We start from the raw sequence: 56,676 nt of genomic DNA, 5'->3' as shown, positions 1-56,676 counted from the left end.
GGGACGCACAGGGCCGCGGTGAAGAGGGCGACCGCCGTCCAGTCGTCGCCGTCCGGCCCGGCGATCCGCGCGGCGAACGTCACCGCGAACCCGGCCACCGCGAACCCGATCTGGGTGCCGATCGCCACCCCGGAGAGCCGGACCCGGGTGGAGAACATCTCGCCGTAGAAGGCCGGCCACACCCCGTTCGCGGCGCTGTAGACCACGCCGAAGCAGACCACGCCGGACAGGAGGACGAGCGGGTAGGAGCCGGTCGAGACCGCCCACAGGTACAGGAACATCGTCACCGCGCTGCCCGCCGCGCCCGCCAGGAACACCGGGCGGCGGCCGATCCGGTCGGACAGGGTGGCCCACAGCGGGATCGCGGCGAGCGCCACCACGTTGGCGAGCGCCCCCACCCACAGCATGGCGGTCCGGGACATGCCCACCGAGTCGCCGGTGGCGAACGCCAGCGCCCACACGGTGAAGACGGTGCTGACCGAGGCGATCAGCGCGCCCCCGATCACCCGCAGCACGTCCGCCCAGTGCTCGCGCACCAGCACCACCAGCGGCATCTTCTCCACCCCCGCCGCGGCGGTCTGCCGGGTGAAGGCCGGGGTCTCGTCCAGGTTGCGGCGGATGACGTAACCGACCACGGCGACCGCGACGCTCAGCCAGAACGGCACCCGCCAGCCCCAGGACATCAGGTGTTCCTCGGGCAGCGCGGCGACCGGGATGAACACCAGGGTGGCCAGCAACTGGCCGCCCTGGGTGCCGCTGAGCGTGAAACTGGTGAAGAAGCCGCGCCGGTGCGCGGGGGCGTGTTCGAGCGTCATGGAGTTGGCGCTGGCCTGCTCGCCGGCGGCCGAGATGCCCTGGAGGACCCGGCAGAGCACCAGCAGGACGGGCGCGAGGGTGCCGACCTGTTCCCGGGTGGGCAGACAGCCGATGAGGAACGTCGAGACGCCCATCAGGATCAGCGTGAACACCATGATCTTCTTGCGGCCGAGGCGGTCCCCGACGTGCCCCAGGAAGAACGCCCCGAGCGGCCGGGCGGCGTAGGCGACACCGAAGGTGGCCAGCGACAGCAGGGTGGCCGTCGCCGGATCGGACGCGTCGAAGAAGACGTCGGGGAAGATCAGCGCCGCGGCGCTGCCGTAGATGAAGAAGTCGTAGTACTCCAGGGCGCTGCCGATCCAGGCGGCGGTCGCCGCCTTCTTCGGCTGCCCCGGCGGGGCCTCGGGGAGGGGAGCGGGGACGGACACGGCGGCTCCTTCGGCATCGTCGCCCAATTAACCCACTGGATAGTTAGTACGGGTTGGCTGGGATGGTGCGCCCACGGGTGCCGGGTGTCAAGAGGTGCGCGGCGGCCGGGACCGGCCCGCGGTCAGCCGGCCGCGCGGTCCGCGGTCAGGTAGGCGATCACCATGTCGCCGAGCATGCTCCGGTAGTGCTCGCGCTGCTCGGGGGCGACCAGGTCGCGGCCGAACAGGGCGCCGAAGGTGTGCCGGTTGGCGACCCGGAAGAAGCAGAAGGAACTGATCATCGCGTGCAGGTCGACCGCGTCCACGTCGGCCGTGAACAGCCCCGACTCCTGGCCCGCCGCGAGAATCCGGCGGATCACGTCCAGCGCGGGCGAGCCGATCCGCGCCAGTTCCTCGGAGGCGGCGATGTGCTCGGCGCCGTGGATGTTCTCGATGCTGACCAGGCGGATGAAGTCCGGGTGCCGCTCGTGGTGGTCGAAGGTGACCTCGGCCAGCTTGCGGATCGCGGCGACCGGGTCGAGGTGCTCGACGTCGAGCTGCTGCTCGGCCTCGCGGATCACGCCGTAGGCCCGCTCCAGGACGGCGGTGAAGAGCTGCTCCTTGCCGCCGAAGTAGTAGTAGATCATCCGCTTGGTGGTGCGGGTGCGGGCGGCGATCTCGTCGACGCGGGCCCCGTCGTAGCCGGCTCGGGCGAACTCCCGGGTGGCCACGTCGAGGATCTCGGCCCGGGTGCGGGCGGCGTCCCGGATGCGCCCGTTGGATCGTGCCGGTTCGTCGACGCTGGTCATCGGGTTCCTTCGGCTGGGGCTGAGGCCAGTGCGGTGATTGTAGAAGGTCGGCTCTTCCCACGGGCCGCGCCCTGCTGCTATGACTAACGTACTGGTTCGTACATTAGCCGTGCCCGGCTCAGGAGGTCACCGGTGACCAAGGACGCGTATCTCGTCGGACTGATCGGTTCCGGCATCGGCCCGTCGCTCAGTCCGGCCCTGCACGAGCGGGAGGCCGGCCGGCAGGGGCTGCGCTGCCTGTACCGGCTGATCGACCTCGACGTGCTGGGGGCGCCGCCGGAGCGGGTGGGCGACCTGGTGCGGGCCGCGCGGGACCTGGGCTTCGACGGGCTGAACATCACCCACCCCTGCAAGCAGCTCGTCATCGGCCACCTCGACGGGCTCGCCCCGGGCGCCGAGGCGCTGGGCGCGGTCAACACGGTCGTCTTCGACGGCGGCCGGGCCATCGGCCACAACACCGACGTCACCGGCTTCGCCGCCTCCTTCGCCCGGGGCCTGCCCGACGCGCCGCTGGAGCGGGTCGCGCAGGTGGGCGCCGGCGGGGCGGGCGCGGCCGTCGCCCACGCCCTGCTCACCCTGGGCGCCGGGCGGATCACCGTCGTCGACGCGCTGCCCGAGCGGGCGGCCGCTCTGGCCGGCTCGCTGAACCGGCACTTCGGCGCGGGCCGGGCCGCCTGCGCCGGGCCGGACCGGCTGCCCGCCGTCCTGGGCGGCGCCGACGGCGTCGTCCACGCCACCCCCACCGGCATGGCCGCCCACCCCGGTCTGCCGTTCCCCGCCGCACTGCTGCGCCCCGGACTGTGGGTCGCCGAGATCGTCTACCGGCCGCTGGAGACCGAACTGGTACGCGCCGCCCGCGCCGCGGGCTGCGCGGTGCTGGACGGCGGCGGCATGGCCGTCTTCCAGGCGGCCGACGCGTTCCGCCTGTTCACCGGCCGGGAACCGGACAGCGCCCGGATGCTCGCCGACCTGCCCGCACTGGCCGGTGCCGCCCCCGCGCCCCGGGTCGCCGCACCCCAGTAGGACCGAGGAGAAAGAGGCACCGCCGTGCGTACGTCCATCGCGACCGTCTGTCTGAGCGGATCGCTCACCGAGAAGCTCACCGCCGCGTCCCGGGCCGGCTTCGACGGCGTGGAGATCTTCGAGAACGACCTGCTCGCCAGCCCGCTCACCCCCGAGGAGATCCGCGCCCGCTGCGCCGACCTCGGCCTGACCATCGACCTCTACCAGCCGATGCGGGACGTCGAGGCGCTCCCCGAGGAGGGGTTCGCGCGGAGCCTGCGCCGCGCCCGGCACAAGTTCGAGCTGACGCGCCGGCTCGGCGCCGACACCGTCCTGGTCTGCTCCAGCGTCTCCCCGGACGCCCTCGACGACGACGCGCTCGCCGCCGAGCAGCTCGCCCGCCTCGCCTCGCTCGCCCAGGACTCCGGCGTCCGCGTCGCCTACGAGGCGCTCGCCTGGGGCCGGCACATCAGCACCTGGGACCACGCCTGGCGCGTCGTCGAGGCCGCGGACCACCCCGCGCTCGGCGTCTGCCTGGACAGCTTCCACATCCTCTCCCGGGACAGCGACCCCAAGGGCATCGCCGACCTCCCCGGCGAGAAGGTCTTCTTCCTCCAGCTCGCCGACGCCCCCCGGCTCGCCATGGACGTCCTGCAGTGGAGCCGCCACCACCGCTGCTTCCCCGGCCAGGGCGGCTTCGACGTCGCCGGACTGGTCCGCCAGGTCCTGCGCACCGGTTACGCCGGTCCGCTCTCCCTGGAGGTCTTCAACGACGTCTTCCGGCAGTCCGACGCCGGTGCCACCGCCGTCGACGCCCAGCGCTCCCTGCGCATGCTCCAGGAGCAGGTCGGCACGGCGGACCTCCCCCCGGCCGTCGTCCCCACCGGCGTCGCCTTCGCCGAACTGGTCACCCCCGACCCCCAGTCGGTCACCGCCCTGCTCGGCGCGCTCGGCTTCGCCCGCACCGCCCGGCACCGCGGCAAGCCCGTCGACCTGTGGCAGCGCGGCGACGCCCGCGTCCTGGTCAACACCGGGCCCGCCGAGCGCCGCGAGGGCACCCGGCTCGCCGCGATCGGCCTGGCCTCGCCCGACCCCGCGGGCGCGGCCCGCCGTGCCGAGGCGCTGCTCGCCCCCGTCCTGCCGCGCCGCCGCGCCCCGGGGGACGCGCCGCTGGAGGCGGTCGCCGCGCCCGACGGCACGGAACTGTTCTTCTGCGCCGCGCCCGGCGCGGACGGCCCCGACTGGCGGGCCGACTTCACGGACACCGCGCCCGCCCCCGCGGACGAGTGCCGCGTCGACCACGTGGCGCTGACCCAGCCCTGGCACCACTTCGACGAGGCGGCCCTGTTCCACAGCGGTGTCCTCGGGCTCAGCCCCCGGCCGAGCGTGGACGTCGCCGACCCCTACGGGCTCCAGCGCAGCCGCGCGGTCACCGGCGGCGACGGCGGCGTACGCATCGTGCTGTCCGTCGGCCCGGCGCCCACCGACGACACCGTGCACGCCCAGCACCTCGCGCTCGCCACCGGCGACGTGGTCGCCGCGGCCCGCCGCTTCCGGGCGGCCGGCGGCACCCTGCTGCCGATCCCCGCGAACTACTACGACGACCTCGCGGCCCGCCACGAGTTCGCCGACGGCGAGCTGGACACGTACCGGGAACTCGGCATCCTCTACGACCGCGACGCGCACGGGGTCTTCCGGCACTGCTACACGCACACCGTCGGCCGGGTCTTCGTCGAACTCCTCCAGCGCGACGGCGGCTACCGCGGCTACGGCGCCCCCAACGCGCCCGTGCGGCTGGCCGCGCAGCACGCCGCCCGGGGGTTCACTGGCGGCTGACGGTCCGGGTGACGCCCGCGACGACGGTGGTGGCCAGAATCCAGCCGGTGACGGTCAGCACATAGGCCAGCCACTGGTACCCGTCGCGCGGCGCGAACGCCGTCTCCTGCCCGAAGGAGATGATCGGCAGCAGCAGGTCCAGGGTGTAGAACACCGGGTTGAACGGCGGGGCCTCGGACGGCTTCAGCGCCGCCGGGTGCTCCAGGCCGAACGCGACCGAGCCGATCGCCAGCAGCGACAGCAGCCACACCCCGGCGCGCAGCGGACGGAAGCCGTAGCCGACGGTGAGGTCCTGGACATGGCCCCACAGGCGGCCGTACCAGGGCAGGGTGCGGCGGTGCCGGCGCTGCTTGGCGAGCTGCACCAGCCGGGCCGCGTCGTCGTCGCCGGTCCGCCGGTACGCGGCCGTCAACTGCTCGTAGGCGTACGGGACATAGCCGTCGCCGTCGCGTTCCAGCATGGGCAGCCGGCGCTCGGCGGGCTCGTGCGGGGCGAGCGTCGTGTAGCTGAGGTCGCTCAGGTGGACCTGGTCGGGGACCATGCCGGGGTCCAGGGTGAGGAGGTCTATCTGGGAGCGGCGCAGGATGAGGGCGCCGTCCGGTCGGGGGCCGCCGCGCAGCCACAGTTCGCCGATGACGGCGCTGCTGGCGCGCAGCGCCGTGCCGCCGGGCTCGGCGAGGTCGGCGTGCAGCAGGTCGAGGGTGCCGGGGACCCGGACGCCGCGCAGGTCCACCCGCCCCCGGGCCCGCAGGCAGCGGGCCGCGATCCCCGAGCCGACGCTCAGGTACTGGGCGTCCAGCGCGGTCCCGCCGGGCGTCTCCAGCACGGCGTCGATCAGGTTGACCCGGCCGGCCACGGTCGCGCCGGTCAGCCGGGCCGGGCCCCGGACGCGCAGTCCCGGGGCCCACAGGTCGGCTCCGACGACGGCCTGGTTGAGCTGGAGCACCGGGTCGGTGGCGTCCTGCGGCGCGACGAACCGGGCGCTCTCCAGGTACACGCTCCCGGTGACCGCCGCCCCGCCCAGCCGTACCGTCCCCGCGAACCGGGCCCGGGTCAGCCGCAGCACGCCGTCCACCCGGACCGCGTGGGCGAGCAGTCCGGGCAGCACGGACTCGCTGAGGTTCACCTCCTGGGTCCGGCTCGCGTAGAGCCGGGGGACCTCCTCGAAGTGGCAGTTCTTCAGCCGCACCGGGACCTCGACGGCCGCGTACTGCAGGAGGAGGGCGCCGGTGATCCGGGCGCCCGCGAGGTCGAGGGAGGGTATCTCGCCGTTCTCCCGGGGTCCGTCGAGGAGCAGCGCCCGCAGGACGGAGGCCCGCACGGTCCGTTCCGGTCCCCAGGCCGGGCCGTCGGCGGGGTCCTCGTCGGGCGCGGTCCGGAAGTCCGTGAACCCGCCCCGGGGGAAGGCCCGCCACACGCGGGCCTCGGCCGGCGTCAGATCGTCGATCTCCATCGACGGGGACTCTGACGGGCCGGCCGGGAGCTGTCAACCAGCTCCCGGCCGGCGGGCGTCAGGGCCGGGTGTTCCACTCCGCGATCACGGGCCGGTCGTGTTCGGTGGAGAGCCGGCTCAGCGTCCCGGTCGCCAACTGGAACAGCCTGCCCTCGGCGGGCGGCAGGCCCAGCCGCCGGGCGGTGAGCACCCGCAGGAAGTGGGCGTGCGCCACCAGGACCACGTCGCCCCCGGCGAGGGCGGGCGCCACCCGGGCCAGGACCCGGTCGGCGCGGCGGCCGACCTGCTCGGGCGACTCGCCGTCCGTCTCGTCCCCGGGCGGGGCGCCGTCGGTCCACAGGTCCCAGCCGGGCCGGGTGCGGTGGATGTCGACGGTGGTGACGCCCTCGTAGCCGCCGTAGTCCCACTCGTGCAGGTCGGCGTCGGCCACGGCCCCGACCAGGCCCGCCAGGTCGGCGGTGCGCCGGGCGCGGCCGAGCGGGCTGGTGAGCACCCGCGCGAACGGCCGGCCCGACAGCAGCGGGGCCAGCGACTTGGCCTGCTCCTCACCGTGCGCGGTCAGGGGCAGGTCCGTGTGGCTGGTGTGCCGGCCGGAGCGGCTCCACTCCGTCTCGCCGTGCCGGACCAGCAGCAGATCTCCCACGGGTTACTTCTTCGCCGACTCGACGGCGTGGCCGCCGAACTGGTTGCGCAGCGCGGCGATCATCTTCATCTGCGGGGAGTCCTCCTGGCGGGAGGCGAACCGGGCGAAGAGGGAGGCGGTGATCGCGGGCAGCGGCACCGCGTTGTCGATGGCCGCCTCCACCGTCCACCGGCCCTCGCCGGAGTCCTCCGCGTAGCCGCGCAGCTTCTCCAGGTGGTGGTCCTCGTCCAAGGCGTTGACCGCGAGGTCGAGCAGCCAGGAGCGGATGACGGTGCCCTCCTGCCAGGAGCGGAAGACCTCGCGGACGTTGTCCACGGAGTCGACCTTCTCCAGCAGCTCCCAGCCCTCGGCGTACGCCTGCATCATGGCGTACTCGATGCCGTTGTGGACCATCTTGGCGAAGTGCCCGGCGCCGACCTTGCCGGCGTGCACGAAGCCGTAGGGGCCGTCGGGCTTGAGGGCGTCGAAGACCGGCTGGAGGCGGTCGACGTGCTCCTTGTCGCCGCCGACCATGAGGGCGTAGCCGTTCTTCAGGCCCCACACCCCGCCGGAGACACCGGCGTCGACGAAGCCGATGCCGCGCTTGCCGAGTTCCTCGGCGTGCTTCTCGTCGTCGGTCCAGCGGGAGTTGCCGCCGTCGATGACGATGTCCCGGGGCTTGAGCAGGGTGGCGAGCTGGTCGACGACGGCCTGGGTGGGACCGCCGGCCGGCACCATCACCCACACCGCCCGCGGCGCCTGGAGCTGGTCGACCAGGTCGACCAGGCTGCTGACGTCGGACAGCTCGGGGTTGGTGTCGTAGCCGATGACGGTGTGGCCGGCGTTGCGCAGGCGTTCGCGCATGTTGCCGCCCATCTTGCCGAGACCGATGAGACCGATCTGCATGTCAGTGCACTTCCTTCAGTTCGCGGTAGGCGGCCACCAGCGCGGCCGTGGACGGGTCGAGGCCGGGTACCTCGGCGCCCTCGGTGAGGGCGGGTTCGACGCGCTTGGCGAGGACCTTGCCGAGTTCGACGCCCCACTGGTCGAAGGAGTCGATGTTCCAGATCGCGCCCTGCACGAACACCTTGTGCTCGTAGAGCGCGATCAACTGGCCGAGGACCGAGGGGGTCAGCTCGGTGGCCAGGATCGTGGTGGTGGGGTGGCCGCCCTTGAACGTCTTGTGCGGCACCAGTTCCTCGGGCACGCCCTCGGCGCGGACCTCGTCGGGGGTCTTGCCGAAGGCCAGGGCCTGGGTCTGGGCGAAGAAGTTGGCCATCAGCAGGTCGTGCTGGGCCTTCAGCTCCTCGCTCAGCTCGGCGACGGGCCGGGCGAAGCCGATGAAGTCCGCCGGGATCAGCTTGGTGCCCTGGTGGATCAACTGGTAGTAGGCGTGCTGCCCGTTGGTCCCGGGCGTGCCCCACACCACCGGCCCGGTCTGCCACTTGACGGGCTTGCCGTCGCGCTGCACCGACTTGCCGTTGGACTCCATGTCGAGCTGCTGGAGGTAGGCGGTGAACTTCGACAGGTAGTGCGAGTACGGCAGTACCGCGTGCGACTGGGCGCCCAGGAAGTTGCCGTACCAGACGCCGAGCAGGCCGAGCAGCAGCGGGGCGTTGGACTCGGCGGGCGCGGTGCGGAAGTGCTCGTCGACGACGCGGAAGCCGTCGAGCATCTCCCGGAACCGGTCCGGGCCGATGGCGATCATCAGGGAGAGGCCGATCGCCGAGTCGTAGGAGTACCGGCCGCCGACCCAGTCCCAGAACTCGAACATGTTCTCGACGTCGATGCCGAACGCGGCGACCTTCTCCGCGTTGGTCGACAGGGCGACGAAGTGCTCGGCGACCGCCTTCTCGTCCCCGTCGAGGCCGGCCAGCAGCCAGGACCGGGCCGAGGTCGCGTTGGTGATGGTCTCGATGGTGGTGAACGTCTTCGACGCGATGATGAACAGCGTCTCGGCCGGGTCCAGGTCGCGGACCGCCTCGTGCAGGTCGGCGCCGTCCACGTTGGAGACGAAGCGGACGGTGAGGTCCCGGTCGGTGAAGGCGCGCAGCGCCTCGTAGGCCATCGCGGGGCCGAGGTCGGAGCCGCCGATGCCGATGTTGACGACGGTGCGGATGCGCTTGCCGGTGTGGCCCTTCCACTCGCCCGAGCGGACCCGGTCGGCGAACCCGGCCATCTTGCCGAGCACGGCGTGCACCTTCGGCACCACGTTCTCGCCGTCGACCTCGACCACCGCGTCGGCCGGGGCGCGCAGCGCGGTGTGCAGCACCGCCCGGTCCTCGGTGACATTGATCCGCTCACCGCGGAACATGGCGTCCCTGAGGCCGGACACGTCGGTGGCCTTCGCCAGCTCCTGGAGCAGGGCGAGGGTCTCGTCGGTGACCAGGTTCTTGGAGTAGTCGATCCGCAGGTCGCCGACGCGCACCACGTACCGCTCGGCGCGGGAGGGGTCGGCGGCGAACAGCTCACGCAGGTCCGGGCGGAGCAGCGCCTCGGCGCGGTGGTCCTCCAGGGCCGTCCACTCGGGACGGCGGGTGAGCTCGGGGGTGTCAGACATGAACGGGGGTCTCCTCGGTGGCCTCGCCCCGCAGGGCGATGGCGTACATCTCGTCCGCGTCGAGGCGCCGCAGCTCCTCGGCGATGAGTTCGGCGGTGGAACGCACCTTCAGGGCCAGGCTGCGCGAGGGCTGGCCGGGCAGCGACAGCGTCGCCAGCGGGCCCTCGGGCCGGTCGATGACGATCTCGCCGCCGGCCGTGCCGAGCCGCACCGCGGTGACGACCGGGCCGTCGCTGACCACCCGGTCGACGCCGACGCCGAGCCGGGCCTCCAGCCAGCGGGCCAGCAGCTCGGCGGCCGGGTTGTCGGCCTCGGCCTCCACGACCGCCGACGTCACCTCCGCGCGGGCCTGGTCCAGGGCGGCGGCCAGCATGGAGCGCCACAGCGTCAGCCGGGTCCACGCCAGGTCGGTGTCGCCGGGCGCGTAGCTGCGCTCCCGCTCGCGCAGGGTCTCCATCGGGTTCTCGACCGCGTACAGGTCGGTGATCCGGCGCTGGGCGAGCGCGCCGAGGGGGTCCTTGGCGGGGTTGTCGGGGGCGTCCACCGGCCACCACACGACGACCGGGGCGTCGGGCAGCAGCAGCGGCAGCACCACCGAGTCGGCGTGCTCGGCCACCTCGCCGTACATGCGCAGCACCACCGTCTCGCCGGTGCCGGCCTCGGAGCCGACCCGGACCTCGGCGTCGAGGTGGGAGTTGTGGCGCTCGCGCGGGTTGCGGGCGTGCCGCTTGATGACGACCAGGGTGCGCGAGGGGTGCTCGTGGGAGGCTTCCTCGGCCGCCTTGATCGAGTCGTAGGCGTTCTCCTCGTCCGTGACGATGACCATCGTCAGGACCATGCCCACGGCCGGCGTGCCGATGGCCCGGCGGCCCTGGACCAGTGCCTTGTTGACCTTGCTTGCCGTGGTGTCGGTCAGGTCGATCCTCATGGCCTGCGCCAGCTCCGTCCGTCTCGTGCGAGCATCTCGTCGGCTTCCTCGGGGCCCCAGCTTCCCGAGGGGTACTGCGCGGGCCTGCCGTGCGTGGCCCAGTACTCCTCGACCGGGTCGAGAATCCTCCAGGACTGTTCCACCTCCTGGTGGCGGGGGAACAGGTTGGCGTCCCCCAGCAGGACGTCCAGGATGAGGCGCTCGTACGCCTCCGGGCTGGACTCGGTGAAGGACTCGCCGTACGCGAAGTCCATCGACACGTCCCGGATCTCCATCGAGGTGCCGGGCACCTTGGAGCCGAACCGGACCGTCATGCCCTCGTCCGGCTGGACGCGGATGACGATGGCGTTCGCGCCCAGCTCCTCGGTGGCGGTGGTGTCGAAGGGGGAGTGCGGGGCGCGCTGGAAGACGACCGCGATCTCGGTGACCCGGCGGCCCAGCCGCTTGCCGGTGCGCAGGTAGAACGGGACGCCCGCCCAGCGGCGGTTGTCGATGCCGACCTTGATCGCCGCGTAGGTGTCGGTGCTGGAGGCCGGGTCGATGCCCTCCTCCTCCAGGTAGCCGCGCACCCGCTCGCCGCCCTGCCAGCCCGCCGCGTACTGTCCGCGCACGGTGTGCCGGCCCAGGTCGTCCGGCAGCTTGACCGCGCGGAACACCTTCAGCTTCTCGGTGAGCAGCGACTCCGCGTCGAAGGCGGCGGGCTCCTCCATCGCGGTGAGCGCGAGCAACTGCAGCAGGTGGTTCTGGATGACGTCGCGGGCGGCGCCGATGCCGTCGTAGTAGCCGGCCCGGCCGCCGATGCCGATGTCCTCGGCCATGGTGATCTGCACGTGGTCGACGTAGGACCGGTTCCAGATCGGCTCGTACATCTGGTTGGCGAAGCGCAGCGCCAGGATGTTCTGGACCGTCTCCTTGCCCAGGTAGTGGTCGATGCGGAACACCTGGTCCGGCTCGAACACGTCGTGCACCAGCGCGTTCAGCTCCTGGGCGCTCGCCAGGTCGTGCCCGAACGGCTTTTCGATGACGGCGCGGCGCCAGGAACCTTCGGGGGCGTCCGCGAGGCCGTGCTTCTTGAGCTGCTGGACCACCTTGGGGAAGAACTTCGGCGGCACCGAGAGGTAGAACGCGTAGTTGCCGCTGGTGCCCCGGGAGGCGTCGAGTTCCTCCACGGCCTTGCGCAACTGCTCGAAGGCGTTGTCGTCGTCGAAGTCGCCGGGGATGAAGCGCATGCCCTCGGAGAGCTGCTGCCAGACCTCCTCGCGGAACTCGGTGCGCGCGTGCTCCTTGACGGCCTGGTGGACGACCTCGGCGAAGTCCTGGTTCTCCCAGTCCCGGCGGGCGAAGCCCACCAGGGAGAAGCCCGGCGGCAGCAGGCCCCGGTTGGCCAGGTCGTACACGGCCGGCATCAGCTTCTTGCGGGACAGGTCGCCGGTGACGCCGAAGATGACCAGTCCGGACGGGCCCGCGATCCTGGGGAGCCGGCGGTCCTGCGCGTCGCGCAGCGGATTGCTCCAGTCGGACGCCGCGGCCGGCGCCTGCGGCCGGTCCCCGGACCCGCTCTCCGCCCCGGCCCGGGGCGCGCCGGCCTCCTCGGCCTCATCGGCGGCCTCGGCGGGCTCGGCGGCCTCGGCCCGAGGGGCTCCGGCGTCCACGACGCCCGCGGCCTCCTGGGCGTCCCGGATCTCCTTGGCCTCCTTCGTCGCCTTGTTCTCGCCCGCGTTCGGGTCGGGAAGCTCCTCGCTCATTCCCCGTCAACTCCCTTGCTCATCAGGGACTTCGTCACCGCGTCCAGCAGGTCCTGCCAGGCCGCCTCGAACTTGGCGACGCCCTCGCGCTCCAACTGCTCCACCACCTCGTCGTAGGAGATGCCCAGCTTCTCCACGGCCGCCAGGTCGGCCCGCGCCTGGGCGTAGCCGCCGGTGACCGTGTCGCCCTGGACGTCACCGTGATCGGCGGTGGCGTCCAGGGTGGCCTCCGGCATCGTGTTCACGGTGCCGGGAGCGACCAGCTCCTCCACGTACAGGGTGTCCCGGTATGCCGAATCCTTCACCCCGGTGGACGCCCACAGGGGGCGCTGCCGGTTGGCGCCGGTGCCCGCCAGGGCGGTGAACCTGCTGCCCGCGAAGACCTCCTCGTACGCCTCGTAGGCCAGCCTCGCGTTGGCCAGGGCCGCCCGGCCCTTGAGGGCGAGGGCCTCGTCGGTGCCCAGCAGCGTCAGCCGCTTGTCGATCTCGCTGTCGACGCGGGAGACGAAGAAGGAGGCGACCGAGTGCACGGCCGACAGGTCGTGTCCGGCGGCCCGTGCCTTCTCCAGACCGGCGAGGTAGGCGTCCATCACCTCGCGGTAGCGCTCCAGGGAGAAGATCAGGGTGACGTTGACGCTGATGCCGGCGCCGATCACCTCGGTGATCGCCGGGAGACCGGCCCTGGTCGCCGGGATCTTGATCATCACGTTGGGGCGGTCGACCAGCCAGGCCAACTGCCTGGCCTCGGCGATCGTGGCCGCCGTGTCGTGGGCGAGACGCGGGTCGACCTCGATGGAGACCCGGCCGTCCCGGCCGCCGGTGGCCTCGAACACCGGCGCGAGCACATCGGCGGCGGCTCGGACGTCGGCGGTGGTCATCATGCGCACCGCCTCGTCGACGGTGACCCCGCGCACGGCCAGGTCGGCGAGCTGCTCCTCGTAACCCGCTCCGGAGCCGATGGCGGCCTGGAAGATGGAGGGGTTGGTGGTGACGCCGACGACGTGCTTGGTCTCGATCAGCTCGGCCAGGTTGCCCGACTCGATCCGGCCGCGGGACAGGTCGTCCAGCCAGACGGAGACGCCCTCGCCGGCCAGGTGCCGGAGCGGCTCCGCGGTCGCGGTGGTTCGGTTCACAGTGATCATCATCTTCTTTCTGGCGTTGCGATCAACCGCGGGCGGCGGCGACGGATTCCCGGGCCGCGGCGGCGACGTTCTCGGCGGTGAAGCCGTACTCGGCGAAGAGGGTCCTGGCGTCGGCGGAGGCACCGAAGTGCTCCAGTGAGACGATGCGTCCCGCGTCGCCGACGAAGCGGTACCAGGTCAGGCCGATGCCGGCCTCGACGGCCACCCGGGCCCTGACGGACGGCGGCAGCACGCTGTCGCGGTACTCGCGAGGCTGCTGCTCGAACCACTCCACGGACGGCATCGACACCACCCGGGCGGCGGTGCCCTCGGCCTCCAGCAGCTCCCGCGCGGCGACGGCGAGCCGGACCTCGGAGCCGGTGGCGATCAGGATCACCTCCGGGGTGCCGCCGGCGGCGTCCTCCAGGACGTAGCCGCCCTTGGCCGCGTCCGGGTTCGGCGCGTACGTGGGCAGCCCCTGCCGGGAGAGGGCCAGGCCGTGCGGGGCGGGGTCGGTGGAGTGCCGGCGCAGGATCTCGGCCCAGGCGATCGCGGTCTCGTTGGCGTCGGCCGGACGGACCACGTTCAGACCGGGGATGGCGCGCAGCGCGGCCAGGTGCTCGACCGGCTGGTGGGTCGGGCCGTCCTCGCCCAGGCCGATGGAGTCGTGCGTCCACACGTACGTCACCGGCAACTGCATCAGCGCCGACATGCGCACGGCGTTGCGCATGTAGTCGGAGAAGACCAGGAAGGTGCCGCCGTAGATCCGGGTGTTGCCGTGCAGCGCGACGCCGTTCATCTCGGCGGCCATCGAGAACTCGCGGATGCCGAAGTGCACGGTACGGCCGTACGGGTCGGCCTCGGGCAGCGGGTTGCCCGCGGGCAGGAACGACGAGGTCTTGTCGATCGTCGTGTTGTTCGACCCGGCCAGGTCGGCCGAGCCGCCCCACAGCTCGGGCAGCACCGGGCCGAGCGCCTGGAGCACCTTGCCGGACGCGGCCCGGGTGGCGACCGCCTTGCCCGGCTCGAACACCGGCAGGGCGTCCTCCCAGCCCTCGGGGAGCCGGCCGGCCACCACGCGGTCGAACAGCTCGGCGCGCTCGGGCCGGGCCCCGCGCCACTTGTCCAGGCGCTTGTCCCAGTCGGCGTGCGCCTCGGCACCCCGGTCCAGGGCCGTGCGGGTGTGGGCGAGGACCTCGTCGGCGACCTCGAAGGACTTCTCCGGGTCGAAGCCGAGGACCCGCTTGGTGGCGGCCACCTCGTCCGCGCCGAGCGCGGAGCCGTGGGCCGCCTCGGTGTTCTGCGCGTTCGGGGCGGGCCAGGCGATGATCGTGCGCATCGCGATGATCGAGGGGCGCGAGGTCTCGGCCCTGGCCGCCGTCAGCGCCGCGTACAGGGCGTGCACGTCGACGTCGCCGTTCTCGGCGGGCTCGACGCGCTGCACGTGCCAGCCGTACGCCTCGTACCGCTTGAGCACGTCCTCGGAGAAGGCGGTGGCGGTGTCGCCCTCGATGGAGATGTGGTTGTCGTCGTAGAGGAAGACCAGGTTGCCCAGCTTCTGGTGCCCGGCGAGCGAGGACGCCTCGGCGGAGACGCCCTCCTGGAGGTCGCCGTCGGAGACGATCGCCCAGATGGTGTGGTCGAACGGCGACTCGCCCTCGGGGGCCTCCGGGTCGAACAGGCCGCGCTCGTAGCGGGCGGCCATCGCCATGCCCACCGCGTTGGCCACGCCCTGGCCGAGCGGCCCGGTGGTCGTCTCGACGCCCGCGGTGTGCCCGTACTCGGGGTGGCCGGGGGTCTTGGAACCGTGGGTGCGGAACGCCTTGAGGTCGTCCAGCTCCAGCTCGTACCCGGCGAGGTAGAGCTGCGTGTAGAGGGTGAGCGAGGTGTGTCCCGGGGAGAGGACGAAGCGGTCACGGCCGGTCCACTCCGGGTCCGCCGGGTCGTGACGCATCACCTTCTGAAAGATCGTGTACGCGGCCGGTGCCAGCGCCATGGCCGTGCCCGGGTGGCCGTTGCCGACCTTCTGGACGGCATCGGCCGCGAGAACACGGGCGGTGTCGACGGCACGCCGGTCGAGTTCGGTCCATTCGAAGCGGTCCGCGGTATGCGTGCTCATCTTCAAGAAATCCTCGATAGGAGCGTAGTGGCTGCTCTGACGTGTTCGAACTTAAAAGTCTGACTTTTGAGAATGAAGGTCATCGTGTGCCAGCCTGTGGTGAAACTGGGACACACCTCGGGTGCGGCGCACCCGAACGGGACGGTACGAGAAGGACATGGCGGACGAACAGCACCAAGACGGCGCCGACGGTGACGGGATCAGAACGTTCCCCTTCCCGGTCGAGCTGAGCGTCCTCGGCGTCGGCATGCAGGTCGGCCCCATGGGCACCGGACGCACCTGGCACTCCAGTGCCCCGCTGCACCGGGTGCACCGCATCGACTTCCACGTCGTCATGCTCCTGACGGACGGTCCGGTCCGTCACATGATCGACTTCGCCGAGTACGAGGCGGCCGCGGGCGACCTGCTGTGGGTCCGCCCGGGGCAGGTCCACCGCTTCTCACCCGAGCACGAGTACCGCGGAACGGCGCTGACCATGCAGCCCGGCTTCCTGCCCCGCGCCACCGTGGAGGCCACCGGCCTCTACCGCTACGACCTGCCCCCGCTGCTCCGCCCCGACCCGGCGCGGCTCGGCGGTCTGACCGCGTCCCTGGAGCAGTTGCGCCGCGAGTACGAGGACGCCACCACCCTCCCGCCGAGCCTGCACACCGCGGTGCTGCGGCACTCGCTGACCGCGTTCCTGCTCCGCCTCGCGCACCTCGCGGCGAGTTCGGCGGAGGCGGCCCGGCGGGCGGCCGGGCCGGGCGACACCACGTTCACCCTCTTCCGGGACGCCGTGGAGCGCGGCTTCGCCACCAACCACAGCGTCAGCGCCTACGCCGACGCGCTCGGTTACTCCCGCCGCACCCTGGTCCGCGCGGTGCGCGCCGCGACCGGCGAGACCCCCAAGGCGTTCATCGACAAGCGCGTGGTCCTGGAGGCCAAACGGCTGCTCGCGCACACCGACCTGCCGATCGGCCGGGTCGGCGCGGCGGTCGGCTTCCCCGACGCGGCGAACTTCTCCAAGTTCTTCCACCAGCACACCGACCAGACCCCGGCGGCGTTCCGCGCGGAACTGAGCTGAGTACGGCGAAGGGGGCCGCGCGACCCGCGCGGCCCCCTCCTCCGTACGGAGATCAGCGCCCGAAGGTGAACCAGTTGACGTTGACGAAGTCGGCCGGCTGGCCGCTGGTGAACGTCAGATACACATCGTGGGTGCCGGTCACCCCGGAGATGTTCGCCGGGATCGTCCGCCACGACTGCCAGCCCCCGGTGTTGCCCACCGCGAAGCTCCCGACGGGTAGGTTGCCACGGCTGTCCAGCCGCACCTCCACCAGCCCGCTGACGCCGCTCGCCGCGCCGCTCGCCACCCGGGCGCTGAACTGCCGGGCCGCGCCGGACCCGAAGTCGACGCCCTTGTACTGCACCCAGTCGCCGTTGGCCAGGGCGCCCAGGTTCCGGCCGCCGCCGGAGTCGGTGGTGGCCTCGGTCATCACGCCGGACTGGGCGTCGTAGGACTCGGCCTGGATGGTGCCGTAGGCGTCGCGGTTGCCGGGCTGGTTGCCGCCGCCGCCGGCCGTCGCGACCTGCACGTAGTCGACGACCATCGGGTGGCCGGGCACGGTACCGCTGTCCGGGCCGCCGCCGAAAGCACCGGGGAAGCCGCCGCCCATCGCCACGTTGAGGATGATGAAGAACCCGTGGTCGGTCGCGTTGGACCAGGTGGCGGCGTCCATCTGGTCGGCGCGCACGGTGTGGTAGTTGACGCCGTCGACGTAGAAGCGGATCTGCTCGGGGCTGGTGGAGCGGTCCCACTCCATGCGGTAGGTGTGGAACCCGGACTGGCAGGTGGAGCCCGGACAGGCGGTCGAACCGCCGATGCCGGTCGTCTCGTTGCACGGGCCGCCCGGGTTGGTGCCGCAGTGCATGGTGGCCCACACGGTGTTCAGTCCCTGGACGTTCTCCATGATGTCCAGCTCGCCCACGCCCGGCCAGTTCCAGTAGTTGCCCCGGAACGGCGCCCCGAGCATCCAGAACGCGGGCCAGTAGCCCTTGGCGGCGGCGCCGGTCACGTCGGGCATCTGGATGCGGGCCTCGACGCCGAGCTTGCCGCCGGCCGGGGGCTGGAAGTCGGTGCGGTTGGTCTCGATCCGGCCCGAGGTCCAGTTGCCGGACGCGTCGCGCCGCGGGGTGATGCGCAGGTTGCCGTTGCCGTCCAGGGCGACGTTGTTCGTGCTGGACGTCATCGTCTCGACCTCGCCGGTGCCCCAGTTGGCGGCGCCGCCGGGGTACGAGGTCCCGGTCGCGTACTGCCAGTTGGCGGTGTTGACTCCGGAGCCGGCCGAGCCGTCGAAGTCGTCGAGGAAGACGCGTGTCCACCCGCTCGGGGGAGTGGGGGCGGAGGCGGTCGCGGTGGGGGCGGCGACCGTGCCGGCGGCCAGCGCGAGGCCGAGCGCGCCGACGGCGGCGGCCAGCGCCCGGCGCAGCGGACGCCGTCTCGGGGAAGTGCCGGAGGGTTCTCTCATGTGGGGGTGCCTCTCGGTACGAAGGGGAGGTGACCACACTCTGAGAGCGCTCTCAGAGTGCGGCCAATGTGCTCTCCGGGCCCCGCTCCGTCAAGAGGTGAAACCGAGAAAAGCCGCCCGTCGTACGGGAGTTCACGCGGTGAAGCCGCCGCGCCCCCCGGGCGTCACAGCGCGCTGCCGGCCTGCCACTTCTTCCAGGACAGGTTCCAGCCGTTGAGGCCGTTGGCAGGGTCGACGGTCCTCTCGCCCGAGTTCTTCACGATCACCACGTCACCGAGCAGCGAACCGTCGTAGAACGCGTACCCGGCCGTCGTCTGGTCCTCGCCGCCCTGCGCGTCGCGCAGGCCGACGCAGCCGTGCGTGGTGTTGTCGTGCCCGAACACCGAGGCGGCGGTCCAGTAGTTGCCGTGCAGGAAGGTGCCGGAGGTGGTCAGGCGCTGGGCGTGCGGCACGTCCGGGATGTCGTACTCGTGGCCCAGGCCGACCGTGGAGGACTCCATGCGGGTCTCCTTCAGCCGCTCGCTGATCACCATGATCCCGGACCAGGTGGTGTGGTCGGCGTCGCCGCCGGTGACCGGGTAGGCGGCGGACTTCCGGCCGTCCCGGACGACGGTCATCCGCCCGGCCGCCAGGTCGACGGTGCTGATCTGCGACCGGCCGATCCGGAAGGCGAGGCTGTGGGAGCGGGCGCCGTAGAGGCCCTCGCCGGCGCGCACACCGGCGAGGTCCAGGGAGACGGCGACCGTCGTGCCGGGGGCCCAGTACTTCTTCGGGCGGAAGTCGAGCCGGGTGTCGCCGAACCAGTGGCCGGTGACCTCCACCTCCGGGTCGGCGGTCACCGTGATCGCCCGCTCGACCGCCGCCTTGCGGGTCACCGCGTGCGAGAAGGTGACCGACACCGGCATCCCGACGCCGTAGGTGCCGCCGTCCCCGGGTGTGACGGACGCCACCAGGGTCTTGGCGGCCGGGTCCGCCGTGCCCTCGGCGGCCCGTGCCGTGCCGCCGCCCAGACCGGCCAGGGCCACGGCGGCGGGCACGGCGCCCAGGGCGCCCAGGACTCCCCGCCGGGACCACCGCCCCCGTGCGGAGTCCTGCTGGTCGGATATGCGGGGGGTGCTCACGGCGCGGGCCTTTCCGGGGATTGGTCGGGGTGCGTGCAGTCTGCACCATATATCTGGGTCCGGGCTGTGTGGCCGGGTTCGCGCCGGGCCGGGGCTGTGAGAAATGTGGCAGCGGGGGCGCCGGGGAGGCGCTGGAGGAGGGGGCGTTCCAGTGGCGTACCGGCTGGGGCGCGGGCGGCGGGGCTGCTCCCGGGTGCCCGGGGTCACGTACTCCTGCGGGGTCACGTATCCCTGCGGGGTCACGTATCCCTGCGGGGTCACCTACTCCTGCGGAGTCCCGTACCCGTGAGGAGCCCCGTACCCCCGCCTGACCCCGGCCCTCCGGGCCCGTCCGGCTGCCAGCCCAGGGCGCGGGAGATGCCGCGGGCCGCCAGGCGTACCGCCGGTCCCAGGACCGGCACCCGGGCGGCGTCGTGCGGGACGACGACCGAGACCGCCGCCGCCACCGTGCCGTCCGCCGCGCGCACCGGTGCCGCCACCGACAGCGCGTCGTCCGTGACCTGCCGGTCGCTCACCGCCGTACCGGTGCGCCGCACCTCGGCCAGCACCCGGCGCAGGTGCATCGGATCGGTGAGCGTGTACGGCGTGAACGCGGCGAGCGGACCCGCGCAGTACGCCTCCCGCAGCTCGGGCCCGCAGTGCGCGAGCAGCGCGAGGCCGACCCCGGTGGCGTGCAGCGGCCAGCGGGCCCCGACCCGGATGTGCACGCCGACCGCCGACCGTCCCGACAGCCACTCGACGTACACCACCTCGCTGCCGTCCCGCACCGCCAACTGCACGTTCTCGTGTGTCGCCTCGTACAGGTCCTCCAGGTACGGCAGGGCGACCTGCCGCAGCGCCAGTCCGCGCGGGGCGAGCGCGGCGAGTTCCCACAGCCGCAGCCCCACGTGGTAGACGCCCGCCGCGTCCCGCTCCAGCGCGCCCCACGCGGTGAGCGCGCCGACCAGCCGGTGCGCGGTGGTCAGGCTCAGACCGGCCCGGCGGCTGATGTCGGTCAGGCACAGCGCGGGATGCTCGTGATCGAAGGCGGCGAGCACCGCCAGCAGGCGGTCGGGCGCGGAACGGGCGGTCATGCGGGGTCTTCCGGGTCGGCGGTCCGGTCGGGGGAAGGGTAGGCCGCCGGGCGCGGGCGGCGGGAGGGGTCGTACCGGATCGATTCCCGCAGGTCCGTCCGCACGCGGGCGCCCCGGCGTGTCATCATCGGCGGCGAAGAGGACGGCGCCGGCGCCACCGGCGGCCGGACGCGCGGGGCGGAGAGGGCGGCCCGCCGGCACGGACGGACGTGCGGTGGACCGGACGGCGAGGAGAAGGCGGCCCACCAGGGCGGACGGACGGGCGTGCGGTGGACCGGGCAGTGACGGAGAAGGCGGCCCATCGGCGCGGACGGACGGATGTGCGGTGGACCGGGCAGTGACGGAGAAGGCGGCCCACCGGCGCGGACGGACGTACGTACGTACGTGTGGTGGGCCGGTCGAGGGTGGAAAGGTGCGGGCGTGAGGCTGACGATTCTGGGCGGCGGCGGATTCCGGGTGCCGCTGGTGTACGGGGCCCTGCTCGGGGACCGCGCCGAGGGCCGGGTCACCGACGTCGTGCTGCACGACCTCGACCCGGCCCGGCTCACCGCGGTCACCCGCGTTCTGGCCGAACAGGCCGCCGGGGTGCCCGACGCGCCCCGGGTGACCGCCACGACCGACCTGGACGAGGCGCTCACCGGCGCCGACTTCGTGTTCTCCGCGATCCGCGTCGGCGGCCTCGCCGGACGCGCCGAGGACGAACGGGTCGCGCTCGCCGAGGGCGTCCTCGGCCAGGAGACGGTCGGTGCCGGCGGCATCGCCTACGGCCTGCGGACCGTGCCCGTCGCCACCGACATCGCCCGCCGTGTCGCCCGGCTCGCCCCCGACGCCTGGGTCATCAACTTCACCAACCCCGCCGGACTGGTCACCGAGGCCATGTCCCGCCACCTCGGCGACCGCGTCATCGGCATCTGCGACACGCCCGTCGGCCTCGGCCGCCGGATCGCCCGCGTCCTCGGCGTCCGCCCCGACCGGGCCTGGGTCGACTACGTCGGCCTCAACCACCTCGGCTGGGTCCGCGGCCTGCGCGTCGACGGCCGCGACCACCTTCCGCGCCTGCTCGCCGACCCGCAACTGCTCGGCTCGTTCGAGGAGGGCCGCCTCTTCGGCCCCGACTGGCTCCGCGCCCTCGGCGCGATCCCCAACGAGTACCTGCACTACTACTACTTCAACCGCGAGACCGTACACGCCTACCAGCGGGCCGAGCGCACCCGCGGCGCCTTCCTCCGCGACCAGCAGGCCGGCTTCTACACGGCGGCGGGCGACCCGGACACCTCCGCCCTCGCCCTGTGGGAACGCACCCGCCACGAACGCGAGGCCACCTACATGTCCGAGAACCGGGAGGCGGCGGGCGCGGGCGAACGCGACGACGACGACCTCTCCGGCGGCTACGAGAAGGTCGCCCTCGCCCTGATGCGGGCCATCGCCCGCAATGAGCGCACCACCCTGATCCTCAACGTCCGCAACCGCCACACCCTCTCCGTCCTCGACGCCGACGCCGTGATCGAGGTGCCCTGCCTGGTCGACGCCGACGGCGCCCACCCGGCCGCCGCGGACCCGCTGCCCGGACACGCCGCCGGCCTGGTCTGCGCGGTCAAGGCCGTCGAACGCGAGGTCCTCGCGGCGGCCGACACCGGCTCCCGGGAGAGGGCCGTCGCCGCGTTCGCCCTGCACCCCCTCGTCGACTCGGTCACCGTGGCCCGCCGGCTCCTCGACGGCTACACCGCGGCCCACCCGGGCCTGGCCTACCTCCGGTAGTCCCCGCCCGGCCCCGTCCCCTGAACATTTCATTCCCATGAAGAATTAAGGAACGGGCAAAGCCGCTGTTCACCGCCGGGACGCGGGACGCGGTGACGTCCGCGCGCCATCTGCCGGACACCTCCCGTTCGCCCGCCGCGCCTGGGATGCGGCCACCGCACGGCGAGAGAGAGGTGGCACGGTGCGAGACGCGCGCATGTCCGCGATCGGCAAGGGACTCAAGCGCCGGGGAAGGCTGCTGGCCCAGGCCGTCAGCCCGCCCCGCCGCGACCTGGACGCACTGCCCGGCCCCCGGCCGGCCGCCGAGGGGTACGCCGCCCCGCCCGCGCCCCGCCTGGTGGAGTCCCCGGTGTTCGTGCTGTCCTCCGTGCGCTCCGGCTCCACGCTGCTGCGGGTGCTGCTCAACAGCCACAGCCGCATCCGCGCCCCGCACGAGATGCACCTGCGCACCCTGCACGTCCACTTCGCCCGGCCCTTCACCGCGGACGCCATGCGCGCCCTGCGGCTCGACCGGGAGGAACTGGAGCACATCCTGTGGGACAGGGTGCTGCACCTGGAACTCACCCGCAGCGGCAAGGACCTCATAGTCGACAAGACACCGCCGAACACCCTGATATGGCCCCGGCTGCGCCGATGCTGGCCGCGCTCCCGGCGGATCGTGCTGCTCCGCCACCCGGGCGCGGTCGTCGCCTCCCTCACCGCCCGCCGCACCGACCCCGACCCGGCGGCCATCCGCGCCGAGGTCCTCGGCTACGCGGAGAAACTGGAGGAGGCCCGGCACGACCCCGACGCCCACGTGGTCACCTACGAGGACCTCACCACCGCGCCCGAGCCCGTCACCCGGGGCGTCTGCGACTACCTGGGCGTGCCCTGGGAGGCCGGGATGCTGGACTACGGCGGCAAGGACCACGGCACGTTCCGCCCCCAGCTCGGCGACTGGTCCGGCACCCTCAAGTCCGGCCGCATCCGCACCGCCCGCCCACCCGCCCCCGGCACCGACCTCCCACCCCGCCTGCGCGAACTGGCCCGCGCCTGGGGGTATCCGGCCTAGACGACCCCGCAGTTGCTCGGCGGACTCCTGGAGGAGAGCGCGAAGCTCCCCGGTTCCCACCAGCCGGTGCTGGTGACCGGCGGCGCCGACAGCCTGCCCGTGCGGACCGTCCACCGCTTCCGGGCGTGCCGGCCGGCCGCGCGGTGGCCGGAGCGTCGATCCCGGTCCGCCACCGGCACGGCCGCCGGCTGCTCCTGGCGGGGCCCTACCCGGGCAGCGCCTGCGGGGCCGCCGGGTCGGTGACGGCCGGGGCCAGGAACTGCCCGGCCGGGCGGGACGGGGCCGGTACGGCCGCCGGCGCGGGCGGTGCCGGGTCCGTCCACGGGCGGACCGGGGAGGCCGGCCGCAGCGGGCGCGGTCCGGAGACCACCGCGTAGTCCGGGCCCAGGAACGGCGGCACGATCTCCCCCGGGTCGTCCCCCAGCGCCAGCCTCACCGCCGCCCACGGGGCGTTGATCCCGCACAGCGACAGTTGGTGCAGCCCGCCCGCCGGACGGGTGTTGACGTCCATCAGTACCGGCCGGTCCCCGTGCATCCGGAACTGGATGTTGGACAGGTGGTGCAGCCCGAAGCCCTCCGCCAGGCGCCGGGCCGGCCCGAGCCACCGCTCGTCCAGGGTGAAGCCCCGGCGGCGGCCGTTCTTGGTCCGGCCCACCGCCAGCCGCACCCGGTTGTCGGTACCGGTGAGGCAGTCCACCGACACCTCCGGCTCCGCCAGACGCGGCATCACCAGCCAGTCGACCGGCTCCTGGGCCGCCCGCACCGCCGCCACCGCCAGGTCCAGCGGCACCTGCGGCGAGGGGAACCCGGTCAGGTGCGCCAGCGAGAACGGCGACCGGGTGACCTCCCGGAACCCGACCCCGCCCGCACCGGACGCCGGCTTGAAGCACGCCCGGTGCCCGGCCCCCTCCAACTCCTCAACGGCGGCCACCAGTTCGTCGGCGGTCCGGACCCGCCACCACGGCGGTACGGGCACGCCGACCGCCTGCGCCGCCTCGTAGCCGATCACCTTGTCCCGGAACACGGCCACCGCCTCCGGCGGGGGCCCGAGCAGCGCCGTGCCGGCCGCCTCGAACTCGGCGCGGTGCGCCACGATCGCCGCCTGGTGCGACCGGGGCACGAACACGTCGATGCCCCGGCGCCGGCACTGGTCCAGCGCGTACTCGACGTACGCCGCCGGGGACAGGTCCTCCGGCTCCAGCTCGGCGGTGTCGGCGGCGGCCAGCACGGGGGAGTCGGGGTCGCCGTGGGTGGCGTGGATCTCGACGGCCCGGTCGCTCGGATTCCTCCGGAGCTGGTCCATGAAGAACACGTTCTCCGCGTACGTGCGGTTGAGCCAGACGCGTACGCGAGAGACCATGCGGGCCGCCTTTCACGGGTCGCGGGCAGGGCTGAGCAGGCCGTGCCCGGCCAGGGGGGATGGAGGGACACCGCACCGCTGCGCGTGTGGGAGAAGCCCGAGGCGGGGTGTCGGGGCGATCATAGGGGGTCCGGGACGGCCCCGTGCAACGCGCGTGTTACGGATCGCGGCCCCCTCCGCCCGCGCGGGTCCCGGCGGTCTTGTCGCCCGGCCCCGCTCTGTGATCTCGTGGGGGCGTCACGAGGCGGGGACAGGGAGGGCGAGCCCGGTGATCGAGGAACTGCTGCCGGACACGGTCGCCGCCGTCGCGGCCCACGGCCACGACACCGCGGGACACCCCCCGCTGTACCCGGAGGAGGAGGCGCTGATCGTCCGCGCGGTCGCCAAGCGCCGCCGGGAGTTCACCGCGGTCCGCTCCTGCGCCCGCCGGGCCATGGAGAAGCTGGGCGTGCCGCCGCAGCCGGTGCTGCCCGGCGAACGCGGGGCGCCGCGCTGGCCGGCCGGCCTGGTCGGCAGCATGACCCACTGCGAGGGCTACTGCGCCGCCGCCCTGGCCCACGCCACCGACCTGGCCTCGATCGGCATCGACGCCGAGCAGGACGCGCCGCTGCCGGAGGGCGTGCTGGACGCAGTGGCGCTGCCCGCCGAGGCCGAGCGGCTGCGGAAGCTGGCGGCGGACGGGGCGCGGGTGCACGCCGACCGGCTGCTGTTCAGCGCCAAGGAGTCGGTCTACAAGGCGTGGTTCCCGCTCACCCGGCGGTGGCTGGACTTCAGCGAGGCCGACATCGAGTTCACCGTCCATCCCGGCGCACCCGGCAGCGGCACCTTCCGCGCCGCCCTGCTGGTGCCGGGGCCGCGGGTGGGCGACCGTACCCTGACCCACTTCGACGGCCGGTGGACCGCCCGCGGCGGCCTGCTGACGACGGCGGTCACGATCCCGCCCGGCTGATCCGCCGGTCCGCTCAGGGCTCCGGGCACCAGTTCGCCAGCAGCCGGAAGAACTCCTCCTCGTTGCCCCGCAGTCCCGCCGCGGCCAGCGCCCGCTCGGCCTCGGCGAGGACGGACGGCGGGACCAGGGGCGGGCGCGGGGCCGTCGGCGGCCCGCCCGCCGTGTCGAAGGCGGCGCGCACGGTGTGCAGCAGCCGCAGATACGCCTGGACGGCGGTGCGTTCACGGTCGGTCGGCACGGCGGTGGTCATCGGTCGGCTCTCCCCGTCTCCACATGGGCGAAGGACACCGCCCCGCACGGCGGCGCCACCCCTCCAGCTTGCCGCCCACCACTGACAATCGCGCCGAGCCGCGCACGCCACGCCCCGCGCGCCGCCGGGCCGGGCTCAGCCCAGATACCCCAGCGACGCCTCGATCCGCCCCGCCAGATGGTCCCGCTGCACCGGCCCGCGCAGCGCCGAACCGGCCAGCAGCGTCCGGCACTTGCTGGCCAGCAGCAGGCCGAAGCTCTCGGCCTGCTGTTCGTCGGTCTCGTCGAACCGGGACCGCGCCGCGACCGCCCGGACGGTGGCCCGCAGGGCGTCCTCGTCGGCGTCCCCGCCCAGCAGCCGGGCGGCGGTCGCGGCACCGTCGCCGCGGTGGCCGCGGTGCCCGGCCCACAGATGCCACAGCTCGTGTCCGAGGATGACCAACTGGTGGTCGGGGGCGGTGCGTTCCTCGACCACCACGAGGTCCCGGTCGGTCAGGTCCAGCCAGAGTCCGCTGGCGGTGCCGGGCGGGAAGACGGCGGTACGGAACAGCAGCGGACGGCCGCGGCGCCGGCTCATCGCCGCGCAGAGCGCGGCGTACAGATCGGCGGGCGGTGCCGGGACCGGGAGCGTCAGTTCAGCGACCAGTTCGCCGCAGAGGCGGCGCATGTCCCTACCGATGCCCAACATCTCTCCCCAGGCTCACGACTCGGGCCGCTTGACGCTCTCCAGGAGCATGTCCAGCCACTCGGCGACCTTGTCGCGGTGCTGGTCGGTGGGCAACTGGGCGGCCCGCCAGGCGATCCCGCGGACGCCGTGGTCCTGCAGCAGCTTCTCCAGCGGGTCCTCGGCGGTCCCGGCCGCCGCCCGCTCGCGGTCGGCGAGCTTCTGGAGCAGTTCCTGCTCGGTGTGGAGCAGGGCGCCGGCCAGCGCCTCCGGGTCCTCGGCGGTGAGGAACCCGGCGTGCACCCGGAAGAAGCGCTGGATGGCGTCGCAGTGCTCCATGGTGGGGCGCCGGTCGCCGTTGATGAGCGCGCCCGCCTGCTGCCGGGACATCCCGGCGCCGTCGGCGATCTCCTGCTGGGTGTAGCGGCGGCCGTTGGGCTTCAGCCGGGTGCGGCGCAGCAGGTCCAGGCGCTGCACGAACCGGGTCTGGACGTCGGGCTCACCGGCCGGCCGGCCGTTCAGCAGGGCCTTGACGACGGTCTCGGGGACGCCGGAGGCGGCGGAGAGCCGGGCGGTGTCGAACACCTCGGAGTGCGGCACGCCGAGCCGGTCGGCGAGCGCGGAGACACGGGAGACCGCGGACGACAGCGCGGCCGTCGGCGTGGTGCCCGGACCCTCGAAGCCAGCCGTCACCGACAGATCTCCTACGTCTCTCACAGGACTCACAGGCTTCTCACAAGCGAAGCGGTTGCCGTGAACTTCCCGGAGAGTAGCCCGACTGCCGAACCCGCATCCAGGTCTCGCCACAACTGTGGCCAATTCCAGCCGTCAACCGGCATGAAATGCCACGATAGTTGACATGGCTTGCGGCGGGGCAGCAGGATCGGGGCGCCGCGTGAAGGCCGCATAGGCAAGAGGGGTGACCTCCCGATGGCATTTCAGGCAGGAGGGCAGCGGTCGGCACCGCGGCCCTCGCCCGCGACCCCCGAGGCTCGGGCGTATCTGCAGGACTACGCCACTTACCTGGACGCCGTCCCCCATCCCTCGTTCGTCGTCGACCACCGCTGGGACGTGGTCCTGGCCAACGGTGCCTTCCGGACACTTTTCCGGGGGGTCGGACCGCATCCGACGGCCATGCCGGGCGACAACTTCCTGCGCTTCGTGCTCTTCCACCCGGACGCCGGCACCGTCCTCGGGGAACACGAGTCGAGCTGGTGCCTGCCGATGCTGGCGCACTTCGCGGCCACGCTGGAGGCGCACGGCCACGACCCCGGGCTCCAGGCGATCCGCCGGGACATCGCCCAGGACCCGATCATGGAGGCCGCCTACCGGCAGGGGCTGCCGCACTGGGTCCGCGCGGTCGGCGAGACGGCCGTCGAGCACGACGGCGCGGTCCGGCCGCTGCACCACCCGGACGCCCGCCCCGGCGTGACCGAGTGCCGGGTCGTCGTGGAGAGCCCCCGGTCGCTCGCGCGGCTCGGCTACACCCGGCAGACACTGGTGGCGCGCGAGTCCCGCCGCGCCCCGGACCGCGAGCGCCGGCCCCGGCGCGGCACCGCCCATCTGCGCGTGGTCCCACCCGCCGACTGACCGCGCCGGACCGCGCGGCGGCTCGCGCCGGACCGCGCGCCTGACCGTCACCGGCCGCTCGGCTGACCGCGGCCGGCCGAGCGGCTGACCGTGCGACGGACCGCGGCTGACCGTGCGACGGACCGCGGCTGACCGCGCGACGGACCGCGGCTGACCGCGCGAAGGACCGCCGCTGACCGCGGCGAAGGACCGCGGCTGACCGCGCGAAGGACCGCCGCTGACCGCGGCGAAGGACCGCGGCTAATCGCGCGAAGGGCGGCGGCTGGTCGCGGGAAGGACTGCGGCTGACCGTGCGACGGACCGCGGCTGACCGCGCAAAGGGCCACGGCTGACCGTGTGGCTGACCGCGGCCGACCGCCTCTGCCCCCGCACCCGTTACGCAAACAGCTTGCATTTCTTGCGCTAGTCTTGCGGGCATGACGCGACGACTTGCTGAGGTGGCGAAGAAGGTCGGGGTCAGCGAGGCCACGGTCAGCCGGGTGCTCAACAACAAGCCCGGGGTCTCCGAGGCCACCCGGCAGGCGGTGCTCTCCGCCCTGGACGTCCTCGGCTACGAGCGGCCGACCCAGTTGCGCGGTGAGCGCGCCCGGCTGGTCGGTCTGGTCCTGCCCGAGCTGCAGAACCCCATCTTCCCGGCGTTCGCCGAGGTCATCGGCGGGGCGCTGGCCCAGTTGGGCCTCACCCCGGTGCTGTGCACCCAGACCAAGGGCGGCGTCTCCGAGGCCGACTACGTGGACCTGCTGCTCCAGCAGCAGGTCTCCGGCGTGGTCTTCGCCGGCGGACTGTACGCCCAGGCCGACGCGCCGCACGGCCACTACGAGCGGCTCGCCGAACGCAAGATCCCGGTGGTGCTGGTCAACGCGGCCATAGAGCACCTCGGCTTCCCCGGAGTCTCCTGCGACGACGCCGTCGCCGTCGAGCAGGCGTGGCGGCACCTCGCCTCCCTCGGCCACGAGCGGATCGGGCTGGTGCTCGGCCCCGGCGACCACCAGCCCTCCCGGCGCAAGCTGGCCGCGGCCCGCGCGCTCGGCGAACTGCCCGACGAGCACGTGGCCCGCGCCATGTTCTCCATCGAGGGCGGCCACGCGGCGGCCTCCCGGCTGATCGACCGGGGCGTCACCGGCTTCATCTGCGCCAGCGACCCCCTCGCCCTCGGTGTCGTCCGGGCCGCCCGGCGCAAGGGGCTCGACGTGCCCGCGCGGATCTCGGTCGTCGGCTACGACGACTCCGCGCTGATGAACTGCACCGAGCCGCCGCTGACCACCGTCCGCCAGCCCATCGAGGCCATGGGCCGGGCGGTGGTGGAACTGCTGAACACGCAGATCAGCGGCGGTTCCGTGGCCGCCGAGGAGCTGCTGTTCGAGCCCGAGCTGGTGGTGCGCGGCTCCACCGCGCAAGCCCCCCGGCACTGAGGCGTCCCGGAGATCCATCTGACTGTCAAATAATTACAGATCCTGCGTGACATCTTGCGGACCGGTGGCGCCGGTGCTTGAGTGTGCGGCGCCCACCGCTCCTGTCCCTAAGGGGTCACCGATGTCACGCACCGGGTTCCGCCGTACCTTCGCCGCGTTGAGCGTCTGCTCGCTCGCCCTGGCCGTCTCCGCCTGCGGGTCGGGCGACGACGACTCCGCGAGCGGCAAGACCCGCATCACGGTCAACTGCATGCCGCCCAAGAGCGCCAGGACCGACCGGCAGTTCTTCGAGCAGGACGTCGCCGCCTTCGAGCAGGCCAACCCGGACATCGACGTCGTCCCGCACGACGCCTTCCCCTGCCAGGACCCCAAGACGTTCGACGCCAAGCTGGCCGGCGGGCAGATGGAGGACGTCTTCTACACGTACTTCACCGACGCCCGGCACGTCGTGGACATCGACCAGGCCGCCGATCTCACGCCGTACGTCAAGGAACTGAAGAGCTACGGCACCCTCCAGCGGCAGTTGCGGGACATCTACACCGTCGACGGCAAGGTCTACGGCATCCCGCGCACCGGCTACTCGATGGGCCTGATCTACAACAAGGCCCTGTTCGTAAAGGCCGGCCTCGACCCGGACGACCCCCCGGCCACCTGGGACGAGGTCCGCGCCGCCGCCGAGAAGATCGCCGCGCTCGGCGACGGCACCGTCGGATACGCCGACTACAGCGCCCAGAACCAGGGCGGCTGGCACTTCACCGCCGAGCTGTACTCACGGGGCGGCGACGTGGTCGGCGCCGACGGCAAGCAGGCCACCGTCGACACCCCCGAGGGCCGCGCCGTCCTGCAGACGCTGCACGACATGCGCTGGACCGACGACTCCATGGGCAGCAAGCAGCTCCTGGTCATCAACGACGTCCAGCAGATGATGGGTTCGGGCAAGCTCGGCATGTACCTCGCCGCCCCCGACAACATCCCGATCCTGGTCAAGGAGAAGGGCGGCGACTACCAGGACCTCGCTCTGGCGCCCATGCCCGGCGGCGAGGCCACCCTCATCGGCGGCGACGGCTACATGTTCAACAAGAAGGCCAGTCCCGAGCAGATCCGCGCCGGGCTGAAGTGGCTCGACCACATGTTCCTCACCCCCGGGGACGGCTTCCTCGGCGACTACGCCCGCGCCAAGAGCAAGGACGCCCCGGTCGGCCTGCCCGAGCCCCGGCTGTTCACCGGCGCCGCCGACGCCAAGGACCAGCAGGTCAAGAAGGCCAACGCCAATGTCCCGGTGGAGAACTACCAGCCCTTCCTCGACGGCAACCAGAACCTGGAGATGAAGATCGAGCCGCCGAACGCGCAGCAGATCTACTCCGTCCTCGACGGCGTCGTCTCCGCCGTCCTCACCAAGGAGGACGCCGACATCGACACGCTTCTCAAGGACGCCTCCGGAAAGATCGACGGCATTCTGGCCCGGAGCTGACCGGGGATGAAGACGGCTGAACGACGCCCGGCCGAGGCTCTCGCGGTCCGCCCGGTCCAGGCACCGCCCCCGGGCCGGCCCCCCGGGCGGCGCCGCCTCGCCGACCAGGGCCGCGCCTACGCCTTCCTCCTCGGCGGACTGATCTGCTTCGCGCTGTTCTCCTGGTACCCGGCGATCCGCGCGGTGGTCATCGCCTTCCAGAAGTACACCCCGGGCGCGGAGCCCGAGTGGGTCGGCACCGCCAACTTCACCCGCGTCCTGCACGACCCGGAGTTCGCCGACGCCTGGCGCAACACCCTCGCCTTCACCGTGCTGGCGCTGCTCATCGGCTTCGCGGTCCCCTTCGTCCTGGCCCTGGTCCTCAACGAACTCCGCCACGCCAAGGCGTTCTTCCGGGTCGTGGTCTACCTGCCGGTGATGATCCCGCCGGTGGTCAGCGCCCTGCTGTGGAAGTGGTTCTACGACCCCGGCGCCGGCCTGGCCAACGAGGCGCTGCGCTTCGCCCACCTGCCGACCTCGAACTGGTCCAACGGCGCCGACACCGCGCTGGTCTCCCTGGTCATCGTCGCCACCTGGGCCAACATGGGCGGCACCGTCCTGATCTACCTCGCCGCCCTCCAGTCCGTCCCCGGCGAGCTGTACGAGGCCGCCGAACTGGACGGCGCCGGTCTGCTCCAGCGCGTGCGGCACGTCACGGTCCCGCAGACCCGGTTCGTGATCCTGATGCTGATGCTCCTCCAGATCATCGCGACCATGCAGGTCTTCACCGAACCGTTCGTCATCACCGGCGGCGGCCCGGAGAACGCCACCGTCACCGTCCTGTACCTGATCTACAAGTACGCCTTCCTCTACAACGACTTCGGCGGCGCCTGCGCGCTGAGCGTGATGCTCCTGCTGCTGCTCGGCGTGTTCTCCGCCGGGTACCTCCGGCTCACCCGCTCCGACGGGGAGGACGCATGAGTTCCACCCGCACCCTGGTGTCCCCGGCCGTCCTGGCCCGGCCCCGCGGAAAGGCCGCCTACTGGGCCGTCTTCACGGGCGTCGTCCTGCTGTTCGCGCTCGCCTTCCTCTTCCCCGTGTACTGGATGGTCACCGGCGCGATGAAGTCCCCGGACGAGGTGGCGCGCACCCCGCCCACCGTCGTCCCCGAACAGTGGCGCACCAGCGGCTTCACCGACGCCTGGGAGCTGATGCGGCTCCCGGTCCACCTGTGGAACACGGTGGTGCAGGCGGCCGGCGCCTGGCTGTTCCAGCTCGTGCTGTGCACGGCCGCCGCGTACGCCCTGTCCAAGCTGCGGCCGGTGTTCGGCAAGGTGATCCTCGGCGGCGTCCTCGCCACGCTGATGGTCCCCACCCAGGCCCTGGTGGTGCCCAAGTACCTGACCGTCGCCGACCTGGGGCTGCTCAACGACCCCCTCGCGATCTGGCTGCCGGCCGTCGCCAACGCCTTCAACCTGTACCTGCTCAAGCGGTTCTTCGACCAGATCCCCCGGGACGTGCTGGAGGCCGCCGCGATCGACGGCGCCGGGAAGCTGCGGGTGCTGTGGTCGATCGTGCTGCCCATGTCCCGTCCGGTGCTGGGCGTGGTGTCGATCTTCGCGCTGGTCGCGGTCTGGCAGGACTTCCTGTGGCCGCTGATGGTCTTCTCCGACACCGACAAGCAGCCGATCAGCGTGGCGCTGGTGCAGTTGTCGCAGAACATCCCGCTGACCGTGCTCGTCGCGGCGATGGTGATCGCCAGCATCCCCATGGTCGCGCTGTTCCTGGTCTTCCAGCGGCACATCATCGCCGGCCTCAGCGCGGGCAGCACCAAGGGCTGACACCGCCCCCGTCCGAGAAGAAAGGCACCCACCGTGGGACAGCCCACCCCTGCCCGGTCCGCCGACTGGTGGCGCTCCGGCGTCATCTACCAGGTGTACGTCCGCAGCTTCGCGGACGGCGACGGCGACGGCACCGGCGACCTCGCGGGCGTCCGGGCGAAACTGCCCTACCTCGCCGGACTCGGCGTGGACGCCCTCTGGTTCACCCCCTGGTACCTCTCCCCGATGAAGGACGGCGGATACGACGTCGCCGACTACCGGGCCGTCGACCCCGCCTTCGGCACCCTCGCCGAGGCCGAGAAACTCATCGCCGAGGCCCGCGAACTGGGCATCCGCACCATCGTCGACATCGTCCCCAACCACGTCTCCGACCAGCACCCCTGGTTCCGCGCCGCCCTCGCCGGCGGCCCCGAACGGGAGCTGTTCCACTTCCGCCCCGGACGCGGCGCCCGCGGCGAACTCCCGCCCAACGACTGGCGCTCGGAGTTCGGCGGACCCGCCTGGACCCGGCTGCCCGACGGCGACTGGTACCTGCACCTGTTCGCCCCCGAGCAGCCCGACCTCAACTGGGCGCACCCGGCGGTCCGCCAGGAACACGAGGACATCCTGCGCTTCTGGTTCGAGCGCGGGGTGGCCGGCGTCCGCATCGACTCGGCCGCCCTGCTGGTCAAGGACCCCGCCCTGCCGGACTTCACCGAGGGCCGCGACCCGCACCCGTACGTCGACCGCGACGAACTCCACGACGTCTACCGCTCCTGGCGGGCCGTCGCCGACGAGTACGGGGGCGTCTTCGTCGGCGAGGTGTGGCTGCCGGACACCGAGCGGTTCGCCCGCTACCTCCGCCCGGACGAACTGCACACCGCCTTCAACTTCGCCTTCATGACCTGTCCCTGGGACGCGGACAAGCTGCGGGCCTCCATCGACACCACGCTCGCCGAACACGCCCCCGTGGGCGCCCCCGCCACCTGGGTGCTCTGCAACCACGACGTCACCCGCACGGTCACCCGGTACGGGCGGGCCGACACCGGCTTCGACTTCGCCACCAAGGTCTTCGGCACCCCTGCCGACCTCGCCCTCGGCACCCGGCGGGCCCGCGCCGCCGCCCTGCTGTCGATGGCCCTGCCCGGCGCGGTCTACGTGTACCAGGGGGAGGAACTGGGGCTGCCCGAGGCCGACATCCCCCTCGACCGGATCGAGGACCCGATGCACGCCCGGTCCGGTGGCGTGGACCCGGGGCGGGACGGCTGCCGGGTGCCGCTGCCGTGGGCGGCGGACGAGCCGTACGCGGGGTTCGGGTCCCGGGCGGAGCCGTGGCTGCCGCAGCCCGCCGGATGGGCCGGGTACGCGGCCGACCTCCAGGCCGCCGACCCCGGGTCGATGCTCACCCTGTACCGCGAGGCGATCCGTCTCCGGCCCGTCTTCGGGGACGGGCCGCTGATGTGGCTGCCCACCGGCGACGGTGTGCTCGCGTTCGACCGTGGTGGTGTCGCCGTGGTGGTGAACCTTTCCGACGTTCCCGTCGAGCTTCCGCCGCATGGTCACGTGCTGCTCGGCAGCGGCTCGCTCGACGGGGACGGGTGGTTGCCGTCGGACACGGCGGTGTGGTTGCGCCGACAGTGACTCCGCGGGTGCGTTGTGGTTGATCGCGCAGTTCCCCGCGCCCCTCAGGGGGCGCGCTGTCCCTGACCCCCACTTGAAAGGGAACCGCACATGTATCTCCTCAGAACCGGTCGGTATCCGGTCGGCGTCGGCACGGTCGTCGCTCTCGCCGCCGGTACGCTCGTCGCCCTTTCCCCCGGCAGCGCGCAGGCCGCCGCCGGGGCCACCCTCCCCTTCACCTCCGTGGAGGCGGAGGCCGCCGCCACCAGCGGTACGAAGATCGGGCCCGACTACACGCAGGGCACCCTCGCCTCGGAGGCGTCGGGGCGGCAGGCCGTGCGGCTCGGGGCCGGGCAGCGGGTGGAGTTCACCGCGCCCCGGACCGCCGACGCCGTGAACGTCGCCTACAGCGTCCCCGACGGCCAGTCCGGCTCGATGAACGTCTACGTCAACGGGCAGAAGCTCGCCCGGACGCTCCCCGTCACCTCGAAGTACTCCTACGTCGACACCCCCTGGATCGCCGGCTCCAAGACCCACCACCTCTACGACAACGGCCGGCTGCTGCTCGGGCAGACCGTGCGGGCCGGGGACAAGGTCGCCTTCGAGGCGGCCGACACGCAGGTCACCGTGGACGTCGCCGACTTCGAGCAGGCCGGCGCTGCGGCGAGCAGGCCCGCCGGTTCCGTCTCCGTCACCGACAAGGGGGCCGACCCCACCGGGCAGGGGGACTCCACGCAGGCGTTCCGGGAGGCCATCGCCGCCGCGCGGGGCGGCACGGTGTGGATACCGCCGGGCGAGTACCGGGTGACCTCCTCCCTGAGCGGCGTGGAGAACGTGACCGTCCAGGGCGCCGGGCCCTGGCACTCGGTGGTCCGCGCCTCCCGCTTCATAGACCAGTCGAACTCCGCGGGCAACGTCCGCATCAGGGACTTCGCGGTCATCGGCGAGGTCACCGAACGCGTCGACTCCAGCCCCGACAACTTCGTCAACGGCTCCCTCGGACCGAACTCCGCCGTCTCCGGGATGTGGCTCCAGCACCTCAAGGTCGGCCTGTGGCTCACCGGCACCAACGACAACCTCGTCGTGGAGAACAACCGCATCCTGGACACCACCGCCGACGGCCTCAACCTCAACGGCAACGCCCGGGGCGTGAAGGTCCGCAACAACTTCCTGCGCAACCAGGGCGACGACGCGCTCGCCATGTGGTCGCTGAACGCGCCCGACGTCAACAGCAGCTTCGAGTACAACACCGTCAGCCAGCCCAACCTGGCCAACGGCATCGCGGTCTACGGCGGCACCGACATCACCGTACGCGGCAACCTGGTCGCCGACACCAACGCCCTCGGCAGCGGCATCGCCGTCTCCAACCAGAAGTTCCTCGACCCCTTCCACCCGCTGGCCGGCACCATCACGGTCGACGGCAACACCCTGGTGCGCACCGGCGCGATGAACCCCAACTGGAACCACCCGATGGGCGCGCTGCGCGTCGACTCCTACGACAGCGCGATCGAGGCCCAGGTGCGGATCACCGGCACCACGGTGACCGACAGCCCGTACAGCGCCTTCGAGTTCGTCTCCGGCAGCGGACGCGGCTACGCGGCGAAGAACACCACCGTCGACGGCGCCACCGTGAACCGGGTCGGTACGGTCGTCGTGCAGGCCGAGGCCCCGGGCGCCGCCACCTTCCGCAACGTCACGGCCACCGGCGTCGGCGCCGCCGGCGTCTACAACTGCCCCTTCCCGGCGGGCTCGGGCACCTTCACCCTCACCGACGGCGGCGGCAACTCGGGCTGGAACACCACCTGGTCCGACTGCTCCACCTGGCCCCGGCCCGGACAGGGCGACCCCGGCCCCGACCCCACCCGCAACCTGGCCAGGGGCCGCACCGCCACCGCCACCGGCTCCCAGGACGTCTACACGCCCGGCAAGGCCGTCGACGGCGACGCCAACACCTACTGGGAGTCGGCGAACAACGCCTTCCCGCAGTCCCTCACCGTCGACCTGGGCAGTATCGAGCCGGTGCGCCGCCTGGTGCTGAAGCTGCCGCCGCAGTCCGCCTGGGGCGCCCGCACCCAGACCCTGTCGGTGCAGGGCAGCACCGACGGCTCGGCGTACACCACGGTCGTCGCGTCGAAGGAGTACCGCTTCGACCCGGCCACCGGCAACACGGTGACCGTCCCCCTGACCGGCAGCCTGCGCCATCTGCGACTGCACGTCACCGGCAACACCGGCTGGCCGGCCGCCCAGTTCAGCGAAGTGGAGGCGTATCTCTCCTGACCGCCGCCGCGCCGGGGCCGGGGGTCACAGGTCCAGCACGAGCCGCTTCCCCCGGCAGCGGGACACGCAGATCAGCATGGTCTCCCCGGCGGCCCGCTCCTCCTCGGTGAGCACCGAGTCCCGGTGGTCGGGGACACCCTCGACCACCTCGGTCTCGCAGGTCCCGCAGGTCCCCTCGGTGCAGGAGTACAGCACCTCGGCCCCGGCGGCGCGGACCGCGTCGAGGACGGAGACGTCCCCGGGGACGGTGACGCTGCGGCCGCTGCGGGCGAGGACGACCTCGAACTCGCCGTCCGCGCCCGCGAGCCGCTCCTTGGGCCGGAACCGCTCGGTCCGCAGCACCCGCGGCGGGCACCGCTCCGCCACCGCGTCCAGCAGCGGCCCGGGGCCGCAGCAGTAGACGAGGGCGTCCTCGGGCAGGCCGTCGAGGACGGCGGCGAGGTCCAGGAGTCCGGTCTCGTCCTCGGGGGCGAGCGTGACCCGGTCGCCGTAGGCCGCCAGTTCCCCGGTGAACGCCATGGAGGCGCGGCTGCGCCCGCCGTACAGCAGCGTCCACTCGGCGCCCGCGGCCTCGGCGGCGGCCAGCATCGGCAGGATCGGGGTGATGCCGATGCCGCCGGCGACGAACCGGTAGCGCGGCGCGGGCTCCAGCGGGAAGTGGTTGCGCGGTCCGCGCACCCGCACCCCGGCGCCCGGCCCCATCCGCTCGTGCACATACGCCGAGCCGCCCCGCCCGGCCTCCTCGCGCAGCACCGCGATCCGCCACACGTCCCGGTCGGCGGGGTCGCCGCACAGGGAGAACTGCCGTTCCAGGCCCGGCGCGAGCAGCAGGTCGATGTGTGCGCCGGGCGTCCAGCCGGGCAGCGGCCCGCCGAGCGGGTGGCGCAGGGTCAGGACGCGTACCCCGGCGGCGGCGGGGCGGGCGTCCGCGACGACGAGTTCGGCTTCGTACCGGGTCATGAACCGTTTCCTCGGGGTTCGGGTCCGTGCGGGTGGCCGAGCAGCCACTCCCACATCGCCACCGGGTCCTCGGCGCGGTGCTCGGCCCCGCAGTGGCAGGTGCCGTGCAGGACGTCCGTGCCCGGCAGCCAGTGGACGCGGTAGATCTCGCCGGTGGCGGTCACCGGGCGTGCTCCACCGGCTTCTCGCCCGCCTCGACCAGGCGGGCGAGGATGCGGCGGGCGGCCAGGCCGCCGGTGTCGATGTTGATGCTGAGTTCCTGGTAGCCGGCGCGCTCGGTGCCCAGGGTGCGCTGGAGCAGGTTGAGGGCGTCCACGTCCTGCATGACGACGGTGTGGTTGTTCTTCCGCAGGAACTCGGTGACCTCGGCGTCCTGCGTCGCCCAGTCCCGCGAGACCGCCCAGAAGTCGTACACCCTGCCCTCGGCGGACGGGGTGATCGCGTACGTGATCTCGGTGTGGAAGCCGCCCGGGTCGCTGCCGTCCGCCTCGGGCAGCACCCCGACCGGCGCGACCCGGCTGTGCAGCAGGTACAGGCACGGCGCGTGGTACTCGATGTCCTGCCGGCGCGAGATCCGCCCGCTGATGCCGGTGGACCTGGCGTAGAACGGCGGGCACTCGGCGTCGTCCATGTGCCGGCTGACCCGGACGATCCCCGCGCCCTCGTCGACCTCCGTGGTGATCGGCGTCTCGGCGACCTCGGGGGTGCCGATGTACCCGCCGTGCAGATACGTCTCGTGCGAGAGGTCGAGGAGGTTGTCGACCAGCAGCCCGTAGTCCGCGTCGATCGGCTCCATGCCCCGGACGGTGACCCAGCCGGGGGAGTCCAGGTGCCGGGCCCGCGGGATGCCGTCGGGGTCGGCGAGCGCGGGGTCCCCGATCCACACCCACACCAGCGAGTCCCGCTCGGCCACCGGGTAGGAGGCGACCCGCGCGGTGCGCGGCACCCGCTGCTGGCCCGGCACGTACACGCACGTGCCGGTGGTGTCGTAGGTGAACCCGTGGTAGCCGCAGACGATCCGGTCGCCGTCGAGCCGCGTCGGCGCCTCGGACAGCGGGAAGCGGCGGTGCACACAGCGGTCGTGCAGGACGACCGGCGTGCCGTCCTCCTCGGTGCGGTACAGCACGAGCGGCTCCCCGAGGATCGTCCGGCCGAGCAGCTCCCGGCCGACCTCGTGCGCGTAGGCGGCGACGTACCACTGGTTCCTGGCGAAGGCGGTCATGTGCGGCATGGCGTTCCCGTCCCTGAGAAGCGGGGCCTCGTCGCCCCGCGAGCCGTGGTCGCCCCCAGATTCGTGACGCGGCCCACACCCGGGCAAGGGGACTTCCGCCAGACGGAAGGTCCCGTGGATGACCGCCCGTACCCGGCGTACCGGCGAGCTTCACACGGGCGCCATCCGGCCCTTCCCTGCCGTTTCGTGCCCCTGGAACACTCCTTCCGCGCGGGTCCCGGCACGATCACCGGCCGCCGAACAACCCCCAGGCGAGAGGCCAGTCACCCCATGCCCGAAGTCAACCGGCGACGATTCTTCCAACTCGCGGGCGCCACCGCGGCGTTCAGTGCCCTGTCCGCGAGCATCGAGCGGGCCGCCGCACTCCCGGCGAACCATCGCACGGGGTCGATCGAGGACGTCGAGCACATCGTCGTCCTCATGCAGGAGAACCGTTCCTTCGACCACTACTTCGGCGCGCTGCGCGGCGTCCGCGGCTTCGGCGACCCGCGGCCGGTCACCCTGGACAGCGGCAAGTCGGTCTGGCACCAGACCAAGGCCGACGGCACCGAGGTGCTGCCCTTCCGCCCGGACGCCGACGACCTCGGCATGCAGTTCCTGGAGGGCCTGCCGCACAGTTGGCCCGACGGGCAGCAGGCGTACCACGGCGGCAAGTACGACCGCTGGGTGCCCGCGAAGGGCACCACCACGATGGCGTACCTGACCCGCGAGGACATCCCCTTCCACTACGCCCTCGCCGACGCGTTCACGGTGTGCGACGCCTACCACTGCTCGTTCATCGGCTCCACCGACCCCAACCGCTACTACATGTGGTCGGGCCACACCGGCAACGACGGCAACGGCGGCGGCCCCGTCCTCGGCAACGACGAACTCGGCTACGACTGGACGACGTACCCCGAGCGGCTGGAGCGGGCCGGGATCACCTGGAAGGTCTACCAGGACATCGGCGACGGCCTGGACGCCAAGGGCTCCTGGGGCTGGATTCCCGACGCCTACCGCGGCAACTACGGCGACAACTCCCTGCTCTACTTCGACAAGTACCGCGATGCCCAGCCGGGCGACCCCTGGTACGACAGGGCCCGCACCGGCACCGACGTCAAGAACGGCGACGGCTACTTCGACCTGCTGCGCGCCGACGTCAAGGCCGGCAAGCTGCCGCAGGTCTCCTGGATCGCCGCGCCCGAGGCGTTCTCCGAGCACTCCAACTGGCCGTCGAACTACGGCGCCTGGTACATCGCCCAGGTCCTGGACGCGCTCACCGCCGACCCGAAGGTGTGGGCGAAGACGGCCCTGTTCATCACCTACGACGAGAACGACGGCTTCTTCGACCACGTCGTACCGCCGCTGCCGCCCACGTCCGCCGCGCGGGGCCGCTCCACGGTCGACGTCTCCCTCGACGTCTTCCCGGGCAGCTCCCGCTACGCCGCGGGCGCCTACGGGCTCGGTCCGCGCGTGCCGATGCTGGTCGTCTCCCCCTGGAGCAAGGGCGGTTACGTCTGCTCCGAGACCTTCGACCACACCTCGATCGTGCGCTTCATGGAACGCCGCTTCGGGGTGCGCGAACCGCAGATCTCCCCGTGGCGGCGGGCCATCTGCGGCGACCTGACCTCGGCCTTCGACTTCTCCCGCAAGGACAGCTCGCCGGCCCGGCTGCCCGGCACCGAGGAGTACGCGCCGCAGGACCGCGACCGCCACCCCGACTACCGTCCGACGCCCCCGGCCGACCCGGACATGCCCCGGCAGGAGCGCGGCCTGCGCCCCGCCCGGCCGCTGCGGTACGCGCCGCTGGTCGACGGCTCGGCGGACCCGGCGACCGGGAAGCTGACGCTCACCTTCGCCTCCGGCGCCCAGGCCGGCGCCGCGTTCCTCGTCACCTCCGGCAACCGGACGGACGGGCCCTGGACGTACACCACCGAGGCCGGCAAGCGGATCTCCGACACCTGGAACGCCGCGTACTCCGACGGCGTGCACGACCTCACCGTGCACGGCCCGAACGGCTTCCTGCGCGCCTTCCGCGGCGCCGCCGACGCCACCGCCCCCGAGGTCACCGCGCGGCACGTGCGCGACGACATCGAGCTGACCTTCACCCACCGGGGCGCCCGCACGGTCCGGCTCCGGCTCGCCGACGGGTACGGCGGGCGGCGCCGGACCATCACCGTGCGCCCCGGCGCCACCGTCCGGCACACCGTCGACCTCACGGCGAGCCGCCGCTGGTACGACCTGACGGTCACCTCCGAGACCGACCCGTCCTACCTGCGGCGCTTCGCCGGCCACGTGGAGAACGGCCGGCCGGGGGTGAGCGACCCGGCGACCGTCACGCGGTGACCGCCGCCGCTACAGCGCGGTGAGCTGCCCCGGCCCCGGCTGCCCCGGCAGGGGAAGCGGTCCGGGGGGCGGGACCGGTGGGGCCGGTGCGGGCTTCGGGGTTGGTGCGGGTTTTGGGGCCGACGTGGGTTTTGGGGCCGGTGCGGGCCTCGGGGACAGTGTGGATTTCGGGGCCGATGTGGGCTTCCGGGCTGACGCGGGCCTTGGGGTCGATGCGGGTGTCGAGGCCGGTGCGGGCTTCGGGCCCGGCAGGACGACGCGGTGCGGGGCGGTGGCCGCCGGGTGATCCGGCGTCGCGTGGTCCGGCGTCGGCCGGTCCCGCGTCGGCCGGTCCGGCGCGGGGGGCGCGGCGGCGTCGGGCAGGGGGTGCGCGGTCGGCGGCGCCGCCCGGGTCAGCAGGACGACGCCCCAGGCGGCCAGGGCCGCGCCGGTCAGGGCAAGGAGGACACCGGCCGCGCCGCCCCGGAGGCGTTCGCCGAGGAGGGCGACGCCGATCACCGCGGCGGCCACCGGGTTGGCCAGCGTCACCACCGCCAGCGGCGCGCCCAGCCCGCCCCGGTACGCCGTCTGCGACAGCAGCAGTCCGCCGACGGCGAAGGCCGCCACCAGCACCGCCACCCCGACGACCTGGACGCTGAGCAGCGGGCCCGAACGGTCGGTCGCGGCCACCGTCACCGTCTGGGTGAGCGCCGAGGCGACACCTGAGGCGACGCCGGACGCGGTCGCGTGCCGCAGCCCCGGCCGCGCCCCGGGCCGGGACAGCGTGCCGATCAGCGCCGCCGTCGCACCGGCGACCGCGAGCGCCTCCGGCACGCTCAGCACGTCGTCGGGCGCCGGTCCGGACGCCGTGAGCAGCAGCGCGCCCAGCCCGAGCAGGGTCAGCCCGGTGCCGCGCCACTCGACCGGGGCGACCCGGCGGCCCGCCAGCTTCGCCCCCAGGGGCACCGCCGCGACCAGGGTCAGCGCGCCCAGCGGCTGGACGACGGTGAGCGGCCCGTACTTCAGGGCCACCACGTGCAGCAGCGCGGCGGCCGCGTTCAGCGACACCGACCACCACCACGCGCCGCCGGCCAGCAGCTTCACCAGACCGGTGCCGGGCCGGCGGGCGGCCAGCCGTTCCTGGGCGACGGCCGCGGCGGCGTAGGCGACGGCGGAGACCAGCGAGAGGACCACGGCGACGAGGGCGGCGCTCACCGGCCCGCCCCCACCAGGCCGCGCCGCTCGGCCGGCCGGGGCTCCCGCGCCCACCGGGGCGGTCCGGGCGGCGCCGCCGTGGTCCGGGCCCGCCGGGGCATACGTATCAGCGCCAGCGCGAGGCCGAGCAGCGCCGACGCCACGAGGACGTCCAGCCAGTAGTGGTTCGCGGTGCCGACGATCACCAGCAGCGTCAGCAGCGGATGCAGCAGCCACAGCCAGCGCCAGCGGGACCGGGTCGCGGCGATCAGGCCGACCGCCACCATCAGGGCCCAGCCGAAGTGCAGGGACGGCATCGCGGCGAACTGGTTCGACAGTGTGTCCGCGCGTGGCGGACCGTACACCGACGGCCCGTACACCCGCGCGGTGTCCACCAGCCCGGTCGCGCCCAGCATCCGGGGCGGCGCGAGCGGGAAGGTGAGATGCAGCACCAGCGCGGCGCCGGTCACCGCGGCCAGCACCCGGCGGGACCACACGTACTGCGCGGGCCTGCGCAGGTAGAGCCAGACGAGGAAGCCGGCGGTGGCCGGGAAGTGCACGGTGGCGTAGTAGGTGTTCGCCACGTGCACCAGGGCGTCACCGTGCAGCAGCAGGGACTGGACCGCGCCCTCCCCGGGCAGGTGCAGCCACCGTTCCAGGTGCCACACGTGCCGGGCGTTGCCGAACGCCTCCGCGGTGTGGCCGGTCGCGAGCTGCCGCCCGAATTTGTAGACGAGGAAGAGTCCCGCTACGAGCAGGAGTTCTCGGACCAGTGGCGGACGGGCCGGTGCGTCCGGCTCCGTTTCCGCTTCTGCAGGCTCGGTGCGGGCATTCATCCCCCGGCCCCTTCGCTGACGGTGGTGCGTGTGGTGATCTGGCTCATCGATACGGTTTCGTTCCGATACGCCAGTGTACCGATACGCCTGAGTACCGGTACACTGGCGTATCGATGGCCGTTGACACACTCGACCCACGGGGGGAGTTACGGGCTTTGACCGCCGCATCCGGCTCCGAGCGAGGGGCAGCACCGATGACGCCGCAGGCCGCGGACGACCGACCGGAGACGGTCGGCGCCTCGCGCCGCTCCAAGCTGACGCCCGAGCGTGAGCAGGAGTTCTTCGACACGGTCGTCGAGCAGATCCGCGAGTGCGGTTACGAGGCCGTGACGATGGAGGGCATCGCCGCCAGCACCCGGTGCAGCAAGTCCACGCTCTACCGGCAGTGGAAGACCAAGCCGCAGTTCGTGGCGGCGGCCCTGCGCTCCCGCAGGCAGGTACGCTTCGCGGGCATCGACACCGGTTCGCTCGCCGAGGACCTGCGGCAGGCGGCCCGAGCGGCGGGGGAGTGGTCCGGCAAGGACAGCCGGCTGCTCCAGGCCCTCGGTCACGCGGTCCTCCAGGACCCGGAGCTGAAGCTGGCGCTGCACGAGGCGATCGTCGAACCGGAGATCGCCTCGCTGCGGGAGATCCTGCGGCGTGGTGTGGAGCGGGGCGAGGTCCCCGCCGACCACCCGGCGCTGGAGTACGTGCCGGCCCAGATGTTCGGCGTGCTGCGGGTCAGGCCCGTGATCGAGGGCGAGTACGCCGACGGTGACTACCTGGTCCGCTTCGTGGAGGCCGTGGTGCTGCCGGCACTGGGCCTCACCTGAAGACGCAGGCCGCCGTCCGTGGGATGACTGGACGGCGACCTGTCCGCGCCGCACCGTGGGGACGGGGGCGGCGCGCACCCCCGGCCGGGTGGGCCGCCCCTTGAGCGGAGGGGCGTCCCACCCGGCCGACACATGTCACGGGCCTCGGCGGTGCCCGAGTCCGTTCCCGGGTCCGTGGGTCCGTGGAGACGGGGTTCACTGAACAGGCGCGTGCCTCGACATGCCGGAGCCGGCGCGATCAGGGCCGGGGTCAGCGGTTCAGCCGGTAGAAGACCTTGCCTCGGTGCTGCTCCACCCCCAGCGCCGCGTAGAACGCCAGTGCTGGCGGATTGTCCGTGTCCGCCGTCCACTCGATCCGTGAGCAACCCAGCGCAGCCGCCTCGGCCTGGATCGCGGTCATCAGCGCCTGGGCCACCCCGCGCCTGCGCGCCTGCTCCCGGACGTACAGCTCCTTCAGGTACAGGCTGGTGTCCGCGCCCGCCGCCGGCCACACCCGCGAGTACGACGCAAGGCCGAGCACGTCGGTGCCGTCCCGGGCGAGGAGGACGGTGGCCACCGGCCGCTCGCCGAACAGCGCGTCGCGGATCTGCGCGATGTCGCCGGGCGTGGGCTCGCCTCCGTAATACTGCTCGATCTCGCCGAGGATCGCCGAGATGACCTCCGTGTCAGCGGGCACTGCCGTGCTGATCTCCACCACCGCGCTCCGTATCACCCTGGGGGCAGCGCGAGGATCTCCCGCAGTGCCCGCACCTCATGCACCTCTCGTGCACCGGGCGGCACAGTAGCGGCCACGTCCCGGGCCCGGTAGACGATCAGGGCGGTGCGGTGCTCGGGCGACAGGGTGGTGACGGTCCGGGCGGCCTGGTCGGCAGCGGCAGCAGGGTCTCCCTCCAGGGCGGTGCACACGGCCATGTCGAGGGCGACCAGGGCCCGGTCCATGTGTTCGGCAGCGGGGTACAGGCGGTCCGCTTGAGCGAGTTCGTCGCGGGCCTGGGCCGTCCGGCCGAGATGGGTGAGCGCGTTGCCGGCGTGGAAGCGGAGTTGGGCCTCGTTGTACCCGAACGCGCTGCCGATCCTGTCCTGGTGGGGCAGATGGCTGAGGGCGGTTTCAGCAGCCGCCAGCGCCCGTGTCGCGGCCTCGCCGTCTCCCAGCCGTGCATGGGCGCGGGCCTGTAGCGGCGCCGCGAGTGCGGGCCCGACGCATGGCAGGCCACCCGCGAGGTGCTGCGCGCGGGCGGCGAGTTCGACGGCGCCGTGCAGGTCTCCGCTGTAATACGACTGGTACGCCTCCTGTGCGCAGGCCCAGGACAGGGTGGCCCGGTCCTCGGCCGCCGCCGCTGCCTTGCGCGCGGTCCGCCACCACGACAGCGCGCGCCCGTCACCGACTTTGAGCAGGGTCAGAGCGGTCAGGCCTGACATGTGCGCCGAGGCGACGAGGAGGCGCCGCCGGGCAGTGGGGCTGTGGCGGCGGGTGAGCAGCAGACGTAAGTCCTGGAATTCGGCGAGCAACTCGGTGAAGTGCTCTGCCTCGGTGCGGTAGCGGGTGGCTCGGCCATGGCGCTGGACTGCCCACTCGATCTCGTCCAGGCTGCTGTCCGCGAGCGGCCCGGTGGCGAGCACCTCCTCCAGCCCCGCTTGCAGCGCGTCGGCTTGGTCGAACGGGGGCATCCCTGGCCGTGTCTCCGCCAGCGCGACGAGTTCCCCGTCTGCGCCGAGGGCGTCGTCCAAGGCCCGAGCGGTCTGCAAGGTGGGATGCCGCCGTCCTCGTTCGAGATCGCTGACGTACGACTTGCCGCACGACGCCAGCGCAGCCACAGCCCGGAGACTGCGGTCCCCGCGGAGACGGCGCAACGCCTCGCCGAAACTCTCCATCCGCCCTGCGCTCCCTGTCCGCACCGTCCGCAGCGCTGCGGACAGCGGCGGACACTGTGGACCTCCCCATCACATGCCGTAACGACCAGGCTACTCAACAGGGCCCGCGTCGTCCCGTGAACGATGCAGCCCCGGCTGCCGCGCTACGGCTCCGGGGCGTGGCCGACGCTGCGAAGGAGTGCCGACCGATGAGAGCCACCGTCCGTACACAGCCAGACGCCAAGTCGACCCGGCACCTGTACCGGGTCGCCTCCGGCGGCGTGGTCGCCGACGGCCACGGCGCTCCCTGGGCGCGCCCGCGGCACCGGGCCGGGCGGGCGGTGTCCCAGTGAACGACACTCCCTGTAGCGCCGAGGAATGGCTCCTCTCCGCCCACCCGACATCCCCCCGCCTCGGCCGAGCTGAGTGGCGGGAACAGAACCTGACCGTGCTCGCCCTCGGCAGCCTCTTCTCCGCCGTCCGCATCCCCGGCCGCATCGTTCAGGCGGTCGCCGCGAGCACCGACCCCGCCGACATCGACGCCATGCTCCATGAGGCACTCAAGGGCGGCCCGGTCATCTGCGATGTGCACGGCCCCCGGTACTACGCCCTGGTCCCCGCGAAGGTGCCACGGACGTGGCGGGACGCGGCGGACGACTGGCGGAAGGACGACGTCGCCTGTCTGGGGCGCGGCGCGTACCTGGGCGTACCGAAACTGGACGCCGTCGAGTTCCCGGTGCGGGGCACGGCGTCTTACTGGTCGGTCCCGATGGAGGCGGCCGGTCTCCTGTGCCCGCCGCTCTCCGTGGCGCGGGTGATCGCGGCGGGGGCGGCGAGGCTGGCCGAGGAGCAGGAGGAGAGGTGGCCGGCGGATGCGCCGCCGGCCCCGCGACGGCCCGGGGTGCCACACGCTCGCCGTTGACTCCCGGATTCGGGGATTCCCGTCGGCGTGTGCAGGGGAGTGTGTGCCGACGGGACGGGCGGCCGGTCCGGAAAGGGGTTTGGCCGCCATCCCGCCACCGGGGACCGACTCGCGGTCGTCGGGCCCCGGTGGCGGGCCGGGGGCTTCTCGCTCCGCCCGCTATACGTCCTGCCCGCTGCCGGTGCCGCCGGACGAGACCTTGATGCCCTTGGTGATCTCGTCGATGACGGACTGCTTCTCGCCCACGTCCACGCCGAACCGGACGACCACGATCCGGTCGGGGTCGGCGGGTGAGGGGAAGGCCAGCGACTCGACGTAGCCGTCGGCGCCCTTGCTGGTGACGGCCTTCCAGCGGACCTGGTAGCCCTTCTGCCCGGCTACGGTGACCGCCTTGGAGGACAGCACCTCGTGGGAGGTGATGGAGCCGTAGCTCTTGCCGCCGTAGGACTCCTCGGCGTTCGCCGCGATGTCCGCCTTCGCGACCTCCTCGGCGGTGTCGCCCTTGGTGCCGAGCACCATCGCGGGTGCCGAGTAGGCGCCGCCCTTGGTGCAGGTGGCGGAGGTGTCGCCGGGGCACTTGTAGCTCTGCTTCGACGAGAGCTGGGCGCCGACGGAGAGTTCCTGGCCGTACCAGCCCTCCGGCACCGGCATGCTGATGCCGCTGACGGCGTCCGGCACCGAACCGCTCTCGATCTTCGGCGGCTCCGACTGCCGGGGGCCGGGCGACTGCCCGTCCTGGCCGCCGCTGCCACCGCCGTTCCCGCCACCGCCGTTCCCGCCACCACCGCTGCCGCCGCCGATCCCGCCGCCGCCTCCGTTGCCCCCGCCGCCGTTGCCGCCGAAGGGGTCCTGCGGTCCGCCCTCGCCGCCGCCGGGGCCGCCCTGGGTCTGCTGCGGGGAGACGGCCCGGTCGTTCCCCGAACCGTTGCCGTCGTCACGGGCCACCACGGTCACCCCGACGCCCACGCCCGCCAGCACGATCGCCGCCACCGCTATGGCTATCCCGGTCCGCACGCCCCGCCGCTTCTTCGCGGGCGGCTGCGCCGGATAGCCCGGGTACGCGCCGTACCCCGGATACACCGGCGGCTGCCCCGCCGCACCCCCGCCGGGATACGGCTCGAAGTACCCGGGCTGCTGCGGCTGTCCGGGAACGACCGGCGGCTGGCCGGGGGCGGCCGGCGGCCGGCCGTACGGGGTCGCCGGAGGGGGCTGCGGGGACGCCCACACCTGCGTGGGCCGCGTGCCCGGGTCCGCGTCCGGCCCGGGTGCCCGCCCGTCCGGCACGCCGGACGGGCCGCCCGCGCCGCCCGCACCGGCGCCCGCGCCCGCGTCGGCGGCGTCGGCGGAAGCCCCGCCACCGGCCGAACCCCCGGCGTCGGGGGCGCCCCCGGCACCGAACGCACCCCCGACACCGGCCGAATCATGGCCACCGGCCGAATCACGGCCACCGGCCGAACCCCCGGCACCGGCCGAACCCTCGCCCGCCGCCGAAGATGCCGCGTCGCTCGTGTCCCCCGCCGCCGTGTCCGTCGGCGGAGTCCCCGCAGGGCGGACCCGGTCCGTCCACGCCCTGCCGTCCCACCAGCGCTCGGTGGCGGGACCGTCACTTTTCTGCCCGGGGTCCGGGTACCACCCGGGAGGAGTCTCCTGCGTCATGTCCCCACCGTAAGAGGCGTCGGTGAAAGCCGTATGAGAGGGACCGGGCCCGCCGCCCGCTCCCGCCCGCCCGCACCCCCGCCGACCACCGGCAAGACGCCCCGGCGGCCCGCCGAGAAGTCCGGAAAAAGACCCCGCCGACGGCCCCCGGGCCCCGCTCCCGCGCCCCGCTACGCCATGTCACCCGGGAAGGCAAGACCTGTGACGTCCGCACGCCACCGGGACGTCCGGGCGGCTAGGCTCGTCGGCGGTACGTCATTCGGGCGACGCGGGGAGGGAGCGGGATGACAGAGGTACGGCCCCCGACCGCGGCCTCCGCTTCCCTGTGGGAGCGCGACGCGGAAGTCGCCGCCGTCACCCGGGCGGTGGACGCCCTGTGCGCGGACCCCTCGGCCCCGGGCGCCCTGCTGGCACTGCGCGGCGACGCCGGCCTCGGCAAGACCGCCTTACTGGCCGAGACCCGCCGGATCGCCGAGGCCCGCGACCGTGCGGTCTGGTCCGCCCGCGGCGGCGAGACCCTGCGCTCCGTCCCGTACAACGTGGTACGGCAGTTGCTCCAGCCCGCGCTGATCACGATGCACCCCGAGGAGGCCCGCGACCACCTCGGCGACTGCTACGACATCGTCGGCCCCGCCCTCGGCATCGCCGAGCCCGGCGAGCGGCAGGCCGACCCGCAGGGCGTGTGCGACGCCCTGGTCGCGGTGGTACGCGGACTCGTGGACCGGGACGGCCCGCTGGTGCTGCTCCTCGACGACGTGCACTGGGCGGACCAGGAGACGCTGCGCTGGCTCGCCGCGCTCGCCGAGCACCTCGGCGACCTGCCCGTCCTGCTCGTGATCGCCTACCGGCCCGACGACATCACCGAGGACAGCGCCCGGTACCTCGACGCGGCGGTCCGCGCCGCCGACGCCCGCACCGCCACGCTCAGCGTCCTCACCCCCGAGGCCACCGCCGGCCTCACCCGCGCCACCCTCGGCCCCCGCGCCGACGCCCCGTTCTGCCGCGAGGTGTGGGCCGTCACCGGCGGCAACCCGTACGACACCGTCGAACTCCTCGCCAAGGTCCGCGACAGCGCCCTCGCTCCCGTCGAGGCCAACGCGCGGAAACTGCGCGAGCTGAACCGCGCGGCGCGCGGCGGCGGCCTCGTCGCCCGCCTGGAAGAACTCGGCATGCACGCCACCAAGTTCGCCCTGGCCGCCGCCGTCCTCGGCACCGGCATCACCGTCGACATGGTGGCCCGGCTGGCCACCCTCGACCGCGCCGAGGCCGTGCGCTGCGCCGAACTGCTGCGCGGCGCCCGCATCCTCACCGAACCCGACCCGGCCACCGGACAGGGCGCCGACGACCTGGAGTTCGTCCACCCGCTGATCGCCACCGCGGTCTACGAGTCCATACCCGACGCGCTGCGCCGCGCCATGCACGGCATAGCCGCCCAGCTCGTCACCGACTCCGGGCTCGGCGCCGCCGCGGCCTCCCGGCATCTGCTCCAGGTCCACCCGGACGACGACGCGGAACTCGTGGAGCAACTGCGCGAGGCCGCCCGCGAGCACCTCGCCGTCGGCGCCCCCGACGCGGCCCGCCGCTGCCTCGAACGGGCCCTGGAGGAACCGCCGCCGCCCGAGATCCACGCACACGTGCTCTACGAACTGGGCTGCGCCACCCTGCTCACCGCGCCCGCCACGACCATCCGCCATCTGCGCACCGCCCTGGACATGCCGGGCCTGGCCGGCGACGCGCGGGTCGACGCCGTGGTCCGTCTGTCGCAGGCACTGCTGCACAACGACCAGTTGGAGGAGGCCGTCCGCACGGTCGAGGCCGAGGCCGCCCTGCATCCGCCGGGCCCCGCCCAACTGAGGCTGCGGGCCGTCCAGTACATGTGGGAGGGCATCCACGCCGGTGAGGACGGCTCGCCCGGCCGCTCCGAGCGCCTCGCCGCCCTCGCCCGCACCTGCACCGGCCGGGACAACGCCGAACGCGCCCTGCTGATCCTGCGCGCCTTCGACGCCATGACCCACGGCGAGAACGCCGACGAGGTCGCCGCCCTGTGCGACCGCGCCCTCGTCGACGGCCGCCTCGCGCCCGGCCTCGGCTGGACCGACACCGAGTGGGGCCTGGAACTGCTGATGATGCTGGCCAGCGCCTACGCCTACACGGACCGCCTGGACCGCGCCGAGGAACTGTTCGCCGAGGCCCTGCGCGCGTACGAGACGGCGGGCTGGAGCGGCGGCCACCTCGCCCTCGCCCATGCCTACGTCGGCCTCGGCCGGCGCCGGCGGGGCCGGCTCGAAGAGGCCGAGGCGTCCCTGCGGGAGTCGCTGCGGCTGGCCGAGCGGGTCGGCCGGGGCCTGCCGCTGTACTGGTCGGCGACCTGCAACCTGGTCGACACGCTGCTCGCCCGCGGCCGGGTCGGCGAAGCCTGGGCCGTCGCCGAGCAGTACGACTTCGCGCCGCCGTACCCGTCCACGATCGTGCTGCCCGACCCCCGTTCCGTACGGGGCAGACTGCTGCTCGCCGTCGGCCGCACCGAGGACGGCGTCAACGAGCTGGAGGACGCGGAGAAGGCCGCCGCCGCGCGGGGCCATCTGAACCCGGTGGTGGTCCCCTGGGCGCTCGACCTAGCTCGTGCCCTGGCCACCCAGGACCCCGGCCGCGCCGCCCGCCTGCTCTCCGACGCCCGCCGCCGGGCCGAGCGGTTCGGCACCGCCACCGCGAAGGGCGAGGCCCTGCGCTGCGCCGCCGCCCTGGCGACCGGCCGGCCCGCGGTCGACCTGGCCGCGCGGGCGGTGGCCCACCTCGAAGCCTCACCGTGCCAGTACGAACACGCCGCCGCTCGCGTCGAGTACGGCATCGCCGCCCGCTCGGCCGAGGACCTCAACCGCGCCCTGGCCCTCGCCCGCACCTGCGGCACCGACGGCCTGGCGACCCGCGCGGAGGCGGCCCTGCGGGCCGTGGCGGCCCTCAACTAGGCGTCTTCCCCGGCTTCCTCGGCCAGCACCCGCTGCGCCGTCGCGAACGCCGAGTTGGCCGCCGGGACGCCGCAGTACACGGCCGTCTGGAGCAGCGCGGCGCCGATCTCGTCCGGGCTGAGCCCGTTGCGGCGGGCCGCACGGACGTGCATGGCCAGCTCCTCGTAGTGCCCGTGGGCGACCAGCGCGGTCAGCGTGATCAGGCTGCGCTCCCGGCGCGAGAGGGTCTCGTCGGTCCAGATCTCGCCCCAGGCGTAGCGCGAGATGAAGTCCTGGAACCGGGCCGTGAACGGCGTCTGCCGGGACTGCGCCCGGTCCACGTGGGCGTCGCCGAGCACCTCCCGCCGTACCGCCATGCCCCGCTCGGCACCCCCGTCGAAGTGGTTCCGGAGCGCGGTGAGCACCGCCTCGGGGCGTTCGGCCGGCGCCAGGTGGGAGGCGCCCGGGATCTCCACCAGGGTGGCGTCCGGCACCGCGTCGGCGATCTCCCGCAGATGCGCGGGCGGGGTCGCCGGGTCGTCCCGGCCGGCGATGAGCAGCGTGGGCACGCGGATGCCGGCGAGCCGGTCCCGCAGGTCGAACGCGGCCAGCGCGTCACAGCAGGCGGCGTACGCTTCCGGGTCGGCCTCCCGGTGGTCCCGTACCAGCTCGGGCACGGTGAACCCGGGCGTGAACCAGCGGTCGTCAGCGCTCTCCGCGAGCTTCGCCAGGCCCTCCCGGCGCACCAGTCCGGCCCGTTCCTCCCACGGCCGGGAGCCGTTGAAGTGGGCCGAGGAGCAGATCACGGCCAGCGACGACAGCCGGTCGGGGTGGTGCGCGGCCAGATGCAGACCGACCGCCCCGCCCAGCGACACGCCCGCGTACGCGAACCGCGCCACGCCGAGCGAGTCGGCCAGCGCCAGCACCAGCGCGGCGAGGTCGCCGACGGTCGCGCCCGCGGCGATCAGGTCCGCCGGCGAACCGCCGTGCCCCGGCAGGTCCCAGCGGACCACCCGGTGCCCGATGGACAGCTCGGGCGCCACCTTGTCCCACAGCGCGTACGAGGTGCCCAGCGAGGGCCCGAGCAGCAGCGGGGGAGCGGTGGCGGGGCCTTCCGTACGGTGATTGAGCAGGGTCAACGTCGCTCCAGTGCGCGGTCGGTCAGGGCAGCGGCGCTGCCGGTGTAACGGGCGGGCTCGGTGAGGGCGTCGAGGTCCACGTCCCGCAACTCCGGTACCTCGGCGAGGAGTTCGGCGAGGGTGCGGCCCTCGGCGTAGGTGCGCCCGGCCAGTCCGGTCAGCAGGGCCTTGGCGCGGGAGCGGCCGAGCAGCGGGGCCAGTTCGGCGGAGAGGCGCTCGGAGACGATCAGGCCGTGGGTGAGGCCGAGGTGGGCGCGCATCGCCTCGGGGCGCACCCGGAGGCCCTCGGTGAGTTCGGCGGCGTCGCGGGCCGCGCCGCCGGTCAGCCGCAGCAGGTCGCGCAGCGGTTCCCACTCGGCGTGCCAGGCGCCGGCCGGCCGCTCGTCCTCGGCGGCCAGCGAGCCGTACAGCACCGCCGCGAGCTGCGGTGCGCGCCGGGCCGCCGCCGCGATCAGCGTGGACCGTACGGGGTTGGCCTTGTGCGGCATCGCCGACGATCCGCCGCCGCTGCCCTCCGCCAGCTCCCCGGTCTCGGTCCGGCCGAGGGCGAGGACGTCCGCCGCGATCTTGCCCAGCGCCCCGGCGGTGAAGGCCAGGCACCCGGCGAGGTCGGCGACCGGCGTCCGCAGCGTGTGCCACGGCAGCGCCGGTTCGGCCAGGCCCAGTTCACGGGCGTACGCCCCCGGCAGCGCGGTCGGGTCCCCGGCGCCGTACGCCCCGAAGGCCGCGAGGGTGCCGGCGGCGCCGCCCAACTGGGCGGGCAGGTGCGCGCGGACGGCCGTGACCCGGTCCCGGGCGTCCAGGACCAGCGACCGCCACCCGGCCGCCTTCAGCCCGAAGGTGGTCGGCACGGCGTGCTGGGTCAGCGTCCGCCCCGGCATCGCGGTGTCCCGGTGCCGGGCGGCCAGCGCGGCGAGCGCCCGCTCGGTCCGGGCCAGGTCGGCGAGGACCGCGTCGAGGGCGCGGACGGCGACCAGCATCGTGGCGGTGTCCATGATGTCCTGGCTGGTCGCGCCCCGGTGCACGTACGGGCCGTACTCCTCGCCGACCGCCTTCGTCAGATCGGCGACCAGGGGGATCACCGGGTTGCCGCCGCCGCGCGCCCGCTCGGCGAGCGAGAGCAGGTCGAAGCGGTCCGGGTCGGCGGCCCCGGTCACCGCCGTCGCCGCCGCCTCGGGCGCCAGGCCCAGCGCCACCTGGGCGCGGGTCAGCGCCGCCTCCGCGTCCAGCAGTGCCCGCAGATACGCGCGGTCGCCGGTCGCGTCGGCGGCCGGGGAGCCCGCCCACCCGGGGGCGAGCAGGCTCACTTCGGTGGCATCGGATGTCACTGGTACTCCAGGAAGACCGTCTCGCCCTCGCCCTGAAGGCGGATGTCGAAACGGTACGTGCCCGGCCGCTCCTCGGCCGCGATCAGCGTGTCGCGCCGCTCGGCGGGCACCCGGGCGAGCAGCGGGTCGGCGGCCAGCGCCGCGTCGTCGCCCGGCAGGTAGATCCGGGTGAACAGGTGGGTGAGCAGTCCGCGTGCGAACACGCACACGCTCACGTACGGCGCGCTCCGTCCGCGTGCCCCGGGCCGCAGCGTGTGCGCGTACCAGTGCCCGTCGGCGTCGGTCTGGATGCGGCCCCAGCCGGTGAACTCCACGCCGTTGCGCCCGAGATACGTGCCCGCCGCCGGGTCGCGGCGCATCGAACCGTCGGCCGTCGGCAGGTTGCCGTCCGGGTCCGGGCCCCACAGCTCGATCAGCGCGTCCGGCAGCGGCCAGCCGGCGCCGTCGAGGACGTACCCGTGCACGGTGACCGTGTCCGGGTGGCCCAGGGGGGCGATGTCCTCGCCGCCGCGGAAGGGCAGCGCGTACCCGTAGAACGGGCCGACCGTGTGCGACGGAGTGGGCAGGACGCTCTCCGGCCTGCCGGTGTCGATCTTCGTCATGGCAGGTCAGCGCCCTTCTTCGATCCAGGTGGCGGTGGGCCCGTCGAGCACGATGTCCCAGTGGTAGCCGAGCGAGAACTCCGGCACCGACAGGCTGTGGTCGTACGTCGCGATCAGCCGCTGCCGGGCGGCGTCGTCCGTCACCGACTGAAGGATCGGGTCGTACGGGAAGAGCGGGTCGTTGGGGAAGTACATCTGCGTCACCAGCCGCTGGGTGAACGCGGTGCCGAAGACGGAGAAGTGGATGTGGGCCGGCCGCCAGGCGTTGACGTGGTTGCGCCACGGGTAGGGGCCCGGCTGGATGGTGGTGAAGCGGTAGAAACCGTCGTCGTCGGTGATCGTGCGGCCGGCGCCGGTGAAGTTGGGGTCCAGCGGCGCGTCGTGCTGCTCGCGCTGGTGGGCGTAGCGGCCGGCCGAGTTGGCCTGCCAGATCTCCACCAACTGGCCGCGCACCGGCCGGCCGGCGCGGTCCAGGAGCCGCCCGGAGACGGTGATCCGCTCGCCGATCGGCTCGCCCGCGTGCTGCCGGGTCAGGTCGTTGTCGACCGCGGTGAGGTCGCGCTCCCCGAAGGCGGGGGAGGCCAGCTCGACCAGTTCCGGGTCCTTGGTGACGTCGATGTTGACCGGCGGCTGCTGGGGGTGCCGCAGCAGCGAGGAGCGGTACGGCGCGTAGTCGCGGCGCGGGTGGTGCTCGACGGGGGCGCCGTCGGCGACCCGCTTCTCGTACGCGGCGTGCTCGGCGGCGATCTCCGCGTCGATGTCGTGCTGGGTGAGAGTCATGGGGGTTCCCGGTTCCTTATCGTTCCAGGGTGAGGGCGAGGCCCTGGCCGACGCCGATGCAGAGGGTGGCGACGCCGGTGCCGTGGCCCTTGCGGGCGAGCTGGTGGGCGACGGTGCCGGCGAGGCGGGCACCGGAGGCGCCGAGGGGGTGGCCGAGGGCGATGGCGCCGCCCTGCGGGTTGAGGATCGCGGGGTCGAACTCGGGCCATTCGGCGACGCAGCCGAGCACCTGGGCGGCGAACGCCTCGTTCAGCTCCAGCACGTCCAGGTCGGCGAAGGTCTTGCCGGCCTTGGCGAGGGCGCGGTTGACGGCCTCGACGGGGGCGAGTCCGAAGTAGTGCGGGTCCAGGGCGGAGACGCCGGTGGCGGAGATCCGGGCCAGCGGTTCGCGGCCGGTGGCCTTCAGCCCTTCCTCGTCGACCAGGAGCAGGGCGGCGGCGCCGTCGTTCAGCGGGGAGGCGTTCCCGGCGGTGACCGTGCCGTTCTCCTCGCGGAAGGACGGCTTCAGCCTGGCCATGGCCTCCAGGGAGGCGGTGGGGCGCACCGACTCGTCGGCGGTGAGGACCACCGGGTCGCCCTTGCGCCGGGGAAGGGTGACGGGCGCCAGCTCGGCGTCGAACAGGCCCGCCTCCTGGGCGCGGGCGGCCTTCCGGTGGGAGGCGAGCGCGAACTCGTCCTGCTGCTCGCGGCTGATCTTGTGCTTCTCGGCGATCAGCTCGGCCGACTCGCCCAGCGGGACCGTCCACTGCGGTTCCATCCGGGGGTTGACCATGCGCCAGCCCAGCGTGGTGGAGTACAGCTCGGCGTGCCCGGCCGGGAACGGCTTGTCGCTCTTGGGCAGCACGTACGGGGCGCGGGTCATGGACTCCACGCCGCCGGCCAGGGCGATGTGCGCGTCGCCGAGGGCGATGGCGCGGGCGGCCTGGATCACCGCCTCCAGGCCGGAGGCGCAGAGCCGGTTGACGGTGACGCCGGGGACGGAGGTGGGCAGGCCGGCGAGGAGGGCGGCCATGCGGCCGACGTTGCGGTTCTCCTCACCGGCGCCGTTGGCGTTGCCGAAGTACACGTCCTCGATCCGGGACGGGTCCAGGGACGGGGTGCGGGCGAGGAGTTCGCGGATGGCGTGCGCGGCGAGGTCGTCGGGGCGGACGCCCGCCAGGGAGCCGTTGTACTTGCCGATCGGGGTGCGGACGGCGTCGACGAGGTAAACCGGGTTCACGACTGGATCTCCTGGGCGACGGTGAGTGCGGCGGCGGTCCTGGCGGTGATCTCCTCGACGGTGACGCCGGGCGCTGTCTCCGCCAGCACCAGGCCGTCGTCGGTGACGTCGAGGACACCGAGGTCCGTGATGACCCGGTTCACACACGCTCTGCCGGTCAACGGCAGCGCGCACTCCTCGACGATCTTCGGTGAGCCGTCCTTGGCGGTGTGCGTCATCACCACGATCACCGTGCGGGCGCCGTGCACCAGGTCCATCGCCCCGCCGATGCCGGTGATCATCTTTCCCGGGATCGCCCAGTTGGCCAGGTCGCCGCGGGCGGAGACCTGCATCGCCCCGAGCACCGCGACGTCGATGTGCCCGCCGCGGATCATGCCGAAGGACAGCGCGGAGTCGAAGAAGGAGGCGCCGGGCAGGACCGTGACGGTCTCCTTGCCGGCGTTGATCAGGTCGGGGTCCACCTGGTCCTCGGCCGGGTAGGGGCCGGTGCCGAGGATGCCGTTCTCGGACTCCAGGGTGACCTCGACGCCCTCGGGGAGGTAGTTCGGGATCAGCGTCGGCAGGCCGATGCCGAGGTTGAC

General features: G+C 73.3%; 49 protein-coding genes and 2 pseudogenes (2 of these 51 running past the window's edge). 18 read left to right on the top strand and 33 right to left on the bottom strand.

Annotated elements, in window-relative coordinates:
* Positions 1 to 1,244, bottom strand: partial view of an MFS transporter gene (locus ACFY32_RS16955; RefSeq protein ID WP_390674571.1) — the 5' portion only. The gene continues 109 nt to the left of window position 1, outside the view; the window shows 1,244 of its 1,353 coding nt (coding positions 1-1,244); its start codon is at positions 1,242 to 1,244; the stop codon falls past the left edge of the window.
* Positions 1,245 to 1,366: 122 nt separating this feature from the next.
* Positions 1,367 to 2,032 (bottom strand): TetR/AcrR family transcriptional regulator, encoded by a 666-nt coding sequence (locus ACFY32_RS16950; RefSeq protein WP_359204202.1) that lies wholly within the window; start codon positions 2,030 to 2,032, stop codon positions 1,367 to 1,369.
* Between the two features lie 132 nt (positions 2,033 to 2,164).
* Here ACFY32_RS16950 and ACFY32_RS16945 point away from each other — a divergent pair, with 132 nt between their 5' ends.
* Positions 2,165 to 3,055: a shikimate dehydrogenase gene (locus ACFY32_RS16945; RefSeq protein WP_359204199.1), complete on the top strand. Its 891-nt coding sequence runs from the start codon at positions 2,165 to 2,167 to the stop codon at positions 3,053 to 3,055.
* A 24-nt stretch (positions 3,056 to 3,079) separates the two neighbouring features.
* On the top strand, positions 3,080 to 4,870 hold the full coding sequence (locus tag ACFY32_RS16940) for a TIM barrel protein (RefSeq protein WP_390674570.1): 1,791 nt from the start codon (positions 3,080 to 3,082) through the stop codon (positions 4,868 to 4,870).
* Here the strand turns inward: ACFY32_RS16940 and ACFY32_RS16935 are convergent.
* Genes ACFY32_RS16935 through tkt form a run of 8 tightly spaced genes read right to left on the bottom strand, consistent with a single transcriptional unit; the run spans position 4,857 to position 15,418 of the window.
* The gene (locus tag ACFY32_RS16935; RefSeq protein WP_390674569.1) at positions 4,857 to 6,323 is read right to left on the bottom strand and encodes a membrane-associated oxidoreductase; all 1,467 of its coding nucleotides are present in this window, start codon (positions 6,321 to 6,323) and stop codon (positions 4,857 to 4,859) included. The genes ACFY32_RS16940 and ACFY32_RS16935 overlap by 14 nt on opposite strands.
* A 58-nt stretch (positions 6,324 to 6,381) precedes the next feature.
* On the bottom strand, positions 6,382 to 6,966 hold the full coding sequence (locus tag ACFY32_RS16930) for a histidine phosphatase family protein (protein WP_359204190.1): 585 nt from the start codon (positions 6,964 to 6,966) through the stop codon (positions 6,382 to 6,384).
* Between the two features lie 3 nt (positions 6,967 to 6,969).
* Complete coding sequence (gene gnd / locus ACFY32_RS16925; RefSeq protein ID WP_359204187.1) at positions 6,970 to 7,851, bottom strand: phosphogluconate dehydrogenase (NAD(+)-dependent, decarboxylating); 882 nt, start codon at positions 7,849 to 7,851, stop codon at positions 6,970 to 6,972.
* Position 7,852: 1 nt separating this feature from the next.
* On the bottom strand, positions 7,853 to 9,505 hold the full coding sequence (gene pgi / locus ACFY32_RS16920; protein WP_390674568.1) for a glucose-6-phosphate isomerase: 1,653 nt from the start codon (positions 9,503 to 9,505) through the stop codon (positions 7,853 to 7,855).
* Positions 9,498 to 10,433 carry a glucose-6-phosphate dehydrogenase assembly protein OpcA gene (gene opcA / locus ACFY32_RS16915; protein WP_359201617.1) on the bottom strand — a complete coding sequence of 312 codons (936 nt, stop codon included), beginning with the start codon at positions 10,431 to 10,433 and terminating at the stop codon, positions 9,498 to 9,500. The genes pgi and opcA overlap by 8 nt, the downstream gene beginning before the upstream one ends.
* Positions 10,430 to 12,178 carry a glucose-6-phosphate dehydrogenase gene (gene zwf / locus ACFY32_RS16910; RefSeq protein WP_390674567.1) on the bottom strand — a complete coding sequence of 583 codons (1,749 nt, stop codon included), beginning with the start codon at positions 12,176 to 12,178 and terminating at the stop codon, positions 10,430 to 10,432. Before zwf ends, opcA begins: the two co-directional genes overlap by 4 nt.
* The gene (gene tal, locus ACFY32_RS16905; protein ID WP_390674566.1) at positions 12,175 to 13,320 is read right to left on the bottom strand and encodes a transaldolase; all 1,146 of its coding nucleotides are present in this window, start codon (positions 13,318 to 13,320) and stop codon (positions 12,175 to 12,177) included. Before tal ends, zwf begins: the two co-directional genes overlap by 4 nt.
* 22 nt (positions 13,321 to 13,342) lie before the next feature.
* Complete coding sequence (gene tkt, locus ACFY32_RS16900) at positions 13,343 to 15,418, bottom strand: transketolase (RefSeq protein ID WP_390674565.1); 2,076 nt, start codon at positions 15,416 to 15,418, stop codon at positions 13,343 to 13,345.
* A gap of 157 nt (positions 15,419 to 15,575) precedes the next feature.
* Here tkt and ACFY32_RS16895 point away from each other — a divergent pair, with 157 nt between their 5' ends.
* Positions 15,576 to 16,481, top strand: a complete 906-nt coding sequence (locus ACFY32_RS16895) for an AraC family transcriptional regulator (protein ID WP_390674564.1) — start codon at positions 15,576 to 15,578, stop codon at positions 16,479 to 16,481.
* 52 nt (positions 16,482 to 16,533) lie between these two features.
* Here the strand turns inward: ACFY32_RS16895 and ACFY32_RS16890 are convergent, their stop codons facing one another.
* From ACFY32_RS16890 to ACFY32_RS16880, 3 genes are all read right to left on the bottom strand, one after another.
* A complete protein-coding gene (locus ACFY32_RS16890) occupies positions 16,534 to 17,922 on the bottom strand; it encodes a glycoside hydrolase family 16 protein (RefSeq protein ID WP_390674563.1) in 1,389 nt (462 codons plus the stop codon).
* Between the two features lie 164 nt (positions 17,923 to 18,086).
* Positions 18,087 to 19,043: an Ig-like domain-containing protein gene (locus ACFY32_RS16885; protein WP_359201605.1), complete on the bottom strand. Its 957-nt coding sequence runs from the start codon at positions 19,041 to 19,043 to the stop codon at positions 18,087 to 18,089.
* Between the two features lie 257 nt (positions 19,044 to 19,300).
* Positions 19,301 to 20,116, bottom strand: a complete 816-nt coding sequence (locus ACFY32_RS16880) for an IclR family transcriptional regulator (protein ID WP_359201603.1) — start codon at positions 20,114 to 20,116, stop codon at positions 19,301 to 19,303.
* Between the two features lie 420 nt (positions 20,117 to 20,536).
* On the opposite strand from ACFY32_RS16880, the gene ACFY32_RS16875 reads away from it, so the two are divergent.
* Both ACFY32_RS16875 and ACFY32_RS16870 read left to right on the top strand, forming a co-directional pair.
* The gene (locus ACFY32_RS16875) at positions 20,537 to 21,874 is read left to right on the top strand and encodes a 6-phospho-beta-glucosidase (protein ID WP_359201601.1); all 1,338 of its coding nucleotides are present in this window, start codon (positions 20,537 to 20,539) and stop codon (positions 21,872 to 21,874) included.
* 181 nt (positions 21,875 to 22,055) lie between these two features.
* Positions 22,056 to 22,925 (top strand): sulfotransferase family protein, encoded by an 870-nt coding sequence (locus ACFY32_RS16870; protein ID WP_390674562.1) that lies wholly within the window; start codon positions 22,056 to 22,058, stop codon positions 22,923 to 22,925.
* Positions 22,926 to 23,130: 205 nt separating this feature from the next.
* Here the strand turns inward: ACFY32_RS16870 and ACFY32_RS16865 are convergent, their stop codons facing one another.
* The gene (locus ACFY32_RS16865; protein ID WP_359201597.1) at positions 23,131 to 24,285 is read right to left on the bottom strand and encodes an ATP-grasp domain-containing protein; all 1,155 of its coding nucleotides are present in this window, start codon (positions 24,283 to 24,285) and stop codon (positions 23,131 to 23,133) included.
* Positions 24,286 to 24,553: 268 nt separating this feature from the next.
* Between ACFY32_RS16865 and ACFY32_RS16860 the strand changes: the two genes are divergently transcribed.
* Positions 24,554 to 25,234 (top strand): 4'-phosphopantetheinyl transferase, encoded by a 681-nt coding sequence (locus ACFY32_RS16860; RefSeq protein WP_390674561.1) that lies wholly within the window; start codon positions 24,554 to 24,556, stop codon positions 25,232 to 25,234.
* A 13-nt stretch (positions 25,235 to 25,247) separates the two neighbouring features.
* Here ACFY32_RS16860 and ACFY32_RS16855 read toward each other — a convergent pair whose 3' ends face one another.
* The 3 genes from ACFY32_RS16855 to ACFY32_RS16845 form a co-directional block, all read right to left on the bottom strand.
* A complete protein-coding gene (locus ACFY32_RS16855) occupies positions 25,248 to 25,484 on the bottom strand; it encodes a hypothetical protein (protein WP_359201592.1) in 237 nt (78 codons plus the stop codon).
* 135 nt (positions 25,485 to 25,619) lie between these two features.
* Positions 25,620 to 26,150, bottom strand: a complete 531-nt coding sequence (locus ACFY32_RS16850) for a toxin-antitoxin system, toxin component (protein ID WP_359201590.1) — start codon at positions 26,148 to 26,150, stop codon at positions 25,620 to 25,622.
* 33 nt (positions 26,151 to 26,183) lie between these two features.
* Positions 26,184 to 26,840: a helix-turn-helix transcriptional regulator gene (locus ACFY32_RS16845; RefSeq protein ID WP_359201588.1), complete on the bottom strand. Its 657-nt coding sequence runs from the start codon at positions 26,838 to 26,840 to the stop codon at positions 26,184 to 26,186.
* 237 nt (positions 26,841 to 27,077) lie between these two features.
* Here ACFY32_RS16845 and ACFY32_RS16840 point away from each other — a divergent pair, with 237 nt between their 5' ends.
* The 7 genes from ACFY32_RS16840 (at position 27,078) to ACFY32_RS16810 (ending at position 36,316) form a co-directional block, all read left to right on the top strand.
* Complete coding sequence (locus tag ACFY32_RS16840; RefSeq protein ID WP_359201586.1) at positions 27,078 to 27,737, top strand: hypothetical protein; 660 nt, start codon at positions 27,078 to 27,080, stop codon at positions 27,735 to 27,737.
* Between the two features lie 416 nt (positions 27,738 to 28,153).
* Complete coding sequence (locus ACFY32_RS16835) at positions 28,154 to 29,149, top strand: LacI family DNA-binding transcriptional regulator (RefSeq protein WP_359201584.1); 996 nt, start codon at positions 28,154 to 28,156, stop codon at positions 29,147 to 29,149.
* A gap of 121 nt (positions 29,150 to 29,270) precedes the next feature.
* Positions 29,271 to 30,620 carry an ABC transporter substrate-binding protein gene (locus ACFY32_RS16830; RefSeq protein ID WP_390674560.1) on the top strand — a complete coding sequence of 450 codons (1,350 nt, stop codon included), beginning with the start codon at positions 29,271 to 29,273 and terminating at the stop codon, positions 30,618 to 30,620.
* A gap of 6 nt (positions 30,621 to 30,626) precedes the next feature.
* Positions 30,627 to 31,580 (top strand): sugar ABC transporter permease, encoded by a 954-nt coding sequence (locus ACFY32_RS16825; RefSeq protein ID WP_359201580.1) that lies wholly within the window; start codon positions 30,627 to 30,629, stop codon positions 31,578 to 31,580.
* Positions 31,577 to 32,440: a carbohydrate ABC transporter permease gene (locus tag ACFY32_RS16820; RefSeq protein ID WP_359201578.1), complete on the top strand. Its 864-nt coding sequence runs from the start codon at positions 31,577 to 31,579 to the stop codon at positions 32,438 to 32,440. Before ACFY32_RS16825 ends, ACFY32_RS16820 begins: the two co-directional genes overlap by 4 nt.
* A 33-nt stretch (positions 32,441 to 32,473) precedes the next feature.
* Complete coding sequence (locus ACFY32_RS16815; protein WP_390674558.1) at positions 32,474 to 34,060, top strand: glycoside hydrolase family 13 protein; 1,587 nt, start codon at positions 32,474 to 32,476, stop codon at positions 34,058 to 34,060.
* 90 nt (positions 34,061 to 34,150) lie between these two features.
* Positions 34,151 to 36,316: a discoidin domain-containing protein gene (locus tag ACFY32_RS16810; protein ID WP_390674557.1), complete on the top strand. Its 2,166-nt coding sequence runs from the start codon at positions 34,151 to 34,153 to the stop codon at positions 36,314 to 36,316.
* A 24-nt stretch (positions 36,317 to 36,340) separates the two neighbouring features.
* Here ACFY32_RS16810 and ACFY32_RS16805 read toward each other — a convergent pair whose 3' ends face one another.
* From ACFY32_RS16805 to ACFY32_RS16795, 3 genes are read right to left on the bottom strand one after another with little or no spacing between them, the layout of a single operon-like run.
* Positions 36,341 to 37,276 carry a PDR/VanB family oxidoreductase gene (locus tag ACFY32_RS16805; RefSeq protein WP_359201572.1) on the bottom strand — a complete coding sequence of 312 codons (936 nt, stop codon included), beginning with the start codon at positions 37,274 to 37,276 and terminating at the stop codon, positions 36,341 to 36,343.
* Positions 37,273 to 37,440: a hypothetical protein gene (locus ACFY32_RS16800; protein ID WP_359201570.1), complete on the bottom strand. Its 168-nt coding sequence runs from the start codon at positions 37,438 to 37,440 to the stop codon at positions 37,273 to 37,275. Before ACFY32_RS16800 ends, ACFY32_RS16805 begins: the two co-directional genes overlap by 4 nt.
* Positions 37,437 to 38,507 (bottom strand): aromatic ring-hydroxylating dioxygenase subunit alpha, encoded by a 1,071-nt coding sequence (locus ACFY32_RS16795; RefSeq protein ID WP_359201568.1) that lies wholly within the window; start codon positions 38,505 to 38,507, stop codon positions 37,437 to 37,439. Before ACFY32_RS16795 ends, ACFY32_RS16800 begins: the two co-directional genes overlap by 4 nt.
* A gap of 270 nt (positions 38,508 to 38,777) precedes the next feature.
* Here ACFY32_RS16795 and ACFY32_RS16790 point away from each other — a divergent pair, with 270 nt between their 5' ends.
* The gene (locus ACFY32_RS16790; protein ID WP_359201566.1) at positions 38,778 to 40,832 is read left to right on the top strand and encodes a phosphocholine-specific phospholipase C; all 2,055 of its coding nucleotides are present in this window, start codon (positions 38,778 to 38,780) and stop codon (positions 40,830 to 40,832) included.
* Positions 40,833 to 40,841: 9 nt separating this feature from the next.
* Here the strand turns inward: ACFY32_RS16790 and ACFY32_RS16785 are convergent, their stop codons facing one another.
* Together ACFY32_RS16785 and ACFY32_RS16780 are read right to left on the bottom strand one after the other, a co-directional pair.
* Positions 40,842 to 42,026, bottom strand: coding sequence for a hypothetical protein (locus tag ACFY32_RS16785; RefSeq protein ID WP_390674556.1), 1,185 nt, complete (start codon positions 42,024 to 42,026; stop codon positions 40,842 to 40,844).
* On the bottom strand, positions 42,023 to 42,841 hold the full coding sequence (locus ACFY32_RS16780) for a phosphatase PAP2 family protein (RefSeq protein WP_390674555.1): 819 nt from the start codon (positions 42,839 to 42,841) through the stop codon (positions 42,023 to 42,025). Before ACFY32_RS16780 ends, ACFY32_RS16785 begins: the two co-directional genes overlap by 4 nt.
* 194 nt (positions 42,842 to 43,035) lie before the next feature.
* Between ACFY32_RS16780 and ACFY32_RS16775 the strand changes: the two genes are divergently transcribed.
* A complete protein-coding gene (locus tag ACFY32_RS16775) occupies positions 43,036 to 43,653 on the top strand; it encodes a TetR/AcrR family transcriptional regulator (RefSeq protein WP_359201560.1) in 618 nt (205 codons plus the stop codon).
* A gap of 250 nt (positions 43,654 to 43,903) precedes the next feature.
* Here ACFY32_RS16775 and ACFY32_RS16770 read toward each other — a convergent pair whose 3' ends face one another.
* The 3 genes and pseudogenes from ACFY32_RS16770 to ACFY32_RS16760 form a co-directional block, all read right to left on the bottom strand.
* A complete protein-coding gene (locus ACFY32_RS16770) occupies positions 43,904 to 44,329 on the bottom strand; it encodes a GNAT family N-acetyltransferase (protein WP_359201558.1) in 426 nt (141 codons plus the stop codon).
* 32 nt (positions 44,330 to 44,361) lie between these two features.
* On the bottom strand, positions 44,362 to 45,321 hold the full coding sequence (locus ACFY32_RS16765) for an XRE family transcriptional regulator (RefSeq protein WP_390674657.1): 960 nt from the start codon (positions 45,319 to 45,321) through the stop codon (positions 44,362 to 44,364).
* 81 nt (positions 45,322 to 45,402) lie between these two features.
* Positions 45,403 to 45,525, bottom strand: a pseudogene (locus ACFY32_RS16760) (helix-turn-helix domain-containing protein); the annotation flags it as partial.
* A gap of 188 nt (positions 45,526 to 45,713) precedes the next feature.
* Between ACFY32_RS16760 and ACFY32_RS16755 the strand changes: the two are divergent.
* Positions 45,714 to 45,857 (top strand): hypothetical protein, encoded by a 144-nt coding sequence (locus ACFY32_RS16755; protein WP_359201554.1) that lies wholly within the window; start codon positions 45,714 to 45,716, stop codon positions 45,855 to 45,857.
* Positions 45,854 to 46,426: a hypothetical protein gene (locus ACFY32_RS16750; protein WP_390674554.1), complete on the top strand. Its 573-nt coding sequence runs from the start codon at positions 45,854 to 45,856 to the stop codon at positions 46,424 to 46,426. Before ACFY32_RS16755 ends, ACFY32_RS16750 begins: the two co-directional genes overlap by 4 nt.
* A gap of 159 nt (positions 46,427 to 46,585) precedes the next feature.
* Here the strand turns inward: ACFY32_RS16750 and ACFY32_RS16745 are convergent, their stop codons facing one another.
* Positions 46,586 to 47,506, bottom strand: a complete 921-nt coding sequence (locus tag ACFY32_RS16745) for a hypothetical protein (protein WP_390674651.1) — start codon at positions 47,504 to 47,506, stop codon at positions 46,586 to 46,588.
* A 462-nt stretch (positions 47,507 to 47,968) separates the two neighbouring features.
* Positions 47,969 to 48,082 (bottom strand): annotated as a pseudogene (locus ACFY32_RS16740) (DUF2510 domain-containing protein); the annotation flags it as partial.
* Positions 48,083 to 48,366: 284 nt separating this feature from the next.
* Between ACFY32_RS16740 and ACFY32_RS16735 the strand changes: the two are divergent.
* Entirely contained in the window at positions 48,367 to 51,048 is a 2,682-nt protein-coding gene (locus ACFY32_RS16735) for an ATP-binding protein (protein ID WP_390674553.1), read from the top strand.
* Here ACFY32_RS16735 and pcaD read toward each other — a convergent pair.
* The 6 genes in view from pcaD to ACFY32_RS16705 are tightly spaced (at most 16 nt apart) and all read right to left on the bottom strand, a layout consistent with a single transcriptional unit that may run on beyond the window.
* A complete protein-coding gene (gene pcaD, locus ACFY32_RS16730) occupies positions 51,045 to 52,166 on the bottom strand; it encodes a 3-oxoadipate enol-lactonase (protein ID WP_390674552.1) in 1,122 nt (373 codons plus the stop codon). The two genes, ACFY32_RS16735 and pcaD, sit on opposite strands and share 4 nt — an antisense overlap.
* A complete protein-coding gene (gene pcaB / locus ACFY32_RS16725; RefSeq protein WP_390674551.1) occupies positions 52,163 to 53,494 on the bottom strand; it encodes a 3-carboxy-cis,cis-muconate cycloisomerase in 1,332 nt (443 codons plus the stop codon). Before pcaB ends, pcaD begins: the two co-directional genes overlap by 4 nt.
* The gene (gene pcaG, locus ACFY32_RS16720; protein WP_390674550.1) at positions 53,491 to 54,096 is read right to left on the bottom strand and encodes a protocatechuate 3,4-dioxygenase subunit alpha; all 606 of its coding nucleotides are present in this window, start codon (positions 54,094 to 54,096) and stop codon (positions 53,491 to 53,493) included. Before pcaG ends, pcaB begins: the two co-directional genes overlap by 4 nt.
* Before the next feature lie 6 nt (positions 54,097 to 54,102).
* Positions 54,103 to 54,876 (bottom strand): protocatechuate 3,4-dioxygenase subunit beta, encoded by a 774-nt coding sequence (gene pcaH, locus ACFY32_RS16715; protein WP_390674549.1) that lies wholly within the window; start codon positions 54,874 to 54,876, stop codon positions 54,103 to 54,105.
* Positions 54,877 to 54,892: 16 nt separating this feature from the next.
* Positions 54,893 to 56,095: a thiolase family protein gene (locus ACFY32_RS16710; RefSeq protein WP_359201544.1), complete on the bottom strand. Its 1,203-nt coding sequence runs from the start codon at positions 56,093 to 56,095 to the stop codon at positions 54,893 to 54,895.
* Positions 56,092 to 56,676, bottom strand: partial view of a CoA transferase subunit B gene (locus tag ACFY32_RS16705; RefSeq protein WP_359201542.1) — the 3' portion only. The gene runs 63 nt beyond the window's last position; 585 of the gene's 648 nt are visible here — the last part of the coding sequence; its start codon lies off the right edge, out of view — the gene reads right to left on this strand; its stop codon occupies positions 56,092 to 56,094. The genes ACFY32_RS16710 and ACFY32_RS16705 overlap by 4 nt, the downstream gene beginning before the upstream one ends.

Source organism: Streptomyces sp. NPDC000134 (assembly GCF_042899225.1).
GTDB lineage: Bacteria > Actinomycetota > Actinomycetes > Streptomycetales > Streptomycetaceae > Streptomyces.
The sequence above is the reverse complement of the archived record's forward strand: the minus strand, read 5'-3'. Positions and strand labels throughout refer to the sequence as shown.

Coding starts and splice junctions, on each gene's coding strand:
- pgi (WP_390674568.1), bottom strand. CDS start 9,505: ATGTCTGACACCCCCGAGCTCACCCGCCGTCCCGAGTGGACGGCCCTG.
- pcaG (WP_390674550.1), bottom strand. CDS start 54,096: ATGACGAAGATCGACACCGGCAGGCCGGAGAGCGTCCTGCCCACTCCG.
- tkt (WP_390674565.1), bottom strand. CDS start 15,418: ATGAGCACGCATACCGCGGACCGCTTCGAATGGACCGAACTCGACCGG.
- ACFY32_RS16765 (WP_390674657.1), bottom strand. CDS start 45,321: ATGCCCCCGTTCGACCAAGCCGACGCGCTGCAAGCGGGGCTGGAGGAG.
- pcaH (WP_390674549.1), bottom strand. CDS start 54,876: ATGACTCTCACCCAGCACGACATCGACGCGGAGATCGCCGCCGAGCAC.
- opcA (WP_359201617.1), bottom strand. CDS start 10,433: ATGAGGATCGACCTGACCGACACCACGGCAAGCAAGGTCAACAAGGCA.
- ACFY32_RS16850 (WP_359201590.1), bottom strand. CDS start 26,150: ATGCGCCGCCTCTGCGGCGAACTGGTCGCTGAACTGACGCTCCCGGTC.
- ACFY32_RS16840 (WP_359201586.1), top strand. CDS start 27,078: ATGGCATTTCAGGCAGGAGGGCAGCGGTCGGCACCGCGGCCCTCGCCC.
- ACFY32_RS16825 (WP_359201580.1), top strand. CDS start 30,627: ATGAAGACGGCTGAACGACGCCCGGCCGAGGCTCTCGCGGTCCGCCCG.
- ACFY32_RS16790 (WP_359201566.1), top strand. CDS start 38,778: ATGCCCGAAGTCAACCGGCGACGATTCTTCCAACTCGCGGGCGCCACC.
- ACFY32_RS16755 (WP_359201554.1), top strand. CDS start 45,714: ATGAGAGCCACCGTCCGTACACAGCCAGACGCCAAGTCGACCCGGCAC.
- zwf (WP_390674567.1), bottom strand. CDS start 12,178: ATGAGCGAGGAGCTTCCCGACCCGAACGCGGGCGAGAACAAGGCGACG.
- ACFY32_RS16775 (WP_359201560.1), top strand. CDS start 43,036: ATGACGCCGCAGGCCGCGGACGACCGACCGGAGACGGTCGGCGCCTCG.
- ACFY32_RS16810 (WP_390674557.1), top strand. CDS start 34,151: ATGTATCTCCTCAGAACCGGTCGGTATCCGGTCGGCGTCGGCACGGTC.
- ACFY32_RS16780 (WP_390674555.1), bottom strand. CDS start 42,841: ATGAATGCCCGCACCGAGCCTGCAGAAGCGGAAACGGAGCCGGACGCA.
- ACFY32_RS16950 (WP_359204202.1), bottom strand. CDS start 2,032: ATGACCAGCGTCGACGAACCGGCACGATCCAACGGGCGCATCCGGGAC.
- gnd (WP_359204187.1), bottom strand. CDS start 7,851: ATGCAGATCGGTCTCATCGGTCTCGGCAAGATGGGCGGCAACATGCGC.
- ACFY32_RS16880 (WP_359201603.1), bottom strand. CDS start 20,116: ATGACCGCCCGTTCCGCGCCCGACCGCCTGCTGGCGGTGCTCGCCGCC.
- ACFY32_RS16895 (WP_390674564.1), top strand. CDS start 15,576: ATGGCGGACGAACAGCACCAAGACGGCGCCGACGGTGACGGGATCAGA.
- ACFY32_RS16935 (WP_390674569.1), bottom strand. CDS start 6,323: ATGGAGATCGACGATCTGACGCCGGCCGAGGCCCGCGTGTGGCGGGCC.
- ACFY32_RS16830 (WP_390674560.1), top strand. CDS start 29,271: ATGTCACGCACCGGGTTCCGCCGTACCTTCGCCGCGTTGAGCGTCTGC.
- ACFY32_RS16820 (WP_359201578.1), top strand. CDS start 31,577: ATGAGTTCCACCCGCACCCTGGTGTCCCCGGCCGTCCTGGCCCGGCCC.
- ACFY32_RS16890 (WP_390674563.1), bottom strand. CDS start 17,922: ATGAGAGAACCCTCCGGCACTTCCCCGAGACGGCGTCCGCTGCGCCGG.
- ACFY32_RS16805 (WP_359201572.1), bottom strand. CDS start 37,276: ATGACCCGGTACGAAGCCGAACTCGTCGTCGCGGACGCCCGCCCCGCC.
- ACFY32_RS16795 (WP_359201568.1), bottom strand. CDS start 38,507: ATGCCGCACATGACCGCCTTCGCCAGGAACCAGTGGTACGTCGCCGCC.
- ACFY32_RS16835 (WP_359201584.1), top strand. CDS start 28,154: ATGACGCGACGACTTGCTGAGGTGGCGAAGAAGGTCGGGGTCAGCGAG.
- ACFY32_RS16855 (WP_359201592.1), bottom strand. CDS start 25,484: ATGACCACCGCCGTGCCGACCGACCGTGAACGCACCGCCGTCCAGGCG.
- ACFY32_RS16865 (WP_359201597.1), bottom strand. CDS start 24,285: ATGGTCTCTCGCGTACGCGTCTGGCTCAACCGCACGTACGCGGAGAAC.
- tal (WP_390674566.1), bottom strand. CDS start 13,320: ATGATCACTGTGAACCGAACCACCGCGACCGCGGAGCCGCTCCGGCAC.
- ACFY32_RS16735 (WP_390674553.1), top strand. CDS start 48,367: ATGACAGAGGTACGGCCCCCGACCGCGGCCTCCGCTTCCCTGTGGGAG.